General features: G+C 62.6%; 54 protein-coding genes (1 of these 54 cut by a window edge). 25 read left to right on the top strand and 29 right to left on the bottom strand.

The genetic code is table 11. From position 1 onward, the window contains the following. The 5 genes in view from ACXAHG_RS14695 to ACXAHG_RS14675 are tightly spaced (at most 21 nt apart) and all read left to right on the top strand, a layout consistent with a single transcriptional unit that may run on beyond the window. Window positions 1-623 carry the 3' portion of a histidine phosphatase family protein gene (locus tag ACXAHG_RS14695; protein ID WP_475058442.1) on the top strand. Its footprint begins 28 nt before the window's first position, so 623 of the gene's 651 nt are visible here — the last part of the coding sequence; its start codon lies off the left edge, out of view; it ends in the stop codon at window positions 621-623. Window positions 624-644: 21 nt separating this feature from the next. Further along, complete coding sequence (locus ACXAHG_RS14690) at window positions 645-1259, top strand: glutathione S-transferase family protein (RefSeq protein ID WP_475058439.1); 615 nt, start codon at window positions 645-647, stop codon at window positions 1257-1259. A gap of 11 nt (window positions 1260-1270) precedes the next feature. Further along, the gene (locus ACXAHG_RS14685) at window positions 1271-2323 is read left to right on the top strand and encodes a saccharopine dehydrogenase (RefSeq protein WP_475058472.1); all 1053 of its coding nucleotides are present in this window, start codon (window positions 1271-1273) and stop codon (window positions 2321-2323) included. Beyond that, window positions 2320-2571, top strand: coding sequence for a SemiSWEET family sugar transporter (locus ACXAHG_RS14680; protein WP_475058436.1), 252 nt, complete (start codon window positions 2320-2322; stop codon window positions 2569-2571). Before ACXAHG_RS14685 ends, ACXAHG_RS14680 begins: the two co-directional genes overlap by 4 nt. Before the next feature lie 12 nt (window positions 2572-2583). Beyond that, window positions 2584-3726, top strand: coding sequence for a saccharopine dehydrogenase family protein (locus ACXAHG_RS14675; protein ID WP_475058433.1), 1143 nt, complete (start codon window positions 2584-2586; stop codon window positions 3724-3726). 155 nt (window positions 3727-3881) lie between these two features. Here ACXAHG_RS14675 and ACXAHG_RS14670 read toward each other — a convergent pair whose 3' ends face one another. The 4 genes from ACXAHG_RS14670 to mutL form a co-directional block, all read right to left on the bottom strand. Continuing rightward, a complete protein-coding gene (locus ACXAHG_RS14670; protein ID WP_475040313.1) occupies window positions 3882-4205 on the bottom strand; it encodes a DUF3775 domain-containing protein in 324 nt (107 codons plus the stop codon). An 87-nt stretch (window positions 4206-4292) separates the two neighbouring features. Further along, window positions 4293-5597: an adenylate/guanylate cyclase domain-containing protein gene (locus ACXAHG_RS14665; RefSeq protein ID WP_475040312.1), complete on the bottom strand. Its 1305-nt coding sequence runs from the start codon at window positions 5595-5597 to the stop codon at window positions 4293-4295. Then, the gene (locus ACXAHG_RS14660; protein WP_475058431.1) at window positions 5598-6980 is read right to left on the bottom strand and encodes a DNA recombination protein RmuC; all 1383 of its coding nucleotides are present in this window, start codon (window positions 6978-6980) and stop codon (window positions 5598-5600) included. It abuts the gene before it with no gap. Between the two features lie 31 nt (window positions 6981-7011). Beyond that, complete coding sequence (mutL, locus tag ACXAHG_RS14655; protein WP_475058428.1) at window positions 7012-8970, bottom strand: DNA mismatch repair endonuclease MutL; 1959 nt, start codon at window positions 8968-8970, stop codon at window positions 7012-7014. A gap of 245 nt (window positions 8971-9215) precedes the next feature. On the opposite strand from mutL, the gene deoC reads away from it, so the two are divergent. Then, window positions 9216-10205, top strand: a complete 990-nt coding sequence (gene deoC / locus ACXAHG_RS14650; protein WP_475058425.1) for a deoxyribose-phosphate aldolase — start codon at window positions 9216-9218, stop codon at window positions 10203-10205. Window positions 10206-10216: 11 nt separating this feature from the next. Then, window positions 10217-12553, top strand: a complete 2337-nt coding sequence (locus tag ACXAHG_RS14645) for an aldehyde dehydrogenase family protein (protein ID WP_475058422.1) — start codon at window positions 10217-10219, stop codon at window positions 12551-12553. Window positions 12554-12618: 65 nt separating this feature from the next. Here the strand turns inward: ACXAHG_RS14645 and ACXAHG_RS14640 are convergent, their stop codons facing one another. Further along, window positions 12619-13503, bottom strand: a complete 885-nt coding sequence (locus ACXAHG_RS14640; RefSeq protein ID WP_475040307.1) for a permease — start codon at window positions 13501-13503, stop codon at window positions 12619-12621. A 148-nt stretch (window positions 13504-13651) separates the two neighbouring features. Here ACXAHG_RS14640 and ACXAHG_RS14635 point away from each other — a divergent pair, with 148 nt between their 5' ends. Continuing rightward, a complete protein-coding gene (locus tag ACXAHG_RS14635; RefSeq protein WP_475040306.1) occupies window positions 13652-13957 on the top strand; it encodes an ArsR/SmtB family transcription factor in 306 nt (101 codons plus the stop codon). A gap of 79 nt (window positions 13958-14036) precedes the next feature. Here ACXAHG_RS14635 and rpsO read toward each other — a convergent pair whose 3' ends face one another. The 3 genes from rpsO to ACXAHG_RS14620 all read right to left on the bottom strand — a co-directional run bounded on the left by rpsO (window position 14037) and on the right by ACXAHG_RS14620 (window position 16061). Continuing rightward, window positions 14037-14306: a 30S ribosomal protein S15 gene (gene rpsO, locus ACXAHG_RS14630; RefSeq protein WP_008555454.1), complete on the bottom strand. Its 270-nt coding sequence runs from the start codon at window positions 14304-14306 to the stop codon at window positions 14037-14039. Between the two features lie 148 nt (window positions 14307-14454). Beyond that, window positions 14455-15444 (bottom strand): calcium-binding protein, encoded by a 990-nt coding sequence (locus tag ACXAHG_RS14625; protein WP_475058419.1) that lies wholly within the window; start codon window positions 15442-15444, stop codon window positions 14455-14457. Window positions 15445-15548: 104 nt separating this feature from the next. Beyond that, window positions 15549-16061, bottom strand: a complete 513-nt coding sequence (locus ACXAHG_RS14620) for a DUF1643 domain-containing protein (protein ID WP_475040304.1) — start codon at window positions 16059-16061, stop codon at window positions 15549-15551. 91 nt (window positions 16062-16152) lie between these two features. Here ACXAHG_RS14620 and ACXAHG_RS14615 point away from each other — a divergent pair, with 91 nt between their 5' ends. Next, window positions 16153-17460: a calcium-binding protein gene (locus ACXAHG_RS14615; RefSeq protein WP_475058416.1), complete on the top strand. Its 1308-nt coding sequence runs from the start codon at window positions 16153-16155 to the stop codon at window positions 17458-17460. Window positions 17461-17564: 104 nt separating this feature from the next. Here ACXAHG_RS14615 and truB read toward each other — a convergent pair whose 3' ends face one another. Next, window positions 17565-18491 carry a tRNA pseudouridine(55) synthase TruB gene (truB, locus tag ACXAHG_RS14610; protein WP_475040302.1) on the bottom strand — a complete coding sequence of 309 codons (927 nt, stop codon included), beginning with the start codon at window positions 18489-18491 and terminating at the stop codon, window positions 17565-17567. Window positions 18492-18643: 152 nt separating this feature from the next. On the opposite strand from truB, the gene ACXAHG_RS14605 reads away from it, so the two are divergent. Then, the gene (locus tag ACXAHG_RS14605; RefSeq protein ID WP_475040301.1) at window positions 18644-19297 is read left to right on the top strand and encodes an RluA family pseudouridine synthase; all 654 of its coding nucleotides are present in this window, start codon (window positions 18644-18646) and stop codon (window positions 19295-19297) included. A gap of 7 nt (window positions 19298-19304) precedes the next feature. On the opposite strand, the gene ACXAHG_RS14600 is transcribed toward ACXAHG_RS14605, so the two are convergent. Further along, entirely contained in the window at window positions 19305-19853 is a 549-nt protein-coding gene (locus ACXAHG_RS14600) for a helix-turn-helix domain-containing protein (RefSeq protein WP_475058413.1), read from the bottom strand. 112 nt (window positions 19854-19965) lie between these two features. Here ACXAHG_RS14600 and ACXAHG_RS14595 point away from each other — a divergent pair, with 112 nt between their 5' ends. Both ACXAHG_RS14595 and ACXAHG_RS14590 read left to right on the top strand, forming a co-directional pair. Beyond that, a complete protein-coding gene (locus tag ACXAHG_RS14595; protein ID WP_475040299.1) occupies window positions 19966-20676 on the top strand; it encodes an AzlC family ABC transporter permease in 711 nt (236 codons plus the stop codon). Beyond that, window positions 20669-20962, top strand: coding sequence for an AzlD family protein (locus ACXAHG_RS14590; protein WP_475040298.1), 294 nt, complete (start codon window positions 20669-20671; stop codon window positions 20960-20962). Before ACXAHG_RS14595 ends, ACXAHG_RS14590 begins: the two co-directional genes overlap by 8 nt. Window positions 20963-21130: 168 nt before the next feature. On the opposite strand, the gene ACXAHG_RS14585 is transcribed toward ACXAHG_RS14590, so the two are convergent. Further along, window positions 21131-22570, bottom strand: a complete 1440-nt coding sequence (locus ACXAHG_RS14585) for an aldehyde dehydrogenase family protein (protein WP_475040297.1) — start codon at window positions 22568-22570, stop codon at window positions 21131-21133. 301 nt (window positions 22571-22871) lie between these two features. Between ACXAHG_RS14585 and ACXAHG_RS14580 the strand changes: the two genes are divergently transcribed. Beyond that, window positions 22872-23522: a peroxiredoxin gene (locus ACXAHG_RS14580; RefSeq protein WP_475040296.1), complete on the top strand. Its 651-nt coding sequence runs from the start codon at window positions 22872-22874 to the stop codon at window positions 23520-23522. A 58-nt stretch (window positions 23523-23580) separates the two neighbouring features. Here the strand turns inward: ACXAHG_RS14580 and ACXAHG_RS14575 are convergent, their stop codons facing one another. From ACXAHG_RS14575 to ACXAHG_RS14530, 10 genes are all read right to left on the bottom strand, one after another. After that, entirely contained in the window at window positions 23581-24750 is a 1170-nt protein-coding gene (locus ACXAHG_RS14575) for a rhamnan synthesis F family protein (protein ID WP_475058410.1), read from the bottom strand. A 37-nt stretch (window positions 24751-24787) separates the two neighbouring features. Continuing rightward, window positions 24788-25672, bottom strand: coding sequence for a glycosyltransferase family 2 protein (locus ACXAHG_RS14570; protein ID WP_475040294.1), 885 nt, complete (start codon window positions 25670-25672; stop codon window positions 24788-24790). A gap of 80 nt (window positions 25673-25752) precedes the next feature. After that, complete coding sequence (gene pnp / locus ACXAHG_RS14565; protein WP_475040293.1) at window positions 25753-27897, bottom strand: polyribonucleotide nucleotidyltransferase; 2145 nt, start codon at window positions 27895-27897, stop codon at window positions 25753-25755. A gap of 293 nt (window positions 27898-28190) precedes the next feature. Further along, on the bottom strand, window positions 28191-29510 hold the full coding sequence (locus tag ACXAHG_RS14560) for a M16 family metallopeptidase (protein ID WP_475058408.1): 1320 nt from the start codon (window positions 29508-29510) through the stop codon (window positions 28191-28193). Further along, entirely contained in the window at window positions 29507-30850 is a 1344-nt protein-coding gene (locus tag ACXAHG_RS14555) for a M16 family metallopeptidase (protein ID WP_475040291.1), read from the bottom strand. The genes ACXAHG_RS14560 and ACXAHG_RS14555 overlap by 4 nt, the downstream gene beginning before the upstream one ends. A gap of 164 nt (window positions 30851-31014) precedes the next feature. Continuing rightward, the gene (locus ACXAHG_RS14550) at window positions 31015-31536 is read right to left on the bottom strand and encodes a DUF3035 domain-containing protein (protein ID WP_475040290.1); all 522 of its coding nucleotides are present in this window, start codon (window positions 31534-31536) and stop codon (window positions 31015-31017) included. 55 nt (window positions 31537-31591) lie between these two features. After that, window positions 31592-32074, bottom strand: a complete 483-nt coding sequence (gene lspA, locus ACXAHG_RS14545) for a signal peptidase II (protein WP_475040289.1) — start codon at window positions 32072-32074, stop codon at window positions 31592-31594. A 14-nt stretch (window positions 32075-32088) separates the two neighbouring features. Beyond that, window positions 32089-33678 (bottom strand): bifunctional phosphoribosylaminoimidazolecarboxamide formyltransferase/IMP cyclohydrolase, encoded by a 1590-nt coding sequence (purH, locus tag ACXAHG_RS14540; protein ID WP_475058405.1) that lies wholly within the window; start codon window positions 33676-33678, stop codon window positions 32089-32091. A 24-nt stretch (window positions 33679-33702) separates the two neighbouring features. Further along, window positions 33703-35445, bottom strand: coding sequence for a heparinase II/III family protein (locus tag ACXAHG_RS14535; protein ID WP_475058402.1), 1743 nt, complete (start codon window positions 35443-35445; stop codon window positions 33703-33705). Window positions 35446-35542: 97 nt separating this feature from the next. Then, window positions 35543-36805, bottom strand: a complete 1263-nt coding sequence (locus ACXAHG_RS14530; RefSeq protein ID WP_475058399.1) for an RsmB/NOP family class I SAM-dependent RNA methyltransferase — start codon at window positions 36803-36805, stop codon at window positions 35543-35545. 77 nt (window positions 36806-36882) lie between these two features. On the opposite strand from ACXAHG_RS14530, the gene ACXAHG_RS14525 reads away from it, so the two are divergent. Continuing rightward, window positions 36883-37074, top strand: coding sequence for a DUF1674 domain-containing protein (locus ACXAHG_RS14525; protein WP_475058396.1), 192 nt, complete (start codon window positions 36883-36885; stop codon window positions 37072-37074). A gap of 142 nt (window positions 37075-37216) precedes the next feature. Here ACXAHG_RS14525 and dapB read toward each other — a convergent pair whose 3' ends face one another. Continuing rightward, window positions 37217-38026: a 4-hydroxy-tetrahydrodipicolinate reductase gene (gene dapB, locus ACXAHG_RS14520; protein WP_475058393.1), complete on the bottom strand. Its 810-nt coding sequence runs from the start codon at window positions 38024-38026 to the stop codon at window positions 37217-37219. Between the two features lie 86 nt (window positions 38027-38112). Between dapB and rbfA the strand changes: the two genes are divergently transcribed. Both rbfA and ACXAHG_RS14510 read left to right on the top strand, forming a co-directional pair. Beyond that, window positions 38113-38508, top strand: coding sequence for a 30S ribosome-binding factor RbfA (gene rbfA / locus ACXAHG_RS14515; RefSeq protein ID WP_039162831.1), 396 nt, complete (start codon window positions 38113-38115; stop codon window positions 38506-38508). Continuing rightward, window positions 38505-39254 (top strand): phosphodiester glycosidase family protein, encoded by a 750-nt coding sequence (locus ACXAHG_RS14510; RefSeq protein WP_475058390.1) that lies wholly within the window; start codon window positions 38505-38507, stop codon window positions 39252-39254. The genes rbfA and ACXAHG_RS14510 overlap by 4 nt, the downstream gene beginning before the upstream one ends. Before the next feature lie 7 nt (window positions 39255-39261). Here ACXAHG_RS14510 and rarD read toward each other — a convergent pair whose 3' ends face one another. The 5 genes from rarD to mutM form a co-directional block, all read right to left on the bottom strand. Beyond that, window positions 39262-40164, bottom strand: coding sequence for an EamA family transporter RarD (gene rarD / locus ACXAHG_RS14505; protein WP_475058387.1), 903 nt, complete (start codon window positions 40162-40164; stop codon window positions 39262-39264). A gap of 162 nt (window positions 40165-40326) precedes the next feature. Beyond that, complete coding sequence (dnaA, locus tag ACXAHG_RS14500; RefSeq protein ID WP_475040281.1) at window positions 40327-41730, bottom strand: chromosomal replication initiator protein DnaA; 1404 nt, start codon at window positions 41728-41730, stop codon at window positions 40327-40329. A gap of 548 nt (window positions 41731-42278) precedes the next feature. Next, entirely contained in the window at window positions 42279-42542 is a 264-nt protein-coding gene (rpsT, locus tag ACXAHG_RS14495; protein WP_475034080.1) for a 30S ribosomal protein S20, read from the bottom strand. A 275-nt stretch (window positions 42543-42817) separates the two neighbouring features. After that, window positions 42818-43594, bottom strand: a complete 777-nt coding sequence (locus ACXAHG_RS14490) for an enoyl-CoA hydratase (protein ID WP_475040280.1) — start codon at window positions 43592-43594, stop codon at window positions 42818-42820. Between the two features lie 63 nt (window positions 43595-43657). Next, complete coding sequence (gene mutM, locus ACXAHG_RS14485) at window positions 43658-44509, bottom strand: bifunctional DNA-formamidopyrimidine glycosylase/DNA-(apurinic or apyrimidinic site) lyase (protein ID WP_475058385.1); 852 nt, start codon at window positions 44507-44509, stop codon at window positions 43658-43660. Between the two features lie 86 nt (window positions 44510-44595). Here mutM and ubiE point away from each other — a divergent pair, with 86 nt between their 5' ends. From ubiE to ACXAHG_RS14465, 4 genes are all read left to right on the top strand, one after another. Continuing rightward, window positions 44596-45348 (top strand): bifunctional demethylmenaquinone methyltransferase/2-methoxy-6-polyprenyl-1,4-benzoquinol methylase UbiE, encoded by a 753-nt coding sequence (ubiE, locus tag ACXAHG_RS14480; RefSeq protein ID WP_475058383.1) that lies wholly within the window; start codon window positions 44596-44598, stop codon window positions 45346-45348. Window positions 45349-45351: 3 nt separating this feature from the next. Further along, a complete protein-coding gene (ubiB, locus tag ACXAHG_RS14475) occupies window positions 45352-46881 on the top strand; it encodes a 2-polyprenylphenol 6-hydroxylase (RefSeq protein ID WP_475058381.1) in 1530 nt (509 codons plus the stop codon). Between the two features lie 138 nt (window positions 46882-47019). After that, window positions 47020-48525 carry an ATP-binding protein gene (locus tag ACXAHG_RS14470; protein WP_475058379.1) on the top strand — a complete coding sequence of 502 codons (1506 nt, stop codon included), beginning with the start codon at window positions 47020-47022 and terminating at the stop codon, window positions 48523-48525. Continuing rightward, window positions 48494-48883, top strand: a complete 390-nt coding sequence (locus tag ACXAHG_RS14465; RefSeq protein ID WP_475040275.1) for a response regulator — start codon at window positions 48494-48496, stop codon at window positions 48881-48883. Before ACXAHG_RS14470 ends, ACXAHG_RS14465 begins: the two co-directional genes overlap by 32 nt. A 45-nt stretch (window positions 48884-48928) precedes the next feature. Here ACXAHG_RS14465 and ACXAHG_RS14460 read toward each other — a convergent pair whose 3' ends face one another. Then, window positions 48929-50104, bottom strand: a complete 1176-nt coding sequence (locus ACXAHG_RS14460) for an acetyl-CoA C-acyltransferase family protein (protein ID WP_475040274.1) — start codon at window positions 50102-50104, stop codon at window positions 48929-48931. A gap of 194 nt (window positions 50105-50298) precedes the next feature. Between ACXAHG_RS14460 and ACXAHG_RS14455 the strand changes: the two genes are divergently transcribed. From ACXAHG_RS14455 to ACXAHG_RS14445, 3 genes are all read left to right on the top strand, one after another. Beyond that, complete coding sequence (locus tag ACXAHG_RS14455) at window positions 50299-50865, top strand: helix-turn-helix domain-containing protein (RefSeq protein WP_475058377.1); 567 nt, start codon at window positions 50299-50301, stop codon at window positions 50863-50865. 15 nt (window positions 50866-50880) lie between these two features. Beyond that, window positions 50881-51297 (top strand): hypothetical protein, encoded by a 417-nt coding sequence (locus ACXAHG_RS14450; protein ID WP_475058374.1) that lies wholly within the window; start codon window positions 50881-50883, stop codon window positions 51295-51297. 259 nt (window positions 51298-51556) lie between these two features. Then, window positions 51557-51763, top strand: a complete 207-nt coding sequence (locus ACXAHG_RS14445; protein ID WP_271909071.1) for a cold-shock protein — start codon at window positions 51557-51559, stop codon at window positions 51761-51763. A 67-nt stretch (window positions 51764-51830) separates the two neighbouring features. On the opposite strand, the gene ACXAHG_RS14440 is transcribed toward ACXAHG_RS14445, so the two are convergent. After that, the gene (locus tag ACXAHG_RS14440; RefSeq protein WP_475058372.1) at window positions 51831-52232 is read right to left on the bottom strand and encodes a VOC family protein; all 402 of its coding nucleotides are present in this window, start codon (window positions 52230-52232) and stop codon (window positions 51831-51833) included. A gap of 161 nt (window positions 52233-52393) precedes the next feature. Here ACXAHG_RS14440 and ACXAHG_RS14435 point away from each other — a divergent pair, with 161 nt between their 5' ends. Both ACXAHG_RS14435 and tdh read left to right on the top strand, forming a co-directional pair. Beyond that, the gene (locus ACXAHG_RS14435; protein WP_475058369.1) at window positions 52394-53578 is read left to right on the top strand and encodes a glycine C-acetyltransferase; all 1185 of its coding nucleotides are present in this window, start codon (window positions 52394-52396) and stop codon (window positions 53576-53578) included. 17 nt (window positions 53579-53595) lie between these two features. After that, the gene (tdh, locus tag ACXAHG_RS14430; RefSeq protein WP_475058469.1) at window positions 53596-54624 is read left to right on the top strand and encodes an L-threonine 3-dehydrogenase; all 1029 of its coding nucleotides are present in this window, start codon (window positions 53596-53598) and stop codon (window positions 54622-54624) included. The last annotated feature ends 100 nt before the right edge of the window (window positions 54625-54724 follow it).

The following is a 54724-nucleotide window of genomic DNA, read 5'->3' as shown; positions in this document are numbered from 1 at the left end:
GCCAGGCCAACACCGGCGCCCGGGACGAGGCCAGCTATGACCGGCTTAGCGATCTGGGCCACCAGCAGGCGGCCTGGCTGGGTGAGCATCTGCGCGCCAGCGGAAGCCATCATCCGCGTATCTATTGCGGCACGCTGACCCGGCATCTCGAAACCGCCGCCTCGATGGGCTTTGCGGACCCTGTTCAGGATGAACGCCTGAACGAGATGGAGTATTTCACCCTCGCCGAGGCTATGCGCGATCAGCACGGGCTACCGATCCCGGAAGAGCGCGAGGGCTTTGTCGACCATCTGCCTAAGGTCTTTGCCGCTTGGTCCGCCGGCGACATTGCCGCGCCTTACGAAAGCTGGGAACAGTTTGAGACCCGTACCCGGCAAGCTTTGGAGGAGATCGCATCAGGCGACGGTCCGGCCCTCGTGGTGACCTCCGGCGGGCTGATCTCCATGGCATTGCGGCAGGCTATGGGGCTGGACACCGCGGGCATGGCGCGGATTGCGCTGGCGGTAATGAACACCTCGATGCACCGGCTGTTCCCCATCGGCGGCCACTGGAGCCCGGTTTTGTTCAATGCGGTGCCGCATCTGGAAGCGCCGGACCGGCATTTTGCCCAGACACATCTCTGAGACACAAACGGGAGGGACGACATGCAGCTCTATTATGCCCCCAATACCATTTCGGTGGCTGTGGCTATCGCACTCGAAGAAGCCGGGGTCGAATATGAGGCGGTGAAAATCGACTTTGCCGCAAAGGAGCAGACCGGTGCGGCCTATGCCCAGATCAACCCCAAGGGCCGGGTGCCGGCACTGGCGGTCGAGGGCGGCATCCTGACCGAGACCGGCGCGCTGCTGGAGTACATCGCCGACATGGCGCCCGAAGCTGGCCTCCGGCCGCAAGACCCGGTGCTGATGGCGCGGATGCGCGAAGTGATGTTCTACCTGGCCTCGACCATGCATGTGAACCACGCCCACAGGAAGCGCGGCCACCGCTGGGCCAAGGAACGCTCCAGCTGGAAGGACATGCAGAAAATGGTGCCCCAGACCATGGCGGCATCCTGCGAATACATCAGCCAGGCAGGCCTGCGCGGGCCGTTTGTGCTGGGGGATAAGGTCAGCCTCGCCGATTGCTACCTCTACACCATCTGCACCTGGCTGGAAGGCGACGGCGTGACCGTCGCGGACTTCCCCAAAATCCAGAACTTCATGACGGCAATGGAACAGCGCGCATCTGTGCGCGCGGTCTATGCCAAGGGAATGCTTTGAAGGACATGACGATGACGCATCTGTGGGTACGGGCCGAACAGCGCCCCAACGAAGACCGGGTGGGCCTGACGCCCGAAGGCGCCAAGGCGCTGCTGGACGCGGGCATCAAGGTCACGGTCGAGGAAAGCTCTGTCCGGGCCATCCCGCTTCAGGGATACATTGACGCGGGCTGCGAGGTTGCAGCGGAAAACTCCTGGCCCGGCGCGCCTGCGGACGCGATCATCTTCGGCCTCAAGGAACTGCCCGAGGACGGCACCCCGCTGCCGCACCGCCACATCATGTTCGGCCATGCCTTCAAGGGCCAGCACTCCGGCAAGGCGCTCTTGGAGCGGTTCAAGGCCGGCGGCGGCACGTTGTATGACCTGGAATACCTGGTTGATGAAACCGGCCGCCGGGTTGCCGCCTTTGGCTACTGGGCGGGCTATGCCGGCGCCGCAGTCACGCTGAAGGCCTGGGCAGCGCAGCAGCGCGGCGAGTTGTGCGGGCCGGTTGGTGTCTACGGCGGTAAAGATGCCTTGCTGGCAGATTTGGGCGCCGAGTTGGACGCCCTGAACAAAGACCGCCCCTCCGCGATCGTCATTGGCGCGCTTGGCCGGGTTGGCACTGGTGCGGCCGACCTCTGCGAGGCGATGGGCGTCCAGGTCACCAAATGGGACATGGCTGAGACCGCAAGCGGCGGCCCTTTCCCGGAAATCCTGGCTCACAACCTGTTCCTGAACTGCATCTTCGCGCGCCCGGGCACTCCGGTCTTTGTCCCGCGCGAGGCGCTGACCGCTGACCGCAAGCTCACCGCCATTGGCGACGTTGCCTGCGACCCGGACAGCGATTACAACCCGGTGCCGGTCTATGACCGCGCCACCACCTGGGCGGCCCCCGCCCTGCGCGTCGCCGAAAACCCGGTTCTGGACGTGATGGCAATCGACAACCTGCCGTCGATGCTGCCGGTGGAAAGTTCCGAGGATTACGCGGCCCAGCTGCTGCCCTCGCTGCAGACCCTGACCGATCTCGACGGCGGCGTCTGGGGCCGGGCCAAGGCCACATTCCTGGAGCATCTGCCCGGATGATCGCGCCCTACGTCGGCTATCTGGCGGCCTTCCTCGGCACTGTCTGCTGGATTCCCCAAGCCTGGAAGGCCTGGGCCTCCCGCGACACCTCCGGTCTGTCGCTGCCCTCGAACCTGATGTTCCTGGCCACGGTCACACTGTGGCTGGCTTATGGGCTGATGGTCGGCGACTGGCCGCTGATCCTGGCAAACATCTGCGCCGTGACTGCCGTTTTGGTGATTGTCGCGGCCAAACTGAAATTCGGATAAGGGAGACTTCTCATGACTATTCACTGGTGCGGCACCGGCCTCTCCGCAATCCCCGGCCTGCGCCGTCTGCTGGAAGCGGGCCATGACGTGGCGGTCTGGAACCGGACCACCGGCAAGGCGCGCGAAGCCGTAGGCGATCTGACCACCAACATTCACGCCTTCAGCATCGCCAACCTGGGCCAGATGCTGAGCCCGCATGACGTCATCGTCTCAATGCTGCCGGGCGACTGGCATGTGGCGCTGGCGGAACTGGCGATCGAGCGCGGCGCGCATTTCGTCTCCTCCTCCTACATCGCGCCGGAAATGCGCGCGCTGGATCAAAAGGCCAAGGACGCAGGTGTCTGCCTGATCAACGAGGTTGGCCTGGACCCGGGTATCGACCACCTGATGGCGCATGCGCTGGTGGCGGACTACAAAGCGTCTGAGGCCTATGACGCGGCAAACGAGATCAGCTTCATCTCCTACTGCGGCGGCATCCCCAAGACCCCGAACCCGTTCCGCTACAAGTTCAGCTGGTCGCCCTTGGGCGTGCTGAAGGCGCTGCGTTCGCCCTCCAAGTCGATCCGCGATTTCAAGGAACTGGACGTCGCCCGCCCCTGGGATGCGATCTCCTCCTATGAGGCACCGCTGCCTGCACCCGAGAGCTTCGAGGTCTACCCGAACCGCGACTCGATCCCCTTCATGGCGCAGTACGAGTTCGGCGCGGATTGGAAAGTGAAGGAATTCGTCCGCGGCACCCTGCGCCTCAACGGCTGGGCGGATGCCTGGGCGGATGTCTTCAAGGAGGTCGAAACCCTCTCCGGCCCCGAAGGCGACGCCCGGCTCAAGGAAATGTCGGATCAGTTCTGGGCCGAGAACGCCTATGACGAAGGCGAACCGGACCGGGTGGTGCTGTGTGTCGGCCTGAAGGCCGAGAAGGACGGCGCCGAGGTCTGGCACAAGACCTATGTGATGGACGCATGGGGCGACGCGCGCGGCACCGCCATGGCGCGCCTGGTGTCCTACCCGGTCTCCTTTGCCATCGAGGCTGCGATGAACGGCAAGATCGCCGCCGGGGTCCACGCCGCCCCCAGCGACTCTGCCCTGGTCGAAAAATGGATGGGCGAGATCGGCAAGCTGGCCCAGCATCTGGAGATCGTCGACAGCAAGGCCTGATCGCTCCGGATATCCCGGCGGCTTGCCGCAAGGATCCCCTGTTCTTCTGGCTGAAAATATCCCGGGGCCCGGGGCAGAGCCCCGGACGCCTTCCGGAACTCAAAGGGCGCCGTCACATGCGGCGCCCTATGTCCAAGAAACAGGCTCAAAAAACCTCAGCGGCCGATCACATCGTCCTCGACATCATTGACGTCGATCCCCAGCGCCTCCAGCCCGGCCTCCAGATTGTCGGCCAGATGCGGCGTACCAAGCAGGTAATCAACGGTCGGTGTGGTGGCTTCCTGCCGGGCGGTATAGATCGCCTCCCCCAGCTCCTCCGGTTCGAAACTGCCGCGGCCGACCCACATAATGCCGACCAGCTCCGATTGCTGATCCTCGCTCATCCGGTCGATAAACGCGCGCAGCTCACCCTCCGCCCGGCCCAGCTCCCGGGCCATCATCGCCACCTGTGCCACCTTGCGGGCCGAGATCTCCAGCATTGCTCCATTCCTTCTGTTCGCTGCCTCAGCATATCAAACAGTCAAGCAAACACCTAAGTCTTTGATCTGAGGCAAATGGCGCAGCGGCTACCCGGGCGCCTTGCCGAAGAGCGCGAGCCCCTTGCTGCGCCCGCGCAAAACCTCTGCCGGCAGCGCAGTCCAGCCTTCGCGCGCGGGCTCTGCTCCGGCCTCCTGCAGCAGGTCGGCAGAGGCGATCAGCGCCATCCCTTGCACCTTGGTAAGCTGCTCCAGCCGCGCCGCGGTGTTCACCGTGTCACCGAAGACAGAATACTCCAGGCGCGCCGAGGTCCCGGTCACCCCGGAGAACACCTCGCCCCAATGCACCCCGATCCCGACACCCAGGCCTGTGTCCCCGGCCTGCTCCCGCGTTTGGCGCCAGTCCTGCATTTGCACCGCCAGCCCTTCGGCGCACTCCAGTGCCCGCGCCGCCGCCCGCTTGCCGTCAAACAGGATCATCGCTGCATCGCCGATGTATTTGTCAATCAGCCCCCCGGTCCGGTCCGCCACATCTTCGACCTGACCCCGGAACCCAGTGATCAGCCGGCTTACCTCGTGCGGGGCGCGCCCTTCGCACCAGCTGGTAAAGCCACGGATATCGATGAACAGAATAGCCATGTGCTGCTGGCGGCCTTCCTGCATCGCCTCCAGCCCGCCGCCCGCCAGGCGGTCAGCCAGCTGCGCCGGCAAATAGCGGGTCAGATTGGCCTTTTGACGGGCTTCCTCGATGGAACGGTGCAAAAGAATCCGCATCCGCACGGACGCCACAACCAGGACGGCCCCGGCCAGGCACAGCATAACCAGGCGCATGAAATTCGGCGGCGCATCCAGCGTAAGCCTTATCCTTTCCACCAGATCCGGCGCAGCTTCGGGCGGCTGCCACAAGATCATCCAGCCAAACCCGGCTGCAATCAGCGCCAGCATCACCGCAAGCCTTAATGGGCTAAGTCTCAGCACCCCAAAGGCCAGCACAACGGGAGCCATCCAAACCGCTGGCATGGCAAACAGCGCACCGCCGGGCACACCAGTATTCACCAATGACAGAAAGGTATTGAGAAGCAGAAAGGCGCAGTCCGCCAAAACGGCCAGCCAGATCATCCAGGGTTTGAACAGACCTCTGCCAATCGCCCAGTAAATCAGCACACCAACTGCCAGGTAAGACAGCATAGTGGCTGCTGCCAGCCCGACCTGGCGCCGCAGATGCGGCTCCTCAATCACCCGGACGGACTCTATGGCCAGCATCATCGCCAGCATCAGGCCCAACGCCACCGCAATCCGCAGCAGCGCGACAATGCGTTCGGCCTCTACCTCCGCGGCGCTCAGAAGGGCCGCCTCGGCACGGCGGCCTGCGTGCAGGCCAAGGAGAGACCGCATCTACTCCTCCGCCAGCAGCGCGACCTGACGCGGCTCGACTTCCACCTGACCCGGGTCTTCCAGTTCCGCCCCGTTCGCCACCACGCCCATCGCCTCGAACCGGCGGGCCGAGGGCAGCACCCGGGCTTCCAGAGAGCCCACCGCCTTGTTGTAGTTGTTCACCGAAGAGGAAAGCGACCGCCCGACCGACGCCAGGTTCTTGGAGAAGGTCGCCAGCCGGTCATACAGCTCCTTGGCGGTCTTCTGCACTTCGACCGCATTTTCCGCCATCTTTTCCTGCTGCCAGCCATAGGCAATCGACTTGACCAGGGCCATCAGCGTGGTCGGGGTGGCGATCAGCACCTTGTTTTCAAAGGCATATTCGATCAGTCCCGGGTCCGCTTCCGCTGCCGCCGATACGAAGGTCTCGCCAGGGATAAACATCACCACGAAATCCGGCGTTTCACCCAGGGCGCTTTGATAGGATTTCGAGGCCAGCTGCCGCACGTGGGTCTTCACGTGGTTTGCGTGGCGGGCAAGCGCCGCCTGCTGAGCGTCGGGTGTCTCCGCCTCCAGCGCATCCAGATAGGCCTCCAACGGGGTTTTGGCATCCACTACGATGCTCTTGCCGCCGGGAATGCGCACCACTGCGTCGGGGCGGCGCAGGCCCTCATCAGTGCCGACGCTCTTCTCCAGCTCATAGTCCACGTGTTCAGCCATGCCCGCCATCTCGAACACCTGCCGCAGCTGCATCTCGCCCCAGCGGCCGCGGGTCTTGGGTGCGCGCAGGGCCTGCACCAGCTTGCGGGTCTCGCCGCCCAGCGCCGCCTGGCCTTCGGCCAGATGCTTCACCTGTGTCTGGATCGCGCCGTAAGCCTCGTTGCGGGCCTGTTCGATCTCCTTGATCCGCTCACCGAACTGGCCCAGCTTCTGGTCCAGCGGTTTCACCAGGTTTTCGATCGCGGTGTGGCGTTTGGCCAAATCCTCATCCGCCGTCTTGCTATGAGCCTGAAACCGCTCGCTGACCAGACTCAGGAAGCTTTCGGAGTTTTGCTTCAAAACGCCCGAGGCCAGCGACGCGAACTTGTGCTCCATCTGCTGGTTCATGTGCTTCAGTTCTTCCAACCGCGCGGCGTGCTCTGCCTTCAGCGCCTGCACCTGCGCCTCTGCCTGATACCGCGCTGTACGCTCGTTATCGCTGGTGCGGCGCAGGGTGGCCAGTTCATCCGTCAGCTCCGGCAGCCGCGCCACTTCGGCCTTCAACCCGGCAATATGGCTGCGCTGTTCTGCGTTGATTTGTTCCAACTGCCGCGCCGTGCTGCGCAGCCGCAGCGCGGCCAGCGCCAGAAGCGCGGCCAATCCGGCCAGCGCGTAGATCGCCCATTGGGCTTGTTCCAGTGTCACTGCTCGTCCTCCCTTAAACGGGGGTTCTTGTTCATGTGCGCCCGAACAGGCGCTCGATATCTGCCAGTTTCAATTCCACATAGGTGGGGCGGCCATGGTTGCACTGGCCGGAATGAGGGGTGGCCTCCATCTCCCGCAGCAGCGCGTTCATCTCCTCGCCCCGCATCCGGCGGCCTGAGCGGATCGAGCCATGGCAGGCCACCCGGCTCAGAATCGCCTCGACCTTGGCCTGCACCAGCTGGCTTTCGCCCTGGTCCGACAGCTCGTCCAGGATGTCCTTGATCATCGCCTCGGCGTTGACCTCTCCCAAGATCGCCGGGGTTTCCCTGACTGCAATGGCATTGCCGCCGAAGGCCTCGATGCCGAGACCGAATTTCGCCAGCTCATCGGCCACGCCCAGCAGGCAAGCGCAGTCGTTGTCGCTCAGTTCGATGATCTCCGGGATCAGCAGCGCCTGCGCCGCGACACCGTTCTCTGCCATCTGGCGTTTCAGCTTCTCATAGACCAGCCGTTCATGTGCGGCGTGCTGGTCGACAATGACCATGCCGTCGGCGGTCTGGGCGATGATATAGTTCTCATGCACCTGGCCGCGTGCCGCACCCAGCGGCAGGGTTTCGGCCCCGGGCGCGGCACCCTCGGGCGCACCCAAAGGCTGACCCGGGGCCATTGGGACTTCCGGGATTTCTGTTACCTGGCCGCTGTAGGCCCCCGCCAGTTCAGAAAAGCCTGGAGCGGACGGCGGCTGGTAGGCGGGTGCGGGCGCAAAGCTCTCTGGCTGCTGCGCCGTATAAGATGCCGTCCGTGCACCATAAGACGGCCGGTCCATCTGATAGATCCGGGGGGCACCGCTCGCCGTGGGCTGCTCTGCCTTCATTGCTCCGAGCGTGGCACCAGCCACGGTGGTCGAGGCCCGGTGACCGGCCTCTGCCAACGCATGGCGCAGGGAGGAGACGATCAGCCCGCGCGCAAGGCCGGGGTCGCGGAACCGGACTTCGGATTTCGCAGGATGCACGTTCACGTCCACCAGCTGCGGGTCGCAATCAATGAACAGCGCCGCCGCCGGATGCCGGTCGCGGCTGAGGAAATCGAAATAGGCCGCGCGCAGCGCGCCGGTCAGCATCTTGTCCTTCACCGGGCGCGTGTTCACAAACAGGAACTGCGCCACTGCCGCGCCGCGCGAATAGGTCGGCAGCGCCGCATAGCCATAGAGCCGGATGCCTTCCCGCTCGGCGTCGATCTTCAAGGCGTTTTCGGCAAACTCGCGCCCCAGCACCGAGGCCAGCCGCCCGTGCAGCGCATCAAACAGGTCGCCGGACAAAGGGTCGGCGCGGAAGGTGACCCGCCCCTCGCCGCCGCCAGAGACATCCCGCAAAGTGAAGCCCACCGAAGGCTCTGCCATCGCCAGCCGTTTCACGGTATCGCCAATTGCCTGCGCCTCGGCCCGGTCGGTGCGCATGAATTTGAGCCGTGCAGGCGTCGCAAAGAAAAGATCCCGCAGCTCAACGATGGTGCCTGCGCGCAGGGCGGCCGGTTTCACCGGCTCCAGCTTTCCGCCGGAGACCCGGATCTGCGCCGCCTCATGCCCTGCAGCACGGCTGGTGATCGTCAGCCGCCCCACCGCCCCCAAAGACGGCAGCGCTTCGCCGCGGAAGCCGAAAGTGTGGATGTTCAGCAGGTCCGAGCCGTCGATCTTGGAGGTCGCATGGCGGCTCAGCGCCAGCGGCAGGTCCTCCGGGGTCATGCCGCAGCCATCATCGGTCACCCGGATCAACGTCTTGCCGCCATCGGCAATCTCTACCGTGATCCGTGCGGCCCCGGCATCAATGGCGTTTTCCACCAATTCCTTGACCGCCGAGGCAGGCCGTTCCACCACCTCGCCCGCGGCAATCCGGTTAATGGCGCTGTCATCCAGCTGGCGGATCACAGGCCGGTTGCCTGAAAGACCGTCTGCTTGTGGTTTTTCGCTGATATGGGGGTCTGCACTGTTCATACCGCTAAATTTAGCATGTGGAGGCGATTCTGCCACCGGAATGCGCAGCCCTGGGCTCAAAGACGCGGAAAACACGATTTTCACACCGCGCCGCCGGATTCAGGAGCTGCACAGGAGGCCCGGTCCGGTCTTCACGGCTATTTTTTGTCCATTCAGTCAAAAAACCTGCCTGCACACCCCGGCGCTTGCTTGCCAAGATGCCGCACCCGTGCGATTTTCGCACGGAACTCTTCCGAGGATTTCCAATGGATAGCCATACCGCTGAACGAAGCGCGCAGCTGCCGCAGCTGGCCGAGCCGCGCAATCCCGGCATGGAGCTGGACCTGGACTGGGTCGCTGCCGTGCAGGCCAATACATCGGCCATCGAACGCCGCTGCGCCACCTTGCCGGGACGCCGCAGCGTCAAGAAGGACCACCAGGCCGCCTGGCTCTTGAAAGCGGTCAGCCTGATTGACCTGACCACCCTGTCCGGTGACGACACCGAAGGCCGGGTCCGCCGCTTGTGCGCCAAGGCGCGCCAGCCGGTCAGCGCCGGCCTACTGCACACGCTGGGCATGGAAGGCCTCACCACTGGTGCGGTCTGTGTCTACCACGACATGATCCCGACTGCGGTCAAGGCGCTGGAAGGCACCGGGATCCCGGTTGCCGCCGTCTCCACCGGCTTTCCGGCCGGCCTGTCGCCGTTCCACCTGCGGGTCGCGGAGATCGAGGAGAGCGTCAAGGACGGCGCCGAGGAGATCGACATCGTGATCACCCGCCGTCATGTGCTGCAAGGCAACTGGCAGGCGCTTTATGACGAGATGAAAGCCTTCCGCCAGGCCTGCGGCGACGCCCATGTGAAGGCGATCCTGGCCACTGGAGAGCTGGGCTCCTTGCGCAATGTGGCGCGCGCTTCGCTAGTCTGCATGATGGCCGGAGCCGATTTCATCAAAACCTCCACCGGCAAGGAAAGCGTCAACGCCACCCTGCCCGTGTCGCTGGTGATGATCCGCGCCATCCGCGACTACTATGACCGCACCGGCTACCGCGTCGGCTACAAACCCGCCGGCGGCATCTCCAAAGCCAAGGACGCGCTGGTGTACCTGTCGCTTATCAAAGACGAACTGGGCGACCGCTGGCTGCAGCCGGATCTGTTCCGTTTTGGCGCGTCTTCGCTCTTGGGCGATATCGAGCGCCAGCTGGAACACCATGTCACCGGGGCATACTCCGCCGGCTACCGCCACTCCATGGGCTGAGGGCTGAACATATGACCATCAAAGAGATTTTCGACACCATGGAATACGGTCCCGCCCCCGAAAGCGCCGCCGAAGCGCTGGCCTGGCTGGTCGATCAGGGCAGCCGGTTCGGCCATTTCATCAACGGTGAATTCACCGCGCCAGGCGACGGTTTCGACAGCAAGAACCCCGCCACCGGCGAAGTGCTGGCAACGCTGACCCAAGCCACGCAGGCGGATGTGGATGCCGCTGTTGAGGCTGCCCGCAAAGCGCAGGGCGGCTGGGCCGGTCTTGGCGGCGTGGGCCGCGCCAAATACCTTTATGCCATCGCGCGCCTGCTGCAGAAGCATTCCCGCCTGTTTGCCGTTCTGGAAACGCTGGACAACGGCAAACCGATCCGCGAGAGCCGTGACATCGACATCCCCCTGGCGCAACGGCATTTCTACTATCACGCCGGCATGGCCCAGCTAATGGACAGCGAATTGCCGGATGCAGAGGCCCTGGGTGTCTGCGGCCAGATCATCCCCTGGAACTTCCCGCTCCTGATGCTGGCCTGGAAAATTGCGCCGGCCATTGCCATGGGCAACACCGTGGTGCTGAAACCCGCGGAATACACCTCCCTGACCGCCCTGCTGTTTGCTGACATCTGCCGCCAGGCAGGCCTGCCCAAGGGTGTGGTCAACATCGTCACCGGAGACGGCGCCGTGGGTGAAATGATCACCGCAGCGGATGTGGACAAGATAGCCTTCACCGGCTCCACCTCCGTTGGCCGCAGGATCCGCGAAGCCACAGCAGGCAGCGGCAAGGCGCTGACGCTCGAACTCGGCGGCAAGTCGCCCTACATCGTCTTTGACGACGCCGACATCGACTCGGCAATCGAAGGCCTTGTCGATGCAATCTGGTTCAACCAAGGCCAGGTCTGCTGCGCCGGTTCACGCCTGCTGGTTCAGGAAGGCATCGCAGACCGCTTCCATGCCAAGCTGAAGGCCCGCATGGACGGATTGCGCGTCGGCAACCCGCTCGACAAATGTATCGACGTTGGCGCCGTGGTGGATCCGGTGCAGCTGAACACCATCAGCGAAATGGTCGCCGCCAACCAGGCGGGCCAAATGCATCAGGCACAGGTTGAAATGCCCGAAGGCGGCTGCTTCTACCCGCCGACGCTGATCGAGGGTCTCACCCCCGCCGATCCGCTGATGCAGGAGGAGATCTTTGGCCCAGTACTCGTGTCCTGCACCTTCCGCACGCCTGCCGAGGCGGTGGAACTCGCCAATAACACCCGCTACGGCCTGGCGGCGACGCTCTGGACCGAGAACGTGAACCTTGCGCTCGACATGGCGCCTAAGCTGGCTGCGGGCGTGGTCTGGGTCAACAGCACCAATATGTTCGACGCCGCGGCCGGCTTTGGCGGCGTGCGTGAGAGCGGCTTTGGCCGGGAAGGCGGCTGGGAAGGCCTCGCCGCCTATACCCGGGCCAGGACAAAGGCGAAACCGCTGGCCAAGGTGGATGCCTTCGAAGGCAACGGCGCCCCGGCAGACCCGCTGGACCGCACTGCCAAGATGTATGTCGGCGGCAAGCAGGCCCGTCCAGACAGCGGCTACAGCCAAGCCATCTACGGCAAATCCGGCGCGCTCCTGGGGCACGTGGGGCTGGCCAACCGCAAGGACGTGCGCAACGCGGTCGAGGCTGCGGCCGGCGCCGCCAAGTGGTCCAAGGCCACCGGCCACCTGCGGGCGCAGATCCTGTACTACATTGGCGAGAACCTCTCTGCCCGCGCTGAGGAATTCGCGGCCCGCATCGACGCCATGACAGCCAAGAAGGGCGGCGCGGCTGAAGTCGAAGCCTCGATCCAGCGCCTGTTCTCTGCGGCCGCCTGGGCCGACAAATACGACGGCCAGGTGCATGGCGTGCCGATCCGCGGCGTGGCGCTGGCGATGAAAGAGCCGGTTGGCGTGATCGGCGCGCTCTGCGCCGATGAGGCACCGCTGCTGGGTCTGGTTTCGGTGATGGCGCCGGCGATTGCCATGGGCAACCGGGTGGTGCTGGCGGCCTCCGAAGCCTTCCCGCTGGCAGCAACCGATTTTTATCAGGTTCTGGACACCTCAGACGTGCCCGGCGGTGTCGTCAACATCCTGACAGGCAGCCATGCAGAACTGGCGAAACCGCTAGCCTCGCATCTGAACGTCGACGCGGTCTGGAGTTTCTCCTCTTCTGATCTGTCAGCAGCGATCGAGGCGGCTTCTGCAGGCAACCTGAAGCGCACCTGGGTCAACAACTGCACAGCGACGGACTGGACACAGGACCATACCAAGCGCTTCCTGCAGGAGGCCACTGAGGTGAAGAACATCTGGGTACCCTACGGCGAATAACCCGGCTGAAACTGACAACGGCTGGCTTCTCTTGAGGCCAGCCGTGTTTTTTGCCCTGCGCAGGTTCAGGCACCAAGCGGTGTCAGCGCATAGATCAGCCCGGCTCCGACCGCCATCGTCAGGATCACCGCCAGGAAGGCCAGGATCATCGGCATCCGGAAAATGGCACGCAGCAGGATAACCTCTGTCAGACTGGCCCCGGCGCTGCCGATGATCAGCGCCATCACCGCCCCCAGCGACATGCCCTTGGCCGCCAGTGCCGCCGACAGAGGGATCACCGCTTCCGCCCGGATGTAGAGCGGGATGCCGATCACCGCGGCCACCGGAATGGCAAACAGGTTGTCGCTGCCCGCGTATTCGGTGATCAGCCCGGTTGGCATAAAGCCGTAAATGAACGAGCCGATGGCAATGCCTCCGAGCAGGTAGGGCAGCACGCCCTTGAAGTCCTTCCAGACCGATTTCCAGAGCCGCAGCCAGCGGTTCTCAGGCTGAGACGCCGCGCTGCAAGAGCTGCCGCAGCCGCTGGGAGCTGGGGCCTCATAGGCCGCAGGTTCCACATGGCGCTCGAACCCCAGCGCCTCCAGAAGCACGCCCGCAGCCACCGAGACCACCATCGCGATCAGGAAATAGACTACAGCCACCTGCAGGCCGAAGGTCACGGTGAACAATCCGATGATCACCGGGTTCAGCAGCGGACTGGAGAACAGGAACACCATCATCGGGCCAAACCCGGCCCGCGCCCTGAGCAGCCCCTTGAGGAAGGGAATCGTCGAGCAGGAGCAAAACGGTGTGATTGCTCCCATCAGCGCGGCAACCACATAGCCGCGGCCGTTGCGCGAGCTGAGGACCGCCTGGATGCGGGCCGGTGAGATATACTCCTGCAGCACCGCCACGCCGTAGCTGATCAGCAGGAACAGCGCCGTCAGTTCCACGGCGAGGAAAAGAAACATGCCGCCTGCTTCCTGCAGGGCAGCGGTGACTTCAGGTGACATCGGTCCAACCTCTGATTCTAAATTACTGGTTTTATCGAAATATTGATCACCAGAGTGCGAGTCAATATATTACCGGTAAATTCGTAATATCCAACCCGGAGCGCTCATGGACGTCGACGAAATTGCAAAGGTTCTCAAGGAGCTGGGCCACCCGCACCGGCTGCGGATTTTCAAGAGGCTGGTGAAGTCAGGCTTTGACGGGCTGCCGGTCGGGGTGCTGCGCGAGGATCTGGATATCCCGCATTCCTCAATGACCCACCATGTTGCCAGCCTGGTGGAGGCCGGGCTGATCAAACAGCAGCGGGAGGGGCGCATCCTGCGCTGCGTTCCGCAATACGGCCGCCTGTGGGATGTGATCGCCTATCTGCAAAGCGAATGCTGTCTGGATGAACGCAGCGCTCCGGCCCGCTGACTGCCCCCGGCGGACGGGTGGCCAAAAGAAAACGCCCGCTCCTTTCGGAACGGGCGCAGAAAATCCGGATTAGCGCGGATTAGCGGCGGATGCCCAGGCGTTTGATCAGGTCCTGGTAACGGGCCTCATCCTTGCCCTTGGTGTAGTCCAGCAGCTTGCGGCGCTGAGCAACCATTTTCAGGAGGCCACGGCGGCCGTGGTTGTCCTTCTTGTGGGTTTTGAAGTGCTCAGTCAGGGTGTTGATGCGCGAGGTCAGGATTGCAACCTGGACTTCCGGGGAACCGGTATCGCCGTCTTTGGTTGCGAATTCTTTCATCAGGCGCGCTTTTTCTTCCGCAGTGATCGACATCGGGGTCTCCTTCATAGGTTAGAGTGGATGGCGCAGGCCGGGATGTCGTCCAGCACAGGCCCATGGAGAAACCTGCCGCGGAATCGCAGCAGATGCGGGCGTATAAGATGTTTCCACTGCAAAGGCAAAGGATAAGTGCGCTGCCTGGTCAGCTGGCGCCGCCCGCTTGCGGCAGCAGCCCCGCCCAGGAGGCAGAGGCTTTGTCCACCAGTACCAGATCTTCTGCCGAAAGCTCCCCAGCACCGGACAACCGGATGGCAGGCTGCCCGTCAACCAGGACCAGTTGCTCCTCCTCGGCTTCGGGGTTTTGCTGCACCTCCACCAAGGGCTCCTCTCCCTCTGCAAAGTCCCAAATCAGCACCAGCTGATCCTCTGCGGCATCGAAATCCATCAGTTCTACAGCCGCCCCTGTTCCTGTCCAGCTGCCCAATGCAATCTGATCACCACCTGCCCCGCCAGTGACCGCATCGCCCGCCCCTGCGATCAGCGTGTCGTCCCCGTCACCGCCATTGACAAAATCACGCGCCGTGCCGTCGCTGGCGCCGGACACTACATCATCGCCGGAGCCGCCGAACAGAGCGTCCCGTCCAGCACCGCCCCAAAGACTGTCATTGCCGTCATTGCCATGCAGCGAATCCTGGCCTTGGCCGCCCGCCAGCAAGTCACCGCCCTGGCCACCATGCATTTCATCCGCACCGCGGCCGCCCGACAGGCTGTCATTACCGAAATGCCCAAAGAGTTGATCCTGGCCGGAACCGCCCTGCAGCGTATCGGCGCCTTCCTCCCCGTGCAGCAGGTCGGCACCAGTTCCGCCCTGCAGGATGTCGCTGCCTTCGTCGCCATGCAGGACATCCTTGCCGGAACCGCCCAGAAGCCAATCATCGCCGTCATAACCGCCGATCTGATCATCGCCGCCGCCGCCGGCCAGCCGGTCCGCCGCACCGCTGCCAGCCAGCACATCGCCGCCATCGGTGCCCGTCACGGTTTCTCCGCCAGGTTCGATGAAGCCGCCATCCAAACCGTCGCAATCATCATCCGCTTCCGGACCGGGTGCGTCCTCCTCAGTCGAGGATCCTGCATCCACCAGAACTGCACCGCCCACCGCAACCAGGCCCAGCACGCTCGCAAGCCACAACATAACCAATCAACCTCGTATAAACCTGCACCCGCCGAGGATCTCATGTGCAGGCCGCGTGATCAAAACAAAACAGGAACATGGGTTAACAGATACCGATGCCCCGGCTAGGCTTCCCGCCACACCTCAGGCTGCTGGCTGTAGGCGATATAAAGCGGATGCTTGGGATGGCCTGCCTTGCTGAGACCCAGATGATGCAGCGGTTTGCCGGTCTGCCGCAGGGCTGCGGCCACCCGGGCCCCTTGCCCCAAATGTTCGCCATGCGTGCCCCAGGCGCAGATCACAGTATCAGCCCATTCCACACCGTCCAGAATGGCCGCCATATTCTCCGGCCCTTCCGGCGCTTGCAGCCGCCGCATTTCCCGCGGGTCCGTCACACGGCAGGCAAAGATGTTGGTGGCCCGGAAACTGCCGAATCCCAGCGCCCGGGCGCGGCGCTCGCAGCGTTCGATGGTTGGGTCGTTTTGCACTTCGGTCGCAGTCGAGGGGTTTAGCATCACGAACATCACCCGCCGTCCGGCAGGGTTCCAGACACGGGTCAGACTGTAACGGTAGGTCTCGCAATCGGAATAGACGGCGGTCGAGGGCGCGTCGCCCTTGGTGTGGCTGCGGGTAATCATGCCGGCGGTTTTAAAACGGCGCTGGTTGCATTCCAAGGGAGTTTACTGCAGCCTTTGGCAGAACCGCGGACGAGTTTTTACCGCGATAGCATTGTTCAATTTTTGTGATCCGGTCGACATGGAACTACTGATTTTTCTTGCACTTGCGGGCTCCGCCATTGCTGTCGGCTTCGACGGGGCCGAAATCTCCGGTGAAGAAACTGCTGAACCGGAAACACCAGTTGAACCTGATCCGCAGCCCCAAGCCGCCAATTTGTCCGGCACCGCCGGAACGGATGATCAGCTTAGCGGCGGAGATGGAAACGACACGCTGACAGGCAATGCCGGTGACCAGGATCTGCTGGCAGGCGGCAGCGGAGATGATGAGCTGCATCTAGGTGCAGACAATACTGCCACCGGCGGCGAAGGCGCGGACCGTTTCGTCCTGGACGATGAAGGCAGCCGTGAAACGGTGATCGAGGATTTTGAACTGGGCACCGACCAGCTGGCACTGACGCCCTATCACTCCGGTTACGTTGAGCTGATCGAGACCGAGGACGGCAGCGGCCTGCGCTTTATCGACACCCTCAACAACAAGACGATCCTGACCCTGCCCGGCATTTCGCTCGCAGAGGGAGAGGTTTTGGAAGTAGATTTTCTGCTTGGAAATGGAGACATTGAACGGACTGAGCAGTTTGAAAATCCCGGCTTCAGCGCCCCCTTTGCCCTGGATGCGATCCGCGGCACTCCGGACAGTGACACACTGGACGGCACCGCAGGCGATGATGTGATATTTGGCGAAGGCGGTGCCGACACGCTTACCGGCGGCGAAGGCGACGACACGCTCTACAGCGGCAGTGGCTCAGTCCACTATGAAGGGTCCTACAATCACTACCCCGGTGACCTGACCCGTGTGGGTGACGACGGTGATGTGCTCGACGGTGGAACTGGAGATGACCGCCTGTGGATCGGTCCCGGGACAACGGCCACCGGCGGCGCTGGGGCGGACACCTTCCACGCCTTTGCAAATGTGTACGAGGCCGGAACTCCGGCAGCCGAAATCACCGACTTCGATCCGTCAGAGGATCAGCTGCGAATCGACTTCCCGGTCGTTGCCGGCTTCGGGTCCATCCCCAGCTACAGCTTTGAAGATGCAATCGCCGGACTGAGCGTCAGCTACGACGCGGATCAGGACAGCACTCTGATCGCCATGGACGGTATTGCCATCGCAACCTTGCCCGGGGATCAGTCAGGGGTCAGTATCGCCTTCCACGACGACTACTCCACCAGCGAGGACCGTTGGCGCGATGCGGCGGGTAATCAGATCAGTGCCGAAGAGGGCGCGCAGGCCAGTATCCTCCTGACCGCACAGGAGTATTACTCTGTATTCGGAGACAACGGAACAGCCGAGCCCGCCTAGCCAGGGCGCAATGCCAGTGCAAGTTAATAGGTCAGCCTTGCTGTCCAAATGTTTCGCGCGCGAAACATCCGGTCAAAACTGCTGACCCAAAAAGTTACACTTTGTTAACCGGCGCTTGCATCTTGATTGAACACCCGGCTGGGATGCAGGCTGCCGGATTTGTAGACGCCGACGGCAACCGCATGGCCGTCGAGCGACGCCCAGGCCTCGTCGCCATATTCTACCTCATCATTGGGCATCACCATGCCCGGGTTGCCGTTGCGCAGCCGGACCGCGCCCTCTGGCGTGCATTTGACCTCCGGCAGATCCGCCAGGCCTTCCTCCAGCGGGCGCAGGTATGCGTCCAGTTCCGGGGTACGAGCCAGGTGCTCGATCTCTTCCAGGGAAATCCCGTCTTCAGCCGCATCAAACGGGCCGGACCAGATCCGGCGCAATTCCTTCACATGGCCGTGGCAGCCCAGTGCGGCCCCCAGGTCGCGGGCGATCGAGCGCACATAGCCGCCTTTGCCGCAGGTCATTTCCAGCACCGCGTGGTCCGCGTCGGGGCGATCCAGCATGATCAGCTCCTCGACCCACAGCGGGCGGGCTTCGATCTCCACATCCTCACCATCACGGGCGAGCTTATAGGCGCGCTGACCGTCGATCTTGACCGCGGAAAATTTGGGCGGCACCTGCATGATTTCCCCCAGGAAGGGCAGCAGCGCATCCTTGATCTGTTCATCAGTGGGGCGCTCGGCGCTTTCGGCAATAACCTCGCCCTCGGCGTCATCAGTGTTGGTCGCCTGGCCCAGCCGCACGGTGAAGGTATAGGCCTTCAACGCATCGGTGATATAGGGAACGGTCTTGGTCGCCTCGCCTAGCGCCACCGCCAGAACGCCGGTCGCCTCAGGGTCCAAGGTGCCCGCATGGCCCGCCTTCTTGGCGTCCAGCGCCCAGCGCACCTTGTTCACAACCGCGGTCGAGGTCAGCCCCGCGGGCTTGTCCACCACCAGCCAGCCGGAAATATCGCGCCCTTTGCGTTTGCGTGCCATGCCTTCACCCCAAAGTCCTGTGAGGCGCGCCGGTTACCGGATCGCCGGGACAGTGTCAATTTAGCAAATGGCAGGGCTCAAGGGAAAGAGACAGAGGCAGCGGAACCTGGCCGCGCTTGCCCTGGCCTGCCGGTGGCGCTAGGCAGGCGCCCATGGCCGTTTCAAGCGAATACACCCCGCCGCAGGACCCGCTGGAGATCCTGCACCACGACGCCGAACTGCTGGCCGTGAACAAGCCTGCCGGCCTGTTGTCGGTGCCAGGGCGCGGGGAGCATCTGGCCGATTGCCTGATCAGCCGCATCCAGGCAGTGTTCCCCGAGGCGCTGCTGGTGCACCGGCTCGACCGCGACACCTCCGGCGTGATGGTATTCGGCCTCACCCCCCATGCGCAGCGGCATCTGTCGATGCAGTTCGAGAAACGTACCACGAAAAAGGCCTATGTGGCACGGGTCGCAGGCAAGCTGGAGCCGAGAAGCGGCACCGTGGATCTGCCGCTGATCGTCGACTGGCCGAACCGGCCCAAACAGATGGTCTGCCACGAGACCGGCAAGCCCGCGATCACCGATTGGCGGGTGATGAAATACGAGGAGGACGCCACCCGTGTGCGGCTGACGCCCAAGACCGGGCGCTCGCATCAGTTGCGGGTGCATATGCTGTCGCTGGGCCATCCGATCCTGGGCGACCCGCTCTATGCCAGCGGCGGCGCATTGGAGCATCCGCGGCTGATGCTGCATTCCGAGGAGCTGCGGATCAAGCACCCCGACAGCGGCGAGTCGCTGAAGTTCCGGGTCAAACCCTCTTTTTAGAGCCTGACTACGGCGCTTCCATCACCATCATAAACAGCGTATCCGCCTGCAGCGCCTCATAGCTGTGCCGATGGTCGCCCGGGTAGCTGTAGTAGTCGCCGGCCTGCAGCTCCTCCTCCTGCCCCGCCGGCCCCACGCGCATCTGCCCGGCGCAGACCAGCATGTGCTCCACCGTGCCGCGCGGATGCGGCTGGGCACGGCGCACCTCCCCCGGCTGCATCACCACCCGGTAGACATCCCGGCGCACGTTGGGCGGGCAGCGCGACAACAGCACCGCAGCGAAATCCGACTGCTCCGATTCCAGAACCTCCCCCTCTGCGGCACGGACCAGTTTGGTCGCCGGTGCCTCCGTCGCAAACAGCAGGCTCAGCGGCACATCCAAGGCGGCGGCCAGCGCCCAAAGCGTCTCTACACTGGGGTTTCCGTTGCCTGCTTCCAGCTGCGACAGGGTGGATTTGGCAATGCCTGCCTCGGCCGCAAGTGCCGAGAGCGACTTCCCGGCCCGGCTGCGTTCCCGCTGGATAGCGGCGGCGATCATCTGATGCGGCGCTGACATGTTCTGTATTTCGCCCTTTCGTTCGACTTGACGAACGCGCCGTTCGTTCGGTACACAATTCATGTGTTCGGTATAGACGAATATATGAGCCGCTTCCAGAGGAGCCCCCACCATGATTATGCAAGATCTTGCCCCGTCCTCGTGCCGAGATGAACTGGCCGCGGGTTTGCGTGACATTTTGCCTTTGGCGGCAGGGGTCGGCGTCTATGGGCTGGCCTTTGGCCTGCTGGCCGCGCAGGCACAGATGGACGCGCTGCAGACTGGCGTGATGGGCAGCATCGTTTTCGCCGGCTCGGCACAGATCATCGCGGTTGAGCGTCTGATCGCGGGCGCCGGAGCCGGGGCCGCCGTGCTGGCGGGCCTCGCGCTGAACCTTCGGCTGTTGCTAATCACCGCGTCCTTGCGGGATGAGCTGGCCGGACGTCCCTGGTGGCAAATCCTCATAGGGGGGCATCTGGCAACGGATGAAAACTGGGCGCTGATGCACGCCATGCGCGCCCGCGGCCATCGCGCGGGCTACTGGTATCTGGTGGGCGGCGGATTGGGGCTGGTCGCGGTCTGGGTGCTGGCCACTGTGGCGGGGGCCAGCGTCGCCACGGCAGTACCGGAGCCCAAGGCCCTGGGCATGGATTTCGCCTTTACCGCTGCCTTTATCGCCATCCTGCGTTCCCTGTGGAGCGGCAGGGCCATGCTACTGCCGTGGGGCGTGTCCATCGCCACCGTGCTGCTGGCGGGCCTGCTTACGCCGCTGGATCCCACCTGGACGCTGATCCTGGGCGGCGCGGCAGGGGCTGCCATTGCCGGAGTGCTGGGCAATGACTGAGACTTGGACCCTGATCTTCGGCCTGGCAGCGGCAACCTTTGCTGTGCGGCTTTCGGGCTATCTGCTGGGCCGGCGGCTGCCGGACCACGGCCCCTGGGCGCGCGGGCTGCAGGCGCTGCCGGGCTGCCTGATCCTGTCGCTGGTCACCTATCTGCTGATGCAGGGCGGGCCGCAGGAATGGATCGCAGGCACGGCCGCCTTGACGGTGGCGCTGACCACCCGCAGCCTGCCATTGACGATGGGCGCCGGAATCGCCGTAATCTGCCTGCTTAGAGCCTATTTTTAATCTCACACCCCTTTACCCGTGCGCAGCACGGGCCACGCCCAAGCCTGAATGCGGCCCGGCGCAGCCGGGGGGCTTGAGGGCGCGGGAGCACCACCGGACGCAAGCCCTGTGCACGCAAAAAGAAAGCCGCCCCGGAAGGCGGCTCTCTACAAGGTCCGTAGCGAAGGCTTATTCAGCGGCCCAGCCGCCGACCGCTTTGACTTCCAGGAAATCCTCGATCCCCCATTTGCCGCCCTCGCGGCCCTTGCCGGACTGCTTCATGCCGCCAAAGGGCGAACCTGCCGAGCGGGACTTGCCGTTCATCTCCACCATGCCGGACCGCAGCGCGCGGGCCATGCGGTTGGCGCGGGCGCCATCCTGGGTCTGCACATAATTGGTCAGGCCATAGGGCGTGTCGTTGGAGATCTCGACCGCCTCCTCTTCACTCTCGAAGGGAATGATCGACAGCACCGGGCCAAAGATCTCTTCGCGGGCGATGGTCATCTGGTTGTTCACATCGGCAAAGACAGTGGGCTTCACATAGTAGCCCTTGTTCAGCCCGTCCGGACGGCCGGTGCCGCCGGCCACCAGTTTGGCGCCTTCGTCGATGCCCTTCTGGATCAGATCCTGGATCTTGTTCCACTGCAGCTCATTGACCACCGGCCCGATGTGGCGGCCTTCCTGGCTGGCCGGGCCAACCTCGACCTTGGCGGCCACTTCCGCTGCCTCGGCGACCACCCGGTCATAGATGCTCCGCTGCACCAGCATACGCGAGGGTGCGTTACAGCTCTGACCGGTGTTCTGCATCATGTGCAGCACGCCGCGCTTCACTGCCTTCTCGTCGGCATCTTCAAAGATCACGTTGGCGCCTTTGCCGCCCAGCTCCAGGTCGACCTTTTTCAGGGTCGGCGCCGCAGCCTGGGTAATCGCAATGCCCGCGCGGGTGGAACCGGTGAAAGAGATCATGTCCACATCCGGGTGGGTGGTCAGCTGAGAACCGACACCCGGGCCGTCGCCGTTCACCAGGTTGAACACGCCTGCCGGGAAGCCGGCCTCATCCATCAGCTCGGCAAAGATCATCGCGTTGAGCGGGCTCTGTTCCGACGGCTTCAGCACCATGGTGCAGCCGGCCACCGCTGCCGCGCCGACCTTCAGGGTCACCTGGTTCATCGGCCAGTTCCAGGGCGTGATCAGGGCGCAGACGCCGACCGCCTCGTGAATGATGCGGTCGTTGGGGCTGCGGTCGTTCAGCGGTGCGTCAAAGGGGAACTCCTTGGCCGCGGCGATGAAATTGCGCAGGTGCCAGCTGCCGGCCCCCACTTGAGAGGTACGCGACATGTCGATCGGCGCGCCCATCTCCAGCGACATCGCCTGGGCGAGATCTTCGGCGCGGGTTTCATAAATTTCGATCAGCTTCTCGACCAGCGCGATGCGCTCTTCCACCGGGGTGGCCATCCAGCCCGGCAGCGCCGCCTTGGCCGCAGCCACGGCAGCGTTGGTGTCAGCCTCAGAGCCCAATGAGATCACTGCACAGGGGTCTTCGGTCGAGGGGTTGATCACCTCGAAGTCGTTAGGCGCAGCAGGGGCAACCCACTGGCCGTTGATGTAAAAATCGCGTTTCTCGATCATCTGGGGTCTCCCAATTCAGATGTTCTCTCCCAGCCGCCGGCCGGTTTGGCGGCCACTTTGTCACCAGGCCGGGAAGGGGGCAAGTGGCTTTGGCTGCATAATTTGATCAAATTATCGGAGCGCCTGTCAACGCTTTTCCAGCGGTGTTTGCAACCCTCTGGCGGGCAAGGACATTAGAGATTTTCCGTGGCAACCTGCGGCAGGGGCTGTAACGTGACGGAAGACTGCATAAGTGGTTTCCCAGGCGACTCAGCCGCCTGACAGCAACCAAACATAACCCCCTGACAAGGAGGATACTGCCATGGGTTTACGCATCAACGACGTGGTTCCTGATTTCAATGCCGAAACCGATCAGGGCAGCATCAGCTTTCACGACTGGATCGGCGACAGCTGGGCAATCCTGTTTTCGCACCCCAAGGATTTCACCCCCGTTTGCACCACAGAGTTTTCCGCGGTTGCCCAATTGAATGACGAATGGTCCAAGCGCAACACCAAGGTGATCGGCGTTTCGGTTGATGGTGTTGAAGATCACAAGAAGTGGAAGAAGGACATCGCGGAATACGGCAAGGCAGAACCCGGCTTCCCGATCATCGCCGACGATGGCCTGGCAGTTTCAAAAGCGTTCGACATGCTGCCTGCCGAAGCCTATCTGCCCGATGGCCGCACGCCTGCCGACAGCGCCACTGTGCGCTCTGTCTTCATCATTGGTCCGGACAAACAGCTGAAGCTGTCGATGACCTACCCGATGACCGTGGGCCGCAACTTTGCCGAGATCCTGCGAGCCTTGGACGGGCTGCAGATGAGCGCCAAGGGTGTCGCCACCCCGGCAAACTGGGTGCCGGGCGAAGACGTGATCATTCCGCCGACTGTCTCCAACGAGGATGCCAAGGCGAAATTCGGCGAATTCGAGACCATCTTCCCCTACCTGCGCAAGGTAAAAGCGCCGGAATAGTCCGGACGCTTTCGAACCTCCTGCAAGCCGCCTTTGGGCGGCTTGTCTTATTCAGGTGTTAGCCCGCATTTCCTGCTGCGGGCGGGAAATCCGGCGCCCGGGTTTGCCGCAACTGCAGCGCTTCGGCTGCGATGGCCCGGCCTTCCTCCCCTTCCAGCTTCGATGCAAAGCCCAAGGTGATGTCCGACCCGTCCCGGGTGAGCCAGCAGGGCGATTTCTTGAGAAAGGCAAACCCATCCTCAGCATGCAAATAGGCAGGCAGCGTGTAGCTGACACCCTGTGTGGCCACCGCAGTCAGAACAAATGCCGCAAAATCCTGCGGCGGGGTGTCTTGCGACAGCAGCTTGGCCTTAAGAGCCTCGAGACTGGGGCGGCCGAAGATCACGGTTTCCTCTACAACACGCCTGATCGCCGCCGGGGACAGCCGGCCAAGCCGCTGGTCCAAGTCCGCTGTCCGCAGGACCGCACCGTGCGAATACCCATGTGACAGCACCCATTGAGTGAGTCCGGTCTCTCCCCGGCGGACGATGAATTTCTTGTTGTTGGTCAGGGGAAAGCGTTTCCAGAACCTGAGGAAAGCGGGATCATTCAGCAGCCGCCCTGACAGCATCAGCGCATAGGAACAGTACTGGAAATTCCGGCTGGCCGTGGAATAGCCCCAGTTGATGCCCCGGAAATGTTCTGCCTCCACCCGCGGATGGCCATAGTTGCAAGCGGCGGCGGCAAAATCCACTCCCAGCGCCTCAGCCTCCGCAAGCCAATCACGCGCGCCCGGCAGCGGGAACCATGAAGAATCGTTCAGCAGCACCAGCCGGTCAATGCGGTCCAGATGTGCCCGGGCGGCCAGAAGACCGTCCCTGTAGCCGCCAAAGTCATATCCAAAATTGGGACGTTCAATGCAGAGCCAGCTGACACTGCGCAAGCGTTCCCGATCGGTATCACTGAGCGGGATGTTAGACACCACGACAGGAGCATATCCGCTGCGGATCAAGTAGCGCAGGGCCAGAAAATGGGAGTCTAGCAGGCCCTGGCTTGGGAAGATCAGATAGATTGCTGGCAGCGGGCCCGGTGGCACGGCCCCCTTGGTGCAACGGATCCGGCGGGCCAGGGCTGCATCGTAGTACCAGCGCCCCAGCAAAAGAGACCCCAACCGGCTGGGCAATTGGGAAAACTGCTGCAGCGGGCGCTTCAGCTCACGGGTGATTTTCCATAGCGGGGGGCGTTTCATGCAGGGCACCTGTCGAGTGTCACTGAAAAAGCCAGCATCAGCGCGTCTGCCACGGCGGCGGCCGGTCCGCTGAACCCAGGCCGCGGCTGACGAGGATTGCGCGGAAATAGTACCAACTTTTGGCGCGCTTGCGTGCTGACAAAAGGTTTAGAGGGGAGACCAGCTGCAAGGCGGCCTCAGCCAATGCCCGAAGGAAGCCCAAGGGCTGGTTGTGCTTGCGGGCTGCGTAGACGCGGGATTGCCCCATGTACCAAGCTTTGAGCGCAGCGGTCCTGGCAGAGCGTTCCGTGGAATGCCCCAAGAGGTGCCGGACCTGCGCCCCATAGACATAGCGCAACGGGCCGCAGTCAGCTTTTAGCCTGAGGCTCAGGTCATCATCCTCGTGGAAGAGGAAAATTTTGCGGTCGAAGCCGCCCACCTTCTCAAATGCGGAGCGGCGCACCAGCAACGCCCCGCCGGACAGCACAGGCACTTCGCCATCCTGCGTGGCGGCTTCGCGGCCAAGCCAAAGCGATTTCGGAATCAGTTTGCTGCGGCGTTTGAAAAAGAGCGAACCGTCGCCTTTGACGATGCGGGTGTTAAAGGCTGAAACCTCAGGATGGGATTCAGCAGCCGCCAGCAGAGCCTCCAAAGTGTCCGGAAAAAGCTCGGCATCCGGATTCACAAAGAACAGGAATTCGGCATCCGCAAGCTCCGCCCCTTGATTGCAGGCGCGGCCAAAACCCAGGTTTTCGGAATTGGCAATGAAGCGCGCGCCATGTTCTGCGGCCAAGGTCCGGGTTGCGTCCGCGTCGCGCGATGCGTTGTCGACGAGAACAACAGGAACTTCATCCGGAATGGAACGCAGCAGATTCTCAACAATCACCGAGGAATTATAGGTGACCGTGATGATGGAAACACGGGATTTCAAAGACTTGTCCATGCGCGTCCCGGCAGAAATTGAATAGCCCGGGGCACGATTTGGCGCGTGCCCCGGGCTGTTTATGTCAGATCAAAGGAGGATTAGTCCTGCTCTGCCTTTTCTTTCTTCTCCGGCTGGATTTCCTCGCCGGTTTCCTGGTCGACAACTTTCATCGACAGGCGGACCTTGCCGCGGTCGTCAAAGCCCAGCAGCTTCACTTTCACTTCCTGGCCTTCCTTCAGAACATCCGACGGATGGTTCAGGCGGCGGTTTTCGATCTGGGAGACATGCACCAGGCCGTCACGCTTGCCGAAGAAGTTCACGAAGGCGCCGAAGTCGACGATCTTCACAACTTTGCCGGTGTAGATCTGGCCCTCTTCCGGCTCTGCCACGATCGAATAGATCATGTCATAGGCCTTTTGGATGGCTTCGCCGTTGGGGCTGGCGATCTTGATCACGCCGTCGTCGTTGATGTCGACCTTGGCGCCGGAGGTTTCCACGATCTCGCGGATCACCTTGCCGCCGGAGCCGATCACTTCACGGATCTTGTCGGTCGGGATCTGCATGGTTTCGATGCGCGGGGCGTGGACCGAGAACTCATTGGTTTCGGACAGCGCCTTGGCCATCTCACCCAGGATGTGCATCCGGCCGTCCTTGGCCTGAGCCAGGGCTTTCTCCATGATTTCCGGGGTGATACCGGCAACCTTGATGTCCATCTGCAGCGAGGTGATGCCGTTTTCGGTACCCGCCACCTTGAAGTCCATGTCGCCCAGGTGGTCTTCGTCACCCAGGATGTCCGACAGGATCGCGTAAGAGCCGTCGTCTTCCAGGATCAGGCCCATCGCAACACCGGCAACCGGTGCTTTCAGCGGCACGCCCGCGTCCATCATCGACAGCGAGCCGCCGCAGACGGAAGCCATCGAGGAGGAACCGTTAGATTCGGTGATTTCCGACACAACACGCACGGTGTAGGGGAAGTCGGTCGGGGCCGGCAGAACCGCCTGAAGCGCGCGCCAGGCCAGCTTGCCGTGGCCGATTTCGCGGCGGCCAGGGGAGCCGACACGGCCCACTTCACCAACCGAGTACGGCGGGAAGTTGTAGTGCAGCAGGAAGTTGGATTTGAAGTTGCCGTGCAGCGCGTCGATGAACTGCTCGTCGTCGCCGGTGCCCAGGGTGGTCACAACCAGGCCCTGAGTCTCGCCGCGGGTGAACAGCGCCGAGCCGTGGGTCCGCGGCAGCAGGCCGGTTTCCGACACGATGTCGCGAATCTCGTCGGTCTTGCGGCCGTCGATACGCTTGCCGGTCTTGACCACGTCGCCGCGCAGGATGCCTGCTTCCAGCTTCTTCAGCGCGGAGCCGAGGTTGGCATCTTCCAGCTGCTCTTCGGTCAGCTTTTCCTTGATGGTCTCACGGGCAGCGGCAACAGCGGCGGTGCGCTCCTGCTTGTCGGTGATCGCAAAGGCGGCGCGCATCTCGGTCTCACCTGCGGCTTTGACCGCCTCATAGAGGTCGGCGTAATCCGGCGGGGTGAAGTCGAAGGGCTCGTTCGCGGCTTCTTCGGCCAGCGAGATGATCAGGTCGATCACCGGCTGGATCTGCTCGTGCGCGAATTTCACCGCACCCAGCATCTCGGCCTCGGACAGCTCATAGGCTTCCGATTCCACCATCATCACCGCGTCTTTGGTGCCGGCAACAACCAGGTCCAGGCGCTGCTCGGGGTTCAGGCGCAGGTCCTGCATGTCGTCGACGGTCGGGTTCAGAACGTATTCGCCGTCCTCGAAGCCAACGCGCGCACCGGCGATCGGACCCATGAAGGGCGCGCCGGACAGGGTCAGCGCAGCGGAAGCCGCGATCATCGCGACGATGTCGGGGTCGTTGACCAGGTCGTGGCTCAGCACGGTGCACATCACCAGCACTTCGTTCTTGAAGCCGGGGACGAACAGCGGGCGGATCGGACGGTCGATCAGACGCGCGGTCAGGGTTTCTTTTTCGGTCGGGCGCGCTTCGCGCTTGAAGAAGCCGCCGGGCACCTTGCCCGCAGCATAGTATTTTTCCTGGTAGTGCACGGTCAGCGGGAAGAAGTCCTGGCCGGGCTTCTGCTGACGGGCAAAGGTCACGTTGGCCATGACCGAGGTCTCGCCCAGGGTGGCAATCACGGAGCCATCCGCCTGGCGGGCAACTTTGCCGGTTTCCAGTGTGAGCGTCTCTTCGCCCCACTGCATCGATTTTTTCGAAACGTTAAACATCTAGCGTATCCTGATTGGGAGCGCTCCCGGCCCTCCGGGTCTCCCGTTTGCGTGGCGGCCCCATTGCCGCCGGCCCAATCTATCTTTCTTTCGCGTGCCAGGGCCCGGGCACATCGTCTCAGATAGGCCCGCCCATACAGCAGTTTGCCCCCGATTGAAAGGAAAAGCGGAAAGCCGCGCGGTGCGGCGGCAGGAGTCAGTGTGAAGCCGCCCGGATGCCGGCCCGGCAGTAAAAACGCCGGCTCCATGCGGGGCGGGCGCTGATCGGGGCTGATCCATAGCCAGGAGCGGCCTCAGTTTGTGGTCTCCAACCCTTCCGGGCGACCGGCGATGGTGAAATGCAGCCCGCCGGGGTCCATGAACTCCGCCGCAAAGCGGTTGATGTCTTCCAGGGTGACCGCGTTGATGCGGTCGTTGCGGGTTTCCACATAGCTGACCGGCAGATTGTCCATCTGCATCCCCGCCAGGATCGAGGCAATGCGGCCATTGCCGTCAAAGCGCAGCGGGTAGGCGCCGGTCAGATAGGTCTGGGCATCCTTCAGCTCTTTCGCGGTTACGCCTTCCTCGGCCATGCGGCGCCATTCGTTGCGGATGACCTCCACCGCTTCGGCCATCTTGCCGTTGGCCGAGGCCACCGACCCCATGTAGACCGCTGCCAGATCGCGCGGCACCAGGTAGGAATAGACCCCGTAGGTCAGCCCGCGCTTTTCCCGCACCTCGGTCATCAGCCGGGTCTCGAAAGAGCCGCCGCCCAGAATCTGGTTCATCACATAGGCGGTGAAGAAATCCGGGTCCTCGCGCTTGATGCCTTTCTGGCCGAACAGGGCCACCGACTGCGGTGTATCAAAGTCGACAACCGTGACACCGCCCTCGATGGTCACGTCTGCCGGGCCCGGGATCGGTGCACCCTCCGCAGGCAAGGCGCCCAGCAGATCATCCAGCAGTGTGCCAAGCTCCTCAGCAGTGATGTCGCCAACAGCACTGACATAGAGCCTGTCGCGGGCGAATACTGCCTCATAGGCATCAAAAATGTCCTGCCGGCTGAGGGCGGAAACGCTGTCCACTGTGCCTTTGCCATCACTGCCGTAGGGGTGGCTGCCAAAGGCCATGCTAGCAAACGCCTGCCCCGCAATCTTATTTGGATCCTTGGCGTCTGAGCGCAGCCCGGCAAGCACCTGAGCCCTCACCCGGTCCAACGCGTCCTGGTCAAACCGCGGCTCAAACAGGGTTTGCCGCAGAAGCGCTGCAGCCTCGTCGCGGTTTTCCGTCAGAAACCTGGCGGAAATGGAAACAGCATCCTTATCCGCGTCATAGGAAAAATCTGCGGCCAGGGATTCCAGCGCACGGGCATATTCCTGTGCACGCAGATCCCCGGACCCTTCTTCCAGCAATCCTGTCATAAGATAGACCGCGCCGCGTTTGCCTTCTGCATCCAGTGACGTGCCGCCGCGAAACCGCAGTTCCAGCGCCGAGAAAGGAATAGCGTGATCTTCCACCAGCCAGGCGGTAATGCCGCCGGGGGAGGTCACTTCCTGAATCTTGATGCCAGCCAAAGCGGGAAAAGCCATGAAGCAGGCAGCCAGTGACGCCGCAATCAGTTTCAGCAGTGTCATTGGGTCACCTCCTGACTGCGTGTCATCCAGCCTGTCACCGATGTTTCCGGGCGCAGCACTTCATTGGCCGCGGCGATGATCTCGTCCGCTGTGACGGACTGCAGTATTTTCGGCCAATCCTGCACATCCTGCACCGTCAGCCCGATGCTGAGCGCCTGGCCATATCGGTTGGCAATGCCGTTCACATTGTCCCGGTCATAGATCTCGGCAGCGCGCAACTGCAGTTTGATCCGGTTCAGCTGGGCCTCGTCCACCCCCTCCTCGAGGAAGCGGGCGATGGTGGAATCCAGCGCGGTTTCAGCTTCTTCCATGCTCACGCCGTCAGCGGGGACCACGAGGAACGTAAACGAGGTGTCATCCAGCGAGCTGCCGGAGTAGAAGGCGCCAGAGTAGACAGCAACTTGCTGGTCGAATTGCAGAGCATTGGCCAGGTAAGACGTGCTGCTACCCCCCAGAAGCTCTGCCAGCAGGTAAAGTGCCGCGGCCTTTTGCTGCGCGCCGGGGTCACGCTCCGGCGCCAGATAAGAACGCTGGACATAGGGCTGGGCGACGCGTGGATCCTGGTATGTGACGCGCCGGGCCGCGGTTTGCGGCGGCTCCTGGCTGCGGAACCGTTCCGGCAAATCCGGATTAGCCGGAATCACGCCGTAGTATTTTTCCGCCAGGGCCTGCACGTCATCCGGCTCAACATCCCCGGACACCACCAGAATGGCGTTATTGGGCGCGTAATACGTCTGGTAGAAAGACAGCGCATCCTCCATGTCCAGGCTTTCCATCTCATGCCGCCATCCGATCACCGGCTGGCCGTAGCGATGGTTGAGATACTGCACAGCCTGCAGCTGCTCGCGGAACAGCGCCACCGGGTCATTGTCCGTGCGCTGGTTGCGCTCTTCCAGGATCACCTCGCGCTCGGTGACGATATCCTCCTCGCTCAGGCGGAGGTTGGTCATCCGGTCGCTTTCCATCTGCATCATCAGTTCCAGCCGGTCGGCAGCAACACGCTGGAAATAGGCAGTGTAGTCGTAGCTGGTGAAGGCATTGTCCTGACCGCCATTGGCGCGCACCGTCGCAGACAGCTCACCCGGCGCCAGCTTGTCTGTGCCCTTGAACAGAAGGTGCTCCAGGAAATGGGCGACACCGGACTGGCCCGGCGGCTCATCGGCAGAGCCGGCCCGGTACCAGACCATCTGCTGCACGACGGGCGCGCGATGATCCTCGATCACCACTACATCCATGCCATTGTCGAGGGTGAACGCGGTCACTGACTCATCCTCAGCCCGTGCCGGGATAGACAAGACAGCACTCAGCGCTGCGGCGGCCAATGTGACCCTTTGGATCATCTGGCATCCTCCAATTTCTGCACCATTGCCCTTGCCCGGGGCAGTGCGGTTACTGCTCTTTTGCGTAATGCAGCCACAATTCGGCGCGCATTGCCAGCAGAAAGACTGCTGTCAACCTACGCTGCTGCTGGCGTCTTGCAAGATTGGCTGGCGGAAAAGTGAGTTCAGAAATCGCCAGGCGGCGGTGCGGACGGCGTGGCCGCGCCGGCACGGCGGTACTGCTCGTTTGCGGCGTGAGGATCCAGCGTCTGCTTCCTGTACAGCTGTTCATAACGGTCAACCGGGAACAGCTTGATCCGGCCCACGCGGCGGTTGCGGTGGCGGAACTTGGCATCCTCTTCGGCGACAGTTTCCCTCACGCCCGCCTCGACTCCATACCGGCTGGATGCCGTTACCAGGGCTGCATCGCTGGAGGGAACGCCGCTACCGGGCACCAATGCGCCGGGCTTGCCGCCAAGGGCGGCAACCGCTTCGGCCTGCGGGTTGGGGTCCGTCAGGTTTGCGCCGCCAGGCGTCGGCGCGGGCAGGCTGCTGAAGTTTTCAGGAGTGCTCAGCGGTTTGCTGGGCAGAACTAGAAATTCGTCAGGGCCGGTGCCGGGCTTCTGGATGAGCCGCAGCCCCTTTTGGCCGCACCCGGCCACTGCCAGCGCGCCAGCCAGAACCATCACTCCGAACGGGATCCGCATTGCCCCAAACTCCTGCCTGTTTCCCAGCGCTTTTAACGCAATTGCCTGACGAGGTCTACGCAGGCTTTTTATGCCGGCCGTCGAAGAAGATCAGCCCGGCTGCGCCGCCAAAGATAAATATATCAGCGACATTGAACACAAAGGGATTCTGGATGCCGCAGCAGGACGTGTTGAGAAAATCCAGCACATAACCGTAGAGCAGCCGGTCCGCGACATTGCCCAAGGCGCCGCCGATCACCAGCCCTGCGGATAGCTGCATGCCCCAGAACTTGCCTTGGCCACGCAGAATCCAGATCGCCAGCGCAGCGCAGATCACCAGCGACAGCGCAATCAGAATCCAGCGCGCGGCTTCATCGCCGCCGCCGAACAGGCCGAAATTGATGCCGGTGTTCTCGCCGTAGCGGAAATTCAGGAACGGCGGCAGCACGTCGATCCTGTGGCGCTGGTCCAGCCCCATCACATGGATCACCCAGTATTTGCTAGCCTGATCGGCCAGCAAGGAAAGGGCGGCGCCCCAGATCATGCAACGTGCTGCCATGTGCCCTGCTCTGCTTAGTGGCGGAAGTGGCGCATGCCGGTAAAGACCATGGCCAGACCTTTTTCGTTGGCCGCCTTGATCACCTCGTCATCGCGCATCGAGCCGCCCGGCTGAATGACGCAGGCACCGCCCGCGGCCGCCGCTTCCAGCAGGCCGTCGGCAAAGGGGAAGAACGCGTCCGAAGCCACGGCACAGCCCTTGGCCAGGCTCTCTTCCAAACCCAGCTCGGCGGCCATGCGGCCTGCCTTGGCCGCGGCCACATTGGCGCTGTCCAGGCGGCTCATCTGGCCTGCGCCGACGCCGACAGTGGCACTGTCCTTCACATAGACGATGGCGTTGGATTTGACGTGCTTGGCAACTTTCCAGGCAAACAGCAGATCCTGCATCTGGGCCTCGGACGGCGCCTTCTCGGTCACCACCTTGAGGTCGTCCATGCCGACGTAGCCGACGTCCTTGTCCTGCACCAGCATACCGCCTGCGACTTGCTTGTAAGCCGTGATGGCTTTGCGCGGATCGGGCAGACCGTCGGTCAGCAGCAGGCGCAGGTTCTTCTTGGCGGCAAAGATTTCCTTTGCCTCGTCAGATGCGCCCGGTGCAATCACCACCTCTGTAAAAATCTCTGTAATCTTGGCAGCTGTTTCCGCGTCCAGCGGCTGGTTGAGCGCCACGATACCGCCAAAGGCCGAGGTGCGGTCGCAGTCAAACGCCTTCTGGTAGGCTTCGGCCAGGGTCGCGCCCTTGGCCACGCCGCAGGGGTTGGCGTGTTTGATGATTGCCACGGCCGCGCTGTCAGACGGATCGAACTCCGCGGCCAGCTCATAGGCCGCATCAGTGTCGTTGATGTTGTTGTAGCTCAGTTCCTTGCCCTGCAGCTGCACTGCGGTGGCAACGCCCGGACGGTTGGAACCGTCGGTGTAGAAAGCCGCTTCCTGGTGGCTGTTCTCGCCATAGCGCAGGGTCTGTTTCAGCTCACCGGCAAAGGCGCGGCGGCGCGGGGTTTTCTCTTCGATCGCGGAGGCCATCCAGTTCGACACGGCAGCATCATAGGCCGCGGTGCGGGCATAGGCGGTCTGCGACAGGCGCTGGCGGAAGGCGTAAGAGGTCTGGCCGTCGTTGGCGTCCAGTTCAGCCAGCAGCGCGTCATAGTCCTGCACGTCGGTGACCACATTCACGAACAGGTGGTTCTTGGAGGCTGCGCGGATCATCGCCGGGCCGCCGATGTCGATGTTCTCGATCATCTCGTCATAGCCGGCACCGCGCGCCAGAGCTGCCTCGAACGGGTAAAGATTCACGACCAAGAGATCGATGGCGCCGATGCCGTGCTCGTCCATTGCGGCGACGTGGGTGTCATTGTTGCGCAGGGCCAGCAACCCGCCATGCACCATCGGGTGCAGGGTCTTCACCCGGCCGTCCATCATTTCCGGGAAGCCAGTGACTTCCGATACGTCCTTGACGGTGAGGCCGGCATCGCGCAGCGCCTTGGCGGACCCGCCGGTGGACAGCAGTTCAACACCGCGCGCAGCCAGCGCCTTACCCAGCTCAATCAGGCCGGTCTTGTCGGATACGGAAAGCAGCGCACGGCGTACGGGGTGAAGGTCGGTCATGGCAGGGCAGGTCCTTTTAAAGGCTCAGTCAAACGTCTCGGGTTCGTCCCGGTTCAGGTCTCGCACGGCAACCGCAGTCTCCTGCGCTTTGCTGAGCGTCCACCGGACGCGGGTGGCATATCCCATCGCCCGCCCGGATAAAACGATCTGCTTTGCCGCACGCGGCTTCAAGCGGGTCTTTTCCAGGAAAACGCTTGGCTCCAGCCGCAATTGGCAGTGCCCGTCATGGCGGAACACCCAGATTTCCCCGCTCTTGAGCGCCATGGATACTGCCGCGCCGCCCAAGTCAAGGGCTGCGTCCACTTCCGGATGCAGATGCAGACGGATGTCAAAGCCGACACCGCCATCCGGATTACTTGCGCTGGCCTTGTCAAAGCGGCGCTTTGCCGGGTCTTCCAGCGCCAGCAGCATGTCCTCCCCAGCCAGGGAACGGCCGTCAAAGGACAGATCCAGCGAACGGGCATGTGTCAGCCCGAAGTGAGCCGCATAGCCATTATGGCCACCCTGAAACCGGAAGCCCTCCGCAAGATCGCTCAGTTCCAACGGAACGTCATCCGGAGCCTCAATCAGCTCTTCATGGCCCGTCGTCCGGTGCGGCGCGGACAAACGGGCGCTGGAATGCCCTTCAATGCACAGCGTCGTGTGCGACGGCGTCGCCCGTCCGGCCCGGCGCCATTCCACACCGAAAGATTCACCGGACCCGCAGTTCACGACCAAGGGCCGCCGGCCGGATGTCAGCTCGAACGCCAGGGTAGATGCATGGCCGTTATAAGAAGCCTTGCCCTGGGGTGGCGCCGATGCATCAACAATCACCGAAGTGCGCCGTGCAGACAGCCGGGCAAAGCCCATTGCCAGCCCGTCCGCATGGCGCTCCGCCACATGGCTGGCCGCCAGTGCGTGGTCCAGCCGCCCTTCCAGCCCGCGGCCGCCACCATGAAACCGCGCCAGCCCGCCGTCGCTGTGGCGCAGGGTACGCAGGGTCGGTGCAATCCGTTCGATGGCAGCGAAATGGGCAGGCGGCACGGTACGGCCGGCCTCATGCAGGGCCGCAGCCGCCCAGGTCAGAAGGGTGAACACTTCCAGCAGCTCTTCCGGGTTGCGGGTCGGCAAGCCGCCCTGCCCGTCGATCTGGGTTTCACACTCCATCGCCAGCGCCCGGACTGCCGGATCTGCCAGTTCCTCCCTGCCCTGCAGGGCAAGCCCCGCATAGATCAAGCCGCACAACGCCTCGAACCTGGGCAACCCAGGAGCGGCCCCTTGCCAGCGCTGTGCCAGATACCAGGTCTGCTGCGCCAACGAGCCATAGAAGGCCTCGGTTTCGTCTTTCTCTTTGCCGCTCAGCAGGAACAGGGCGTGGTTGATCCAGCGGATCACCCGGCGTCCGGTCAGATCCGGGAGCCAGCCCAGCCCGCTGCCGCGCCCGTGCTGTTCTATCCAGCCCCAGACCCATGTCTGCGCCTTGAGCCGCGCCTTGAAATCCCCAACAGCCGCCAGATCGTCGAGCCAGGCAAACCCGTGCCGCTCCGCGTCAAAAGCGGCATCGGGCGCGGAAACCTCCCACAGGCCGGTATCCGGCGATTCGACCAGGTAGCCCGCAAACAGAAGGTTGCCCGCCACCAGCTGCCGCCCGCGGGCAAAACTGCCGATGGTGCGCGGCTCGGGCTGCGAGACAAAACCGGTCGCAGCCGGCTGGCTGCGCGCGCGCCAGGCGTAATACCGGTTCAGCAGCCGGGTGCCGCGGCCTGCCATTCTGTCATAAGTGGACATGCTCTGTTGCCTCACGCCGGGTTTGCCAGGGCGTTTTGGCAGGAGCATAGCGCGGGGTGCGGCTCAAGTCACCGGCGAATGCCGGGGACGCCCCGGGTCACGCGGATTTGCGCAAAAGGGCCATGTAGAAACCGTCCATGCTGCCGCGGTCGGTCCAGTAATCCGGGCGCAGGCGCAGGCCGCCTTCCTCGGTGATCCAGTCTGGCTCCACACCGGGCACCAGCAGCGCCTCGCGGTCTGCTGCCATCTCCGGAAACATGTCCAGCGCGTCCTCGACCTGGCATTCACCTTCATCCGGCAGCAGCGAGCAGGTGCAGAACATCAGCCGCCCGCCGGGTTTCACCAGACTCCAGGCATGGGTCAGCATCTGCGCCTGCAGCTCGATCAGCCCTCCGAACTCACTGCCATCCTTGGCCTGCGGCAGGTCAGGGTGGCGGCGAATGGTGCCGGTCGCGGAGCAAGGCGCGTCCAGCAGCACGGCGTCATACTGGCCGGTCTGCGCCAGCGCATCCCCTACGATCAGCTCCGCTCGCAACCCGGTGCGCTCCAGGTTTTCCCTAAGCCGGGCAACCCGGCCCTCCGAAACATCAACAGCCGTGACCTTGGCGCCTGTGGCCGACATCTGCATGGTCTTGCCGCCCGGTGCCGCGCATAGTTCCAGCACGTGTTCATCGGGCTGAACATTCAGAATGCGGGCAGGCAATGCCGCAGCAGCGTCCTGCACCCACCAATCGCCAGCTGTATAGCCTGGCAGAGCGGAAACCTGGCCTGCATTGGCGAGTCTGACAGAGCCGGTTGGCAGCATTTCACCGCCAAGTGCAGCAAGGTCTGCACCGGGCTTGCCTGTGATATCCAGCGGCGCGCCAGCGAGATGCGCAGCCTCCATGCCCAGCATCGCCTCTGCGCCCCAGGCCTGGACCAAGGGTTTCCGGATCCAGTTCGGCAGGCGCGGCGTGCGCAGCTTGGCCCATTCCGCCGGCCCTGCTTCAGCCACCCTGCGCAGTACCGCATTGACCATCCCCTTGAGCTGCCCATGGCGGCGGTGTTTGGAGATAATTGCCACCATCGCATTGACCACCCCATGCGCCGCGGCGCCGGAACACAGTTCCACCGTTCCCAGCCGCAAGACATTCATGACCGTCAGCGGCGGAGATTTCTTCAAGTGCTTTTTCAGAACCCGGTCAGCGCGCTCCAGGCTGCGCAGTGTCTCCACGGCCAGCCGCTGTGCGCGGGCGCGATCCTCTGGTGCCAGCTTCTCCAGCGCTCCGGCAGCATAGCATTCCGCCAACAGCCGCCCCTCTCCCAGCACCTGATCCAGCAAGTAGACCGCAGTGCGGCGGGCGTGGTTGGCATCGGACATGGGGCAACTCCTTGGGGCACGCCTTGTGCGCGCGGGACAGGGGCGTATATCATGGCCGAAGGATAAAGGAACCCGCGATGAGCGACGAGACAGCGCCTGTGAAGAAAGACCTGCCGCCTGCTGCCCGGCGCGCCCTGGCCGAGGCTGAGGAACGCCGCAAGGCTGCAGAAGCGCAGGAACCGCGCCCCAAAGAGCTGGGCGGCCGCGACGGCCCTGACCCCGCGCGCTACGGCGATTGGGAGAAAAAGGGCATCGCCATCGACTTCTAGGCGATGGTCATGGGGCGTCGCCCCCCTCGCAGGCAATGCCTGCTCACCCCCAGAGTGTTTTAGACAAAGAAGAAACCGTGGTTCTCTTTTGCTGAAATACTCCCGCCGGAGGCAGCGCCCCTTGAGGGCCGCTTTCTACAGTTCAGAGTCCCAGTACGTCCACCATGTCGTACTGGCCCGGCCTCTTGTCCTGCCCCCAAAGCGCGGCTTTCAGTGCACCGCGGGCAAAGATCGCGCGGTCGGTGGCCAGGTGGCGCAGCACGATTCGCTCGCCTGCGGCGGCAAACAGCACGTCATGCTCGCCCACGATGTCGCCGCCGCGGATAGCGGTAAAGCCGATGTCGCCGCGTTTGCGGGCGCCGGTGATACCGTCGCGGCCGGAATCGCGCACATCCGCCAGTTTAACACCGCGGCCTTCAGCGGCAGCCTCACCCAGCATCAGCGCGGTGCCGGAGGGCGCATCGACCTTGTGGTGGTGATGGGCTTCGATCACCTCGATGTCGAAATCCTCGTCCAGAGCTGCCGCGACCTTTTTGGTCAGCTGGGTCAGGAGGTTGACGCCGAGGCTCATGTTACCCGCGCGCACAATCACCGCGTGGCGGGAGGCCGGCTCCAGCTGGGCGATCTGCTCATCACTCATGCCGGTGGTGCCGATCACATGCACCGCGCGGGCCTGGGCTGCGAGCTTGGAAAAGGCCAGCGTTGCCTCGGGCGCGGTGAAGTCGATCACCGCTTGTGCCTTGGAGAAAGCTTCCAGTGCATCCGCGGTCACGGTGACACCAACCGGCGCGCCGCCCATTGCTTCGCCCACGTCGCGACCGACCCAGCCGTGGCCCTCGCGCTCGACCGCGCCTGCCAGCGTGGCCTTATCGCTTTCCAGCACCGTTTTGATCAGCATCTGCCCCATACGGCCCGATGCGCCGGTGATCACGATCCCTGGTTTATGAGTCATTGGCCAATTCCCTTGTTCAAGCTGGATTTGTCCTACAGTGCCGGGCAGCGCTTGGCAAAGGCTGCGATCCGGCATAGATCGGGAATATGGCTAAGAATAAATTCCATGACGGCCCCGGGCCTTCGCAGCGCCAGCTTCGCGTCGGCGAACTGATCCGCCGCACTCTCTCCGAAGTGCTGGCGCGCGGCGATGTACATGACCCGGACCTGAACCGCATGTCGATCACCGTGGGGGAGGTGCGTACCTCCCCGGACTTGAAAATCGCCACCGCCTTTGTGCTGCCGCTGGGCGGCAAGGGGCAGGAGGACGTGCTGAAACTGCTGGCCCGCAACAAGGCTGAGCTGCGCCGCAGTGTCGGCAAGAAGCTGGGGCTGAAGTTCACCCCCGATCTGCGCTTCCGGCTGGACGAGACCTTTGACCAGATGGATGACACCCGCCGGATGCTGTCCCAGGACGCGGTGCGCCGCGACGTGGAAGAGTGATCCGCCGGGCCGGATTGCTGCTGGCCGCGCTTTGGGCCGCTCCGGCGGCAGGCGCGGTCGAGTGCAGCGATGCGGCCTACGGCGGCAACCGGTATTCGATCTGCGAGGTGGATGCGTCGCATGAGCAGCTTCGGCTGTTTCTGCGCGATGGCGAGGGCCAGGTTTATGGCCATTTCTCTACCCTGAATGAAGCACTGGCGGCGGACGGCAAGGCCCTGGTCTTTGCCACAAATGCCGGCATGTATCACGCCGACCGCTCCCCCGTTGGCCTCTACGTTGAGGACGGCGATCAGGAGATGCGGCTGGTGACCAATGCAGGCCCCGGCAATTTCGGCCTGCTGCCCAATGGGGTGTTCTGCATCCGCAAGGGCCGGGCCGATGTGTTTGAAACGCTGGTCTTTGAAAAATCCGCCCCGTCCTGCGCCTATGCCACTCAATCCGGGCCGATGCTGGTGATTGATGGCGAATTGCACCCGCGTTTCCTGCCCGATTCGGACAGCTATTATGTGCGCAACGGCGTTGGCACCTCAGCGGATGGCAGCCGGGTTGTCTTTGCCATCTCGCGCAATGCGGTGACCTTCCACCAGTTCGGCAGCCTGTTCCGGGATCACCTGAAGCTGCCCAATGCGCTGTATTTCGACGGTAACATCTCGCGCCTGCACGCGCCGCAGCTGGGACGCAGCGATGCCGGTTTCATGATGGGACCGGTTGTGGGTGTGGTTGAGGACGCGCCCGCGGGCGAGTAATCAGGCTCTAACCCGCCCGTTTGCGCATCTGCTGCAGCATCGGCGCCGTGTAGATCACCAGCGCCGCCCAGATCATTGGGAAGGCAATCATCCGGGCCCGGCCGAATTCCTCGCCAAACAGCAGCACTGCCGCCAGCATGATCATTGTCGGTGCAATGTATTGCAGAATTCCCATCGTCGACAGCCGCACCAGCTTTGCCCCGTTCGCATAGACGATCAACGGAACCGCGGTAACCACGCCGCAGCCCAGGAGGAGCGCGGTATCGGAGAGAGAGGCGCCGATATTGCTGCTGCCGGTGACAGTAAGATACCCAAAGTAACCGAGCGCAGGCGGCAGAAGAATCAGCACCTCCAGCAGGAAGCCCTGGTTGGGGCCGATCGGCAGGGATTTCTTGAAGAAAGCATAGAATCCCCAAGTCAGGGTCAGACTGACCGCAACCCAGGGCACCCGGCCCGCCTCCAGCGTCAGCACAACCACCGCAGCTGCCGCCATGGCAACAGCTGCCAGCTGCGCCTTGCTGAGCGGCTCGCGGAGCAGCAGGGCACCCAGAGCAATGCTGAAAAGCGGGTTGATGTAGTAGCCAAGCGCGGCATCCAGCGCGCGTCCTGCAGCGATGGACCAAACATAGATCCCCCAGTTGACGGAGATCAGCGCCGCAGTGATGCAGGCCATGCCCAGCATCCGCGGGTTCCTGAGCGCCGCGCGCAGGTCCTTGGTCCGGCGCAGGATAATCAGCAGCGCCCCCGCCACCGGCACCGACCAGATCACCCGGTGGGTGACAATCTCAGCTGCAGGGATATGCGATAGCGCCTTCATGTAGAGCGGCAGGAACCCCCACAGCAGATAGGCGGTGATGGCAAAGGCCAGCCCGCGGGGGGTGTCCATGTTTTCAGGGGTTTGCTGAGTCATGCGGCGCTCCTGTGCAGGGCGCCGTTATGACCGGTTTTGCGCGGCTTGAAACTTCGTTTTCTGTGATACCGGGCATTCAGCGGTGTTATGGGTAACGCCAACGCAACAAAAAACGGCTCCGGAAACCGGAGCCGCAAGTCATATTTTGGGGTCGGATGCGCGTCAGGCTTCCAAGGACCGGCGCAGCATTTCCACGTCTTCGGCGATCTGCCCGTCGGTGAGCTTCAGCTCCTCAATGCGCTTGACGCCATGCATCACGGTGGTGTGGTCGCGCCCGCCAAAGCGGCGGCCGATTTCCGGCAGGCTGCGGCTGGTCAGCTGCTTGCACAGATACATCGCCACCTGGCGCGGGCGCGCATAAGAACGCAGGCGCTTTGGGCCGATGATGTCGGACATGCGGATATTGTAGTACTCCGACACCTTGCGCTGGATCTCCTCGACGGTGATCTTGCGCTCAGAGGCGCGCAGCACATCTGCCAGGCAGTCCTGGGTCAGGTCCATGTCGATCTCGCGGCCGACCAGCGAGGCAAAGGCGAACAGCCGGGTCAGCGCGCCCTCGAGCACACGCACGTTGGTCGAGATCCGGTGCGCCAGGAACTCCAGCACGCCGTCGGCAATGCGCAGATCCGGGTAGGTCTCGCGCTGCTGCTGTACTTTGGTCTGCAGGATGCCCAGACGCAGCTCATAATCGGTCGGATGCAAGTCTACCACCAAACCGCACTGCAGGCGGGATTTCACCCGGTCCTCCAGGTCCTTGATCTCCCCCGGGGCGCGGTCGGCCGAGATGATGATCTGCTTGTTCTGATCCACCAGCGCGTTGAAGGTGTGGAAGAATTCCTCCTGCGTAGAATCCTTGCCCGCGATGAACTGGACGTCATCCACCATCAGCACGTCGACCGAGCGGAACAGGTGCTTAAAGTCCATCATCTTGCGCTCGCGCAAGGCCTGCACAAAGCGGTACATGAACTGCTCTGCGGAGAGATACAGTACGTTCAGATGCGGGTTCTTGTCCTTCAGCTCCCAAGCAATGGCGTGCATCAGGTGGGTCTTACCCAGGCCCACACCGCCATACAGAACCAGCGGGTTGAAGGTCACCGGACCGCCCTCGCCGACACGGCGGGCAGCAGCATGCGCCAGCTCGTTAGGCTTGCCGACAACAAAGCTGTCGAAGGTAAATCGCGGATCCAGCGGCGCGGCCTGCAGAGCCTCCAGGGTGTCTTTGCCCGAAGAAGAGGCCGCAGGCGCGGTCATCACGGCCGCATCGCCGTCAGCGCTGCCATAGGCCTCAGTCCCAGCGGCAGGTTCTGCCGGGCGCGCGGGGCTGTTGGCCGCGACCCGGAAGGCCAGGCGCTGTACTGGCTCGCCAGACATGGTCAGCTCATGCAGGATAAGGTCTGCAAAGTTCTGGCTGACATAGTTCCCCATGAAATTCGTAGGCACTTTGAATACGGCCACACCGCTGTCCACGGCATCAAATTCCAGGGGTTCAATCCAGGTTGTAAAGTTGTTCTGGCCAACCGTTTTCAACAGCCGGTTCCTGAGCTGTCCCCATTTTTCTTCTGTCATGCTGCGCCTCACGCGTCCCCAAAAAGCAGCGGTCCATTTCGCCGGACCAATTCTATCGTTACCCCCAACCACCCGGGGGCCGTTCACGCACAGGGTTATCGTGTGCGGACCATTGCTGGCCGCATTGCCCGAAGGCTTCTCGTTCGTCTGGAACAGCAAAAACTGCCGCTGAAAGCGGCGGATCAGCCGTTACGAACAGTGTCGCACACAATTGAGACAAGGCTGCTGTCCAAAAACGATACAGCAGTGGATTCCGGCCAGATCCGTGCACCGTAGTGCCGTCTGTGCCGGACAACCTGACCATCTTGATGCCCGTCAAGATAGCCGCGAGCAGCCTGTCCCCCCAGCGAGTGAATCGCTGACTTATTGGTAGCAATTTGAGGGGGGCGGCAGCAACGAAACTATGATGTTGACTCTGTCTTTGGCCGCAAAGAATCTCTCGCGCCTGCAGAACTCCGCCTAGGCTTTCCCCAAAAAACAAGGCGCTGCAATCTGCAGCGCCCTGACAACTTTTCACTGGCCCGTGAGCCTGCTCAGCGGAGCGAATCTCAGCCCAGCGCCTTCACGCGTGCGGACAGGCGGGAAATTTTGCGGGAAGCGGTGTTTTTGTGATACACACCCTTGGTGACGCCGCGCATCAGTTCGGGCTGAGCCGCGCGCAGAGCAGCGGTTGCAGCTTCCTTGTCGCCGGACGCGATGGCTTCTTCAACTTTACGCAGGTAGGTGCGGATGCGCGAACGACGGGCTTTGTTAACGGCAAAGCGCTTTTCGTTCTGACGTGCGCGCTTCTTGGCCTGGGGCGAATTTGCCATGGTGTCTAACCTTATCTTCGGGTTCTGTTTCTATCGGACGCAATGCCAGCCAGCCCCGGATCAGCCACCGGTGTGATTCTAGCCAAAGCGGGCTGCACGCGCATGTATGAGGGCGGCGTTTACCCAACTCCGTGCAGAATTGCAAGGGCGCCGGCCCGGAAAGCAAAACGGCGGGCCGGGCGGCCCGCCGTTTCGTGTCTTCTGTAACAGGCCGGGCCTGGGGCTCTGCCTGTTCCGCCCAGAAACCATCCCCCGGACAGTTTCCGAGACGGGCCTCACTTGTCGCGGAACTGCGCCTCGCGCTTTTCCAGGAATGCGGCCATGCCCTCTTTCTGATCCTCGGTCGCAAACATCGAGTGGAACACCCGGCGCTCAAACAGCAAGCCCTCGCTCAGCGGCAGCTCATAAGAGCGGTTCACCGCTTCCTTGACCGCCATCGCGGTCAGCAGGGATTTTTCAGCGATCTTATGAGCCGCCGCAGTGGCTTCTTCGATCAGTTTCTTTGCCGGAACCACACGCGAGACAAGCCCTGCCCGCTCGGCTTCCTCGGCGTTCATGAAGCGGCCCGTCAGGTTCATGTCCATCGATTTGGACTTACCCACGAAACGGGTTAGGCGCTGGGTGCCCCCAATGCCCGCAACAACACCCAGATTGATTTCAGGCTGGCCGAATTTGGCGGTCTCTGCAGCAATGATGAAATCGCAGAGCATTGCCAGCTCGCATCCGCCGCCCAGCGCATAGCCTGCAACAGCCGCAATGACCGGCTTGCGGATTGCTGAGATGCGGTCATTGGCATCGGCAAACAGATTGGTGGAAAACACTTCGGTAAAGCTCAGCTCCGACATCTCCTTGATGTCGGCACCGGCAGCAAAGGCCTTCTCCGAACCGGTCAGGACAATGCAGCGCACCTTGTCGCTGGCATCGGCCTCTTCCAAAGCATCGCAGAGCTCGCCAATGAGCTCCTTGTTGAGAGCGTTCATCGCCTCCGGGCGGTTCAGCTTGATAAGGCAAACGTGGTCCTGCACATCGACGTTGATCGTCTCGTAGGCCATGATTTCTCTTTCGGTTGTTCCGTTCAATCCTGAGTCCTTACCAAAAGGGTCCTTCTGATCAAGCTATCTTTGGCACTTTACACAGTAGAAGGTGGAGCGCCCCGATTGGGTGATTCTGGCAATTGACCCGGCGCAACCTTCGCGCCGGCACGATTCACCCTCGCGCCCGTAAGCATCAAAACTGTGCTGAAAATATCCAAGTTCACCAGAGGCTTGCCTGAAATCCTTGAGCGATGAGCCGCCCGCGCGGATGGCATCCTGCAGCACCTGGCGGATGATCGGCACCAGCGCCGCCACCCGATGCGCGGCAATCTGCCCGGCTTTGCGGCGTGGCGAAATTCCCGCACGGAACAGTGCTTCGCAGACGTAGATGTTACCGAGACCTGCAATGATTCCCTGATCCAGTAATGCGGATTTCACCGGCGTGTTACGCCCCTTGAAGGCAGCCACCAGGTGATCCTCGTGGAAATCATTGCCCAAGGGCTCCGGCCCCAGCACCGACAGGAGCTTGTGGGATTCGGCCGTCGCGGTTTCCAGCAGATCCATCGCCCCGAACCGGCGCGGATCGTTGAAGGTGATGCGGGCGCCGTTGTCCATGTCCAGCACCACATGGTCGTGCTTTTCCGCCTGCGGGTGCTCATGGGCAAACTGCCCCAGCGGATCGCCAGACACCGTCATACGTCCCGACATGCCGAGGTGAATGAGCAGAGTCTCATCTGTGTCGAGATCGGCCAGGATGTATTTCGACCGCCGCCGCAGCGCATTGACCTTTGCCCCGGTCAGCCGCTCTGCCATCCTTTCCGGAAACGGCCAGCGCAGATCCGGGCGGTTCACGGACGCCTTTGTGATCACCGCCCCCTCCATCGCAGGCGCCAAACCGCGTTTCACCGTCTCGACCTCGGGCAATTCTGGCATTACACCCCTCCTGAACCAACGGGCCGCATTGTGCCTGCCCCACAGCGCCTTATAACAAGGGCGAAACTCAGCAAACGGCAAGCCTGATGAGCAACACGAGCGACAACACCACCCATTTCGGGTTCGAAACCGTCCGCGAGGAGGAGAAGGCAGGCCGCGTGCAGGGGGTCTTCAACTCGGTCGCCTCGAAATACGACATCATGAACGACGTGATGAGCGTCGGCATCCACCGGGTCTGGAAGGACGCGATGATGGACTGGCTGGCGCCGCGCCCCGGTCAGCGGCTGCTGGATGTGGCAGGCGGCACCGGCGACATTTCCTTCCGCTTCCTGAAACGCGCCGGCCATGGCCATTCCACCGTGCTGGACCTCACCCGCCCGATGCTGGAAGAGGGCCGCAAACGCGCCGAGGCCGAGCAGATGGCCGACAGCCTTGATTGGGTCACCGGCGATGCGATGAAGCTGCCGTTCAAGGACAACACCTTTGACGTCTACACGATCTCCTTCGGCATCCGGAATGTGACCCGCCCGCAGGAGGCGCTGAACGAAGCCTACCGGGTACTGCGCCCCGGCGGGCGGCTGATGGTGCTGGAGTTCTCGCAGTTGCCGAACGACGGGCTGCAAAAGCTCTATGACCTCTATTCCTTCAACGTGATCCCGCGGATGGGGCAGATGATTGCGGGCGACTACGACAGCTATCAGTACCTGGTGGAATCGATCCGCAACTTCCCCGACCAGGAAACCTTCCTGGGCATGGTGAAGACAGCGGGTTTTGAGAACGCCAAATACCGCAACCTGTCGATGGGCATCGCCGCCCTGCATTCCGGCTGGAAGATCTGATCCATGCGCGGCCCTCATAATATCCTGCGCCTGATCCGCACAGGCGCCACCTTTGAGCGCACTGGCGCCATGCATTCGGTGCTGGAGGCGTTCGAGGCGCCCAAACCCCTCCGGATGCTGGCGCGGGCCTTAGGCTGGCCGTTCAAATGGCTGGGCTACAAGGGCGACCCCGCGATGCCGCCGGAAACCCGCGCCCTGAACGCGCTGGGGCCTGCCTACATCAAGTTCGGGCAGGTTCTCTCGACCCGGCCTGACGTTGTGGGCAAGGATCTGGCCAACCAGCTGCGCGTGCTGCAGGACAAGCTGCCGCCGTTCTCCCGCGCCGAAGCGCTGGCCGAGGTGGAAAAGGAACTGGGCCGCCCGGCCTCGGAAATCTTCTCGGACTTCAGCGACCCTGTGGCCGCCGCCTCCATCGCCCAGGTCCACCGTGCCACCCTGGCCGAGACCGGCGAGGAAGTGGCGGTCAAAGTGCTGCGCCCGGGCATCGAGCGCGCTTTCAACAAGGACGTGGACGCCTTCTATTTCGCCGCCCGCATCGTCGATCTGTTCGCCCCCGCTGCCCGCCGCCTCAAGCCGATGGATGTGATCGAACATTTCGACGGCGTTGTGCAGGGTGAACTGGACCTGCGGCTGGAAAGTGCCGCGGCTTCGGAATTTGCCGCCAACACCGCCAAAGACGAAGGCTTCCAGCTGCCGGAAATCCGTTGGGCCTATTCCGCCCGCCGGGTGATGACCATGGGCTGGGCCGACGGCATCGCGCTTGGCGACAATGACGCGCTGGATGCGGCAGGCCACGACCGCAAGATCCTGGCCGACCGGGTGCTGTCATTGTTCCTGCGCCACGCGCTGCGCGACGGTTTCTTCCACGCTGATATGCACCAGGGCAACCTCAAGGTGGCAAGCAATGGCGACATCATCGCCTATGACTTCGGCATCATGGGCCACATCGACGAATACACCCGCCGGGTCTATGCCGAGATCCTCTATGGCTTCATCAAGCGCGACTACAAACGCGTGGCCGAGGTGCATTTCGAGGCCGGCTACGTGCCCGCCAACCGCGACGTCGATGAATTCGCCCGCGCCCTGCGCGCGGTGGGGGAGCCGATCTTCGGTATGGACGCCTCGCAGATCTCCATGGGGCGGCTGCTGAATTATCTGTTTGAAGTCACAGAACGGTTCGGCATGGAAACCCGCACCGAGCTGATCCTGCTGCAGCGCACCATGGTGGTGGTCGAAGGTGTCGCGCGCTCGCTCGATCCGCATATCAACATCTGGGAAGCCGCCCGTCCGGTGGTCGAGGATTACATCAAAAAGTCCATCGGCCCGCGCGCTGTGGCCTCCGACCTGCTGGAGACAGCCAAAGTCATGGCCCGCTTCGGTCCCCGCCTGCCCGCATTGGTGGAGCAGGCGCTGATCGCACAAGCCGCACAAAACGGAACCCCTGTTCGCAGCCCGCACAGCTGGGTTGTTCCAGCCGCCCTGGGTGCAGCTGGCGGCGCGGCGCTCTTTGCCGCTATTGCGCTATTGGCTTGAATGATTGCGGCGCGGCGGCAAACGGGCGGTCAGCGCGCGCTATGGCCTGTGGCGGAATTCGACAACACTCCCGCATAGATTGCAGATTTAAGGTGTGACGGAATTGCCCGCCGCCGGAACCCGCGCTAGGCGTTGATGATGCGGTCTTTCTTCTTTCAAAACCGCCTCAGCCTCCGGCTTGTGGTTGCGTCTCTTATTATCAGCTCCGTGCTGTCGGTCTTCGCAACCGGGCTGCAGCTGTACTTCAGCTACGCGTCGCAAAAGCGCGATGCCGTCGCAGGCCTTCAGCTTGTCGAGGAAACACTGGCAGATCCCCTTTCCAGAGGTCTTTGGGAATTCAACCTGGAGATTGTCCAGGCCATTCTGGAGGGCGTTACCGCCAGCGACTTTATCAAGGCAGTGGCGCTTGATGCACCCACGGGTCATGCATGGCATCTGGGCGAACCGGAGCCAGGACAATACCAGGAAATCTTTCCGCTGATCTACACCGAGCCGCAGGGAACAGCGCATCAGGTAGGTGTGCTGAGGTTTTCTCTCGATTTCAGCACAATAAACCAGCGAATCTGGTCACAGCTATGGACGACCCTGGCATCTAACATTGCCAAGGCTTATCTGGGCGCCCTTGGGCTGCTGCTGCTTTTTCACCTCATGATTGCACGGCATTTGCGTAAAATTGCACATCATATTGATGCTGCAGCCGCCGCACCAGCTCACCATAATCTTCGCCTGCAAAGAAGGGCGCCTGAAAAGCCCGACGAACTGGACAAAATCACCGGTGCGTTCAATGACTATGAAGCACGTATCCTGCATCATCTTGCAGCGCTGGAAACCGAGGTTCACGAGCGCAAACAAGCGGAGAATGCCGCACGGGAAGCCCTGTCCATCCGGACTGCGTTTCTGACCACTGTAAGCCACGAGATCCGCACCCCATTGAATGCAATACTGGGTATCTTGCACCTTATCGAGATCATGCAGGAGAATCCCCCGAAGACACGTCAGCACGCGCGTACTGCACTCGCCGCTGGGCAGAACCTTCTGGAAATGCTGACAAATACGCTGGAAGCTGCCCGCCTGGAGGCGAAGGCAGTTGAGGTCAGGCCGGTCCGGACTGACATGCGGACACTTTCAAACCACTGGCTGGAGACCACACGCGCTGCGGTCCACCGGCGCGGGAAAGGCGATTGTGTCAACGTCACGCTGCACCTGCATAGCAACCTGGCTGAACATTACCTCCTGGATGGGGCACGGCTGTCACAAGTTGTAGGCAACCTGACCGACAATGCCGCGAAATTCACGAGTCACGGGGAAATCGCCATCAGCATCGAACAACGCGGGGAAAACACTTCAGATCAACCGGTATCAATTGCGGTTTCTGTCAGAGACACCGGTATAGGAATTCCGCAAAACACCCGTAAGATGATTTTCGAACGCTTCAGCCAAGTTGACCACGGGCTGAAACGGCAGCATGATGGCAGCGGGCTTGGCCTGGCTATTTCCTCGGAAATTGCGGAGTTGATGGGGGGCTCATTGGATATTCTCGAACACCCCACGAACGGTTTTGCCACAGAGTTTGTGTTTCTGATCCCAACCGAAACAATAGCGGAACAAGCTGATGAACAACCCACGAAAAGTCCTGCTTGTTGAGAACGACGAGTTTACCCGGTACATGATGCGCGAGATCATCGTGGCACTGGGCGTGGATGTGGAGATTGCCGAGGACGGGCAGGAAAGCATCGACATTCTAACCAGCTCACCGAACGAATTCGGTCTGGTTCTCATGGACCTTCACATGCCCCGGGTATCCGGCATCGAGGCCGCACGGCGGATCCGTTCCGCACCGGCTGATCCGCCAAAGGGCGTGCCGATTGTCGCAGTCACAGCTGATGTGAGCTATCACGATGATGCTGTGGTCAAGGATCTGGGCATGAATGGTTTTGCATCCAAGCCCGTCACTCCGGGCCAGTTGCTGAATCTGATCGACCAATACTGTTCAGCCGCCTGAGCCGCCCCGCGTGACGAGCAGGGGACTTCCCCTGCCCCGCTTTTGTTATAGGCGCTCAATCGCTATCGCGATGCCTTGACCGCCACCGATGCACATTGTGATCAACCCCTTTGAGCCGCCGGTCCGTTCCAGTTCATACAGCGTTTTCAAAGTGATAATGGCACCAGTGGCGCCCACCGGGTGGCCCAGCGCGATGGCGCCGCCGTTGGGGTTCACCTTGGCCGGATCCAGCCCCAGCTCCTTGTTGACCGCCAGCGCCTGAGACGCAAAAGCCTCGTTGGATTCGATCACATCGAAATCGCCCGCGGACAGGCCGGTTTTCTCCAGCAGGCTGCGCACGGCAGGCACAGGGCCGATGCCCATCACCTCCGGCCTTACCCCGGCATGGGCATAGCCCAGAATCCGTGCCTTGGGTTTCAGCCCGGCCCGTTCTGCCGCGGCTGCCGTGGCCAGCACCATGGCGGCGGCGCCGTCGTTAATTCCGCTGGCATTTCCGGCAGTTACCCGGCCGTCCTTCTGGAACACCGCGCGCAGGCCCGCCAGCGCCTCCGGGGTGGTGGCCTTGGGGTGCTCGTCCACTTCGAACGGCACCAGATCGCGCTTCACCTTCACCTCAACTGGCGTGACCTGGGACTTGAAATACCCGGCCTCAATCGCCGCTGCGGCACGGGTCTGGCTGGTGAGGGCAAATGCGTCCATCTGTTCGCGGGTAATGCCGTGCTCATCGGCGACATTCTCAGCCGTTACGCCCATATGGCCGGTGCCGAAGGGGCAGTTCAGCGCGCCCAGCATCATGTCGAGCGATTTCACATCGCCCATCTTGGCACCCCAGCGGCTTTGCTGGAGGATATAGGGGCTGCGCGACATGTTCTCAGCCCCGCCCGCCAGGGCGAACTCTGCGTCGCCAAGGGCAAGCGATTGATAAGCCGAGACAATTGCCTGCACGCCGGAGCCGCAGAGGCGGTTCACATTCATTGCCGGCACCACGTCCGGGACGCCTGCCTGCATCGCCGCAACCCGGCTCAGGTACATGTCGCGGGGTTCCGTGTTGATGATGTGGCCGAACACCACATGGCCGATCTGGCCGCCCTCCACCCCGGAGCGTTCAAGTGCTGCCTTGGAGACGGTGGCAGCCAGGTCGATGGGGGCCGTGCCCGCCAAGGCGCCGCCGAAAGTGCCGATGGCGGTGCGGGCGCCGTCCAGGATCACGATGTCGGTCATTGTCTCATTCCTCCTCAGGTCCAGCGCCACTATGCACCCGCAGCATGGGCCTGTCTGCCCGGACGTGCCGTCATTGAAACGCTGCGTCACCACCCGTGCACCCCTTGTACACCCCCTGTGCACCGCCGCGGCGCAGCATCCGCGTTTTGCCAGAGCATTTGACAAATCCGCCCCGCCGGCGCAGAGAATCCGTCATGACGGAAAACACAGACGATATCCTGACCCTGCTGCCCGCCCGCCTGAAGGAGGCGCGCCGCGCCCAGGGCCTGAGCCTGGAGGCGGTGGCGAACCTGTCGGGCGTCAGCCGCTCGATGGTGAGCCAGATCGAGCGCGGCGAAAGCTCCCCCACCATTGCGACGCTGTGGAACCTAACGCGCGCACTGCAGGTGGATTTTGCCGGGCTGCTGGAAGCGGGCGACATGCAGGACCGGATCGAGGTGCTGCGCGCGAGTGATGTGCCCAAGATCGAGAACATGGGCCAGGGCTGCCGCATCCGCATCCTGTCGCCGCCGGAGGAAGCCGGGGGGCATGAGGTCTATGACATCCGTTTCGACCAGGGCGGCGCGCTGGTCAGCCAGCCCCACACCCGCGGCGCGGTGGAGCAGATGACGGTGCTGGAAGGCGAGATCGCGGTGAGTTCCGGCAATGCCAGGGACCAGCTGCAGGCCGGCGACACCGCCCGCTATGCCGCCGACGTTGCCCATTCGATCACCGCGCCCGAGGGGCCTGCGCGGGTGTTTCTGATTGTGAAGAATGCATAGGCTCGGCTCCCAAGAATGAAGATAACAGATAGTGATCTAACTGCACTTCTTGAGCTCCTTAGTGATTTAGAGAATTCTGAGCCTCCTAGCAGAGAGGCCGTTCTGAAAAAAAGAAATGCTCGCCCCGACTATTCCAACATGTCAGATGAAGGCCTAGCCGAGTTCTTTAGACAGAATGAACTTACCCGAAAGGGAACCACTTTCTCCCTGTTCCAGAAAAGGTTGGGAGAAGAATTCTTAGGGCAGATTAAAGATGATCTAGGCGAAAATGTCCGGTTTGTTCGTGGAATTCTTCGGGATCAAGCGGAGTACGGAACGTGGCCTGCGCCAGCTTATGCTGGTAGAATTGGTGTTATTCTGCGCAAAGCGAAACAACGTAAGCTAAGTGATCGCTTTGATGCAGCATATGACAAGCATGTAATCAAGAATTAGAGACCCGTTCCGGAATGCCACCATAGGGACACCCGGAGTATGTCCTAGGCGGCTGCGTCGGCAAGAATACCCCGCCCTTACCCTTTTATGCACATTCCCCTTGAACGACTCGGGGGTCCGGCCCATATGTGGACCGCTAACGTTATTCTTGTCGATCCACTGTCTCCCGTTTACCGGCGCTTTCAGTCTCTCGATCCAGACCGACTACGCCAGGCTGCCGCACTTCCGCGGGCAGCAAAAACTCTAGGAGACTACGGATATGGCCACCGGCACCGTAAAATGGTTCAACACCACCAAAGGCTACGGCTTCATCGCGCCCGAGGGCGGCAGCAAAGATGTGTTCGTGCACATTTCCGCTGTTGAGCGTTCCGGCCTGACCGGCCTGGCAGACAACCAGAAAGTCACCTTCGACATCGAGCCCGGCCGTGACGGCCGCGAGTCGGCGGTGAACCTGGAACTGGTGTAAGCCAGACAGCTTTGCTGATTGGAAGCGCGGCTCCCGAAAGGGGGCCGCGTTTTCTTTTGGGCCGGCGTCAGCCCTTGTTCTTCTCATCCCAGAGCTTCGGCTCCCACAGCTCCACCTTGTTGCCTTCCGGGTCCATGATCCAGGCGAAGCGGCCGTTCTCATGGGTGTCCGGGCCTTTCAGGATGGCAATATCTGCGTCCGTGAGCTGTGCGATCATCCCGTCCATATCGTCGATCCGGTAGTTGATCATGAAACCGGCGGTGCTGGGGGCAAACCAGGTGCCGTCCGCATCGGCAGTGCTCCAGACGGTGAGGCCGCCGTCCTCTGCGGTGTCGTCCTGCCAGTTCAGGACTGCGCCGCCGAATTCCTGCAGGTCCAGCCCCAGATGGTCGCTGTACCACTTTGCCAGCGCCCTGGCATCGCCGCGTGCCTTGATGAATACCCCGCCAATTCCTGTGACTCCGGCCATCCCGTGCCCTCCCTGATGCAGGGGCAGATAGTCCGGTTTGGCGGATTTTCACCTGCCGCATCCAGTTTGACGGATTTTTTTCCGCAATGATGAAATCCTGTATTCCGGAAACACATCCGCTATGCTAGACACGCGACTCGAGACACCAAGGGAGTTTGCGCATGTCCACTGCTTTTCTGACCGACATCTCCAACACGCTGGCCCAGATCGAGGGCGAGGGGCTGTACAAGCGCGAGCGAATGATCACCTCCCCGCAGGGGGGCGAGATCACGGTTGGCGGACGTGAGGTGATCAACCTGTGCGCCAACAACTATCTGGGTCTGGCGGACCACCCGGCGCTGATCCAGGCGGCCAAGGACGCGATGGAGCCGAAGGGGTTCGGCATGGCATCGGTGCGCTTCATCTGCGGCACCCAGGACATTCACCGGGAGCTGGAGCAAAGGCTGGCCAAGTTCCTGGGCAAGGATGACGCGATCCTGTTTGCGGCCTGTTTCGACGCCAACGGCGGTTTGTTCGAGCCGCTGTTGGGGCCGGAGGATGCGATCATCTCCGACAGCTTGAACCATGCCTCGATCATCGACGGCATCCGGCTGTGCAAGGCCAAGCGCTACCGCTACCTGAACAGCGATATGAACGATCTGGAGGCCTGGCTGAAACAGGCCCGCGAGGATGGCGCGCGGCATATTATGATCGCCACCGACGGCGTGTTCTCGATGGACGGCTATCTGGCCAAGCTGCCGGAGATCCGGGCGCTGGCCGACAAATACGATGCTATCGTGATGGTCGATGACTGCCACGCGACTGGCTTCATGGGCGCGACGGGGGCCGGCACGCCGGAGCATTTCGGGGTGGACGTGGATATCGTCACCGGGACATTGGGCAAAGCACTTGGGGGGGCCATCGGCGGTTATATCGCGGGGCCGCAGCCAGTGATCGACCTGCTGCGGCAGCGGGCGCGGCCCTATTTGTTCTCCAATTCGCTGCCGCCATCCATTGTTGCTGCCGGGCTGGAAGCGATCCGGCTGGTGGAAGAAGGGGACGGGCTGCGACTGCGGCTGTTCGAGAATGCGAAATACTGGCGCGCGGGGCTGGAAGGCTTGGGCTTTGACCTCTTGCCCGGTGAGCATCCGATCATCCCGGTGATGCTGGGCGAGGCGCAGCTGGCGCAGGATATGGCAGCGCGGCTGTTTGACGAAGGCGTCTATGTCTCCGGCTTTTTCTTCCCGGTGGTGCCGCGCGGCCAGGCGCGGATCCGGACGCAGATGAATGCGGCGCTCACCAAGGAAGAGCTGGACCGCGCGCTGGCGGCATTCGGCAAGGTTGGCAAGGAACTGGGAGTGATCTGATGAGCCGTCCGAACACGATGAAGGCGCTGGAGAAAAGCCATCCCAAGGAAGGCCTGTGGATGATGCAGGCGCCGGTGCCGGAGATCGGCCCCGACGAGGTGCTGATCAAGGTCAGGAAGACCGGCATCTGCGGCACCGACATTCACATCTGGAACTGGGACGAATGGGCGTCCCACACCGTGCCGGTGCCGATGATCACCGGCCATGAGTTTGCCGGCGAGATTGTTGAGATCGGCCGCAATGTGGAGGATCTGCAGGTCGGCCAGCGCTGCTCCGGCGAGGGGCATCTGATCAAGACCGACTCGCGCCAGAGCCGGGCCGGCAAGTTCCATCTGGACCCGGGCACCCGCGGCATCGGGGTGAATGAGCAGGGGGCCTTTGCGCAGTATCTGAAACTGCCGGCCTTCAACGTGGTGCCGCTGCCGGAGGATATCCCGGATGAGATTGGCGCCATTCTCGACCCGCTGGGCAACGCGGTGCATACGGCGCTGAGCTTTGACCTGTTGGGCGAGGATGTGCTGATCACCGGCGCGGGCCCCATTGGCATCATGGCGGCGGCGGTGGCGAAACATGCCGGCGCGCGGCATGTGGTGATCACCGACATCAACCCGGACCGGCTGGCGCTGGCGGAACATGTGGTGCCGGCGGTGCGCGCGGTGAACGTGGCGCAGGAAGACCTGCAGGATGTGGTGCACGAGTTGGGCCTGAAACAAGGGTTTGACGTCGGGCTGGAGATGTCCGGCAATCAGGCGGCGCTGGACCAGATGGTGGAGGCGCTGGTGATGGGCGGCAAGATTGCCCTGCTGGGCATTCCGCCGGGCAAATCGCCGGTGGATTGGAGCCGCATCGTGTTCAAGGCGATCACCATCAAGGGGGTCTACGGGCGCGAGATGTTCGAGACCTGGTACAAGATGATCGCAATGCTACAGAACGGGCTGGATGTGAGCCGGGTGATTACCCACCGGTTCGGCGTTGAAGAGTTCGCCGAAGGCTTTGCGGCGATGAAATCAGGCTCCAGCGGCAAGGTGGTGCTGGACTGGACGTAAAGCCACGTTAAGTCCGTATGTCTCCTTGTGCGGCGCCAGCATCATTAGTCTGGCGGCGTCACAGAGGAGGCGGCCAGATGAAGATCACATACGTTGGCTT

It is taken from the genome of Leisingera sp. ABD4_442, from assembly GCF_056160905.1.
This window is presented reverse-complemented; position numbering and strand designations above follow the sequence as displayed.

What these genes read in the sequence shown, in the direction of transcription:
- ACXAHG_RS14690 (WP_475058439.1), top strand. Translation starts at nt 645, where the DNA reads ATGCAGCTCTATTATGCCCCCAATACCATTTCGGTGGCTGTGGCTATC.
- ACXAHG_RS14645 (WP_475058422.1), top strand. Translation starts at nt 10,217, where the DNA reads ATGACCATCAAAGAGATTTTCGACACCATGGAATACGGTCCCGCCCCC.
- ACXAHG_RS14450 (WP_475058374.1), top strand. Translation starts at nt 50,881, where the DNA reads ATGAAGATAACAGATAGTGATCTAACTGCACTTCTTGAGCTCCTTAGT.
- ACXAHG_RS14460 (WP_475040274.1), bottom strand. Translation starts at nt 50,104, where the DNA reads ATGACCGACATCGTGATCCTGGACGGCGCCCGCACCGCCATCGGCACT.
- ACXAHG_RS14620 (WP_475040304.1), bottom strand. Translation starts at nt 16,061, where the DNA reads ATGATTACCCGCAGCCACACCAAGGGCGACGCGCCCTCGACCGCCGTC.
- ACXAHG_RS14680 (WP_475058436.1), top strand. Translation starts at nt 2,320, where the DNA reads ATGATCGCGCCCTACGTCGGCTATCTGGCGGCCTTCCTCGGCACTGTC.
- truB (WP_475040302.1), bottom strand. Translation starts at nt 18,491, where the DNA reads ATGGCACGCAAACGCAAAGGGCGCGATATTTCCGGCTGGCTGGTGGTG.
- mutL (WP_475058428.1), bottom strand. Translation starts at nt 8,970, where the DNA reads ATGAACAGTGCAGACCCCCATATCAGCGAAAAACCACAAGCAGACGGT.
- ACXAHG_RS14555 (WP_475040291.1), bottom strand. Translation starts at nt 30,850, where the DNA reads ATGATCCAAAGGGTCACATTGGCCGCCGCAGCGCTGAGTGCTGTCTTG.
- ACXAHG_RS14465 (WP_475040275.1), top strand. Translation starts at nt 48,494, where the DNA reads ATGAACAACCCACGAAAAGTCCTGCTTGTTGAGAACGACGAGTTTACC.
- ACXAHG_RS14445 (WP_271909071.1), top strand. Translation starts at nt 51,557, where the DNA reads ATGGCCACCGGCACCGTAAAATGGTTCAACACCACCAAAGGCTACGGC.
- ACXAHG_RS14490 (WP_475040280.1), bottom strand. Translation starts at nt 43,594, where the DNA reads ATGGCCTACGAGACGATCAACGTCGATGTGCAGGACCACGTTTGCCTT.
- ACXAHG_RS14530 (WP_475058399.1), bottom strand. Translation starts at nt 36,805, where the DNA reads ATGTCCGATGCCAACCACGCCCGCCGCACTGCGGTCTACTTGCTGGAT.
- ubiB (WP_475058381.1), top strand. Translation starts at nt 45,352, where the DNA reads ATGCGCGGCCCTCATAATATCCTGCGCCTGATCCGCACAGGCGCCACC.
- ACXAHG_RS14550 (WP_475040290.1), bottom strand. Translation starts at nt 31,536, where the DNA reads ATGCGGATCCCGTTCGGAGTGATGGTTCTGGCTGGCGCGCTGGCAGTG.
- dapB (WP_475058393.1), bottom strand. Translation starts at nt 38,026, where the DNA reads ATGACTCATAAACCAGGGATCGTGATCACCGGCGCATCGGGCCGTATG.
- ACXAHG_RS14455 (WP_475058377.1), top strand. Translation starts at nt 50,299, where the DNA reads ATGACGGAAAACACAGACGATATCCTGACCCTGCTGCCCGCCCGCCTG.
- ACXAHG_RS14665 (WP_475040312.1), bottom strand. Translation starts at nt 5,597, where the DNA reads ATGCGGTCTCTCCTTGGCCTGCACGCAGGCCGCCGTGCCGAGGCGGCC.
- ACXAHG_RS14605 (WP_475040301.1), top strand. Translation starts at nt 18,644, where the DNA reads ATGGCCGTTTCAAGCGAATACACCCCGCCGCAGGACCCGCTGGAGATC.
- ACXAHG_RS14595 (WP_475040299.1), top strand. Translation starts at nt 19,966, where the DNA reads ATGATTATGCAAGATCTTGCCCCGTCCTCGTGCCGAGATGAACTGGCC.
- ACXAHG_RS14625 (WP_475058419.1), bottom strand. Translation starts at nt 15,444, where the DNA reads ATGTTGTGGCTTGCGAGCGTGCTGGGCCTGGTTGCGGTGGGCGGTGCA.
- mutM (WP_475058385.1), bottom strand. Translation starts at nt 44,509, where the DNA reads ATGCCAGAATTGCCCGAGGTCGAGACGGTGAAACGCGGTTTGGCGCCT.
- dnaA (WP_475040281.1), bottom strand. Translation starts at nt 41,730, where the DNA reads ATGACAGAAGAAAAATGGGGACAGCTCAGGAACCGGCTGTTGAAAACG.
- ACXAHG_RS14560 (WP_475058408.1), bottom strand. Translation starts at nt 29,510, where the DNA reads ATGACACTGCTGAAACTGATTGCGGCGTCACTGGCTGCCTGCTTCATG.
- ACXAHG_RS14575 (WP_475058410.1), bottom strand. Translation starts at nt 24,750, where the DNA reads ATGAAACGCCCCCCGCTATGGAAAATCACCCGTGAGCTGAAGCGCCCG.
- ACXAHG_RS14670 (WP_475040313.1), bottom strand. Translation starts at nt 4,205, where the DNA reads ATGCTGGAGATCTCGGCCCGCAAGGTGGCACAGGTGGCGATGATGGCC.
- pnp (WP_475040293.1), bottom strand. Translation starts at nt 27,897, where the DNA reads ATGTTTAACGTTTCGAAAAAATCGATGCAGTGGGGCGAAGAGACGCTC.
- ACXAHG_RS14470 (WP_475058379.1), top strand. Translation starts at nt 47,020, where the DNA reads ATGCGGTCTTTCTTCTTTCAAAACCGCCTCAGCCTCCGGCTTGTGGTT.
- tdh (WP_475058469.1), top strand. Translation starts at nt 53,596, where the DNA reads ATGAAGGCGCTGGAGAAAAGCCATCCCAAGGAAGGCCTGTGGATGATG.
- rbfA (WP_039162831.1), top strand. Translation starts at nt 38,113, where the DNA reads ATGGCTAAGAATAAATTCCATGACGGCCCCGGGCCTTCGCAGCGCCAG.
- ACXAHG_RS14590 (WP_475040298.1), top strand. Translation starts at nt 20,669, where the DNA reads ATGACTGAGACTTGGACCCTGATCTTCGGCCTGGCAGCGGCAACCTTT.
- rarD (WP_475058387.1), bottom strand. Translation starts at nt 40,164, where the DNA reads ATGACTCAGCAAACCCCTGAAAACATGGACACCCCCCGCGGGCTGGCC.
- ACXAHG_RS14435 (WP_475058369.1), top strand. Translation starts at nt 52,394, where the DNA reads ATGTCCACTGCTTTTCTGACCGACATCTCCAACACGCTGGCCCAGATC.
- ACXAHG_RS14535 (WP_475058402.1), bottom strand. Translation starts at nt 35,445, where the DNA reads ATGTCCACTTATGACAGAATGGCAGGCCGCGGCACCCGGCTGCTGAAC.
- rpsO (WP_008555454.1), bottom strand. Translation starts at nt 14,306, where the DNA reads ATGTCGATCACTGCGGAAGAAAAAGCGCGCCTGATGAAAGAATTCGCA.
- ACXAHG_RS14525 (WP_475058396.1), top strand. Translation starts at nt 36,883, where the DNA reads ATGAGCGACGAGACAGCGCCTGTGAAGAAAGACCTGCCGCCTGCTGCC.
- ACXAHG_RS14585 (WP_475040297.1), bottom strand. Translation starts at nt 22,570, where the DNA reads ATGATCGAGAAACGCGATTTTTACATCAACGGCCAGTGGGTTGCCCCT.
- rpsT (WP_475034080.1), bottom strand. Translation starts at nt 42,542, where the DNA reads ATGGCAAATTCGCCCCAGGCCAAGAAGCGCGCACGTCAGAACGAAAAG.
- purH (WP_475058405.1), bottom strand. Translation starts at nt 33,678, where the DNA reads ATGACCGACCTTCACCCCGTACGCCGTGCGCTGCTTTCCGTATCCGAC.
- ACXAHG_RS14440 (WP_475058372.1), bottom strand. Translation starts at nt 52,232, where the DNA reads ATGGCCGGAGTCACAGGAATTGGCGGGGTATTCATCAAGGCACGCGGC.
- ACXAHG_RS14635 (WP_475040306.1), top strand. Translation starts at nt 13,652, where the DNA reads ATGGACGTCGACGAAATTGCAAAGGTTCTCAAGGAGCTGGGCCACCCG.
- ACXAHG_RS14640 (WP_475040307.1), bottom strand. Translation starts at nt 13,503, where the DNA reads ATGTTTCTTTTCCTCGCCGTGGAACTGACGGCGCTGTTCCTGCTGATC.
- ACXAHG_RS14685 (WP_475058472.1), top strand. Translation starts at nt 1,271, where the DNA reads ATGACGCATCTGTGGGTACGGGCCGAACAGCGCCCCAACGAAGACCGG.
- ACXAHG_RS14675 (WP_475058433.1), top strand. Translation starts at nt 2,584, where the DNA reads ATGACTATTCACTGGTGCGGCACCGGCCTCTCCGCAATCCCCGGCCTG.
- ACXAHG_RS14580 (WP_475040296.1), top strand. Translation starts at nt 22,872, where the DNA reads ATGGGTTTACGCATCAACGACGTGGTTCCTGATTTCAATGCCGAAACC.
- ubiE (WP_475058383.1), top strand. Translation starts at nt 44,596, where the DNA reads ATGAGCAACACGAGCGACAACACCACCCATTTCGGGTTCGAAACCGTC.
- deoC (WP_475058425.1), top strand. Translation starts at nt 9,216, where the DNA reads ATGGATAGCCATACCGCTGAACGAAGCGCGCAGCTGCCGCAGCTGGCC.
- ACXAHG_RS14570 (WP_475040294.1), bottom strand. Translation starts at nt 25,672, where the DNA reads ATGGACAAGTCTTTGAAATCCCGTGTTTCCATCATCACGGTCACCTAT.
- lspA (WP_475040289.1), bottom strand. Translation starts at nt 32,074, where the DNA reads ATGGCAGCACGTTGCATGATCTGGGGCGCCGCCCTTTCCTTGCTGGCC.
- ACXAHG_RS14600 (WP_475058413.1), bottom strand. Translation starts at nt 19,853, where the DNA reads ATGTCAGCGCCGCATCAGATGATCGCCGCCGCTATCCAGCGGGAACGC.